This window comes from Armatimonadota bacterium, from assembly GCA_017993055.1.
Classification (GTDB): domain Bacteria; phylum Armatimonadota; class UBA5829; order DTJY01; family DTJY01; genus JAGONM01.
This window is the reverse complement of record JAGONM010000002.1, coordinates 57,672-115,342: the sequence shown is the minus strand read 5'-3', so window position 1 is coordinate 115,342 and position 57,671 is coordinate 57,672. Positions and strand designations below refer to the sequence as shown.

Here is a 57,671-nt window from a genome sequence, read left to right as displayed (position 1 = left end):
TACAACCGCGACGACAACGAGTACCTGGTCAAGGGATTCCCGATGAACGTGCGGTTCGACGCCGAGCGAATCCACATGGCGTGCTACTTCCCGATGCCGTTCTTCAAGTCGGCGAAGATAGAGCTAGCGGGCATTGAGTCGGCGGATATCCTCGACGTCCGCTGGAAGGTGCGTTTCGAGCCGTACAGCGATCCGCCGAACCACGTCGGCTACTTCCATGCGACCTACGGCGACCACCCCACCCCGGAGCTTGGGAGAGACATGGTCTTCCTTGATACGACGAAGGTCGAGGGCGGCGGTGACTGGTCGGGAAGCTTCGTCGGCACGAGCTTCATCTTCACGCACCGTGGAGTGCTTAATACCCTCGAGGGCGATCCCCGATTCTTCTTCGACGACAGTCGGACTCCCCAGGCACAGGGCACGGGCAGCGAGGAATGGGGAGGCGGCGGCGACTACTGGGGCGGCCGGACGATGACCCTTCCGCTCGCGGGCCATCCGGTCGGCGCTCGGAAGCCCGAAGAGGCGAAGTGCCCGGAAGACCTGATCCACTCGGAGTACCGGTTCCTTCTGGCCGACCTCTTCCCGTTCGGTAAGAACGCGCGCATTCAGTTCGAGCACGGAGCGTTGAACGACTCGAAGGAGCACTACAAGAGCGTCGTATACTGGTACGGGCTGCCGAGTGCCTCGCTCATCAAGACGGATGAGATGGACATCGGCGACATGGAGAGCGAGAGAGCGCACGAGTACTCGTCGCCTGATACGTCCGCGCCGGTGGAAGTCACCTCTCGATATGAATGGGGGCCGGATACGCTGGATGGCAAGGAGATCTACCCCGCGGAGACGGATATTGGCCGCGTCACGAAGGGGACTTCGGAGTTCACGCTGAAGCTGGTGCCGGAGAACAAGGGCGTGCTCCTCCGCCGGAAGCTCGATTACTCGTACCCGAACCAGCGGGCGGAGGTCTACGTCTCGGAGTTCGGCAAGTCGGACTGGATGCGCGCGGGGACATGGTATCTCGCGGGCTCGAACACCTGCGTCTACTCCGACGCGAAGGGCGAACTCGGCGCGACGGAGCACAACGTTATCGAGTCGAACCGGCGCTTCCGCGACGATGAGTTCATCATCCCTAGGAAGCTTACCGAGGGGAAGTCGGCAGTCCGGGTGCGGGTGCAGTTCACGCCGGTGGAGACGCCGCTCTTCGCGGGCCATCCACTCCCGGAACTCGCATGGAGCGAGATGCGATATACGGCGTATTGCTGGGTGATGCCGAAGTGGGGGAACGCAGAAGTCAGGAGTCAGAATGAAACCGACCAGGAGAGAGTTCATGAAGATAGCAGGAGTGGGACTGGCGGCGCTGTCAACGGGCGCTCTCGCGGCTGAGGAAGCACCATCCGGCAAGAAGCCCAACATCCTGTTCCTGATGACCGATCAGCACCGATGGGACTGCATCGGCTGCGCAGGGAACAAGGTCATCAAGACGCCGAACCTCGACCGGATCGCCAGGGAAGGCGCGATGTTTACGAACGCGTACAGCACTACTCCGACCTGCATCCCCGCGCGAGCGGCGCTCTTGACCGGCCAGTCGCCGTGGCACCACGGCCAGATCGGCTTCGGGCAGGTTGCCGAGCGCTATCCCTTCGAGATGCCGCGCGCGCTTAACGACGCGGGGTACTACACGTTCGTCATCGGCAAGTGCCACTATCACCCGCAGCGGAACCTGCACGGCTTCCAGGGAGGGCTGCTCGATGAGTCGGGCCGCGCGCAGCCGGGATTCATCAGCGACTATCGGCAGTGGTTCAAGGAGAAGGCCCCCGATCTCGATCCCGACTCGACCGGCATCGGCTGGAACGATTATCGCTCGGGGAAGTACGCCCTGCCCGAGGACCTCCACCCCACTCGCTGGACCGGGGATACGGCTGTGGACTGGATCGAGAAGTACGACCGGCACGAGCCGTTCATGCTCAAGGTCTCGTTCGCCCGACCTCACAGCCCCTACGACCCGCCAAAACGGTTCTGGGACATGTACGACGAGGACGACATGCCGGAGCCCTATGTCGGCGACTGGGCCGGGGAGTACGCGCAGGGCGACCCGAAGAACTTCACTTCGTGGCACGGCGAATTCGGCGTCGCGCAGGCGAAAAAGTCGCGGCGCGGCTACTACGGCTCGGTCACGTTCATAGACGAGCAGGTCGGCCGCATCCTCGAGGCGCTCGGAAAGAAGGGCACGCTGGAGAATACTCTGATCATCTGGACCGGCGATCACGGCGACATGCTCGGCGACCACCATCACTGGCGGAAGTCGTATCCATATGAGGGATCGGCGCACGTCCCGATGCTCGTCCGCTGGGGCAGAGACATGGCAATCCATGCCAGACGCGGTCAGAGGATCGGCCAGGTAGTCGAACTGAGAGACGTCCTGCCGACGTTTCTCGATGCGGCGGGAGCGCCGATCCCCGAGAGCGTTGACGGCGACAGCATGCTCAAGCTGATCAGAGGCGAAACATCCGGCTGGCGGGAGTACGTCGACATCGAGCACGACGTCTGCTACAGCAACGAGAACAACTGGGCCGGCCTGACCGACGGGCGCTGGAAGTACATCTTCCACGCCTTCGACGGCAGTGAGCAGCTCTTCGACTTGGAGAATGATCGGGGCGAGCTTCACGATCTGGCAGCCGATCCGGACTACGCCAAGACGGTGAGGTACTGGCGGCGCGAGTTGGTGAAGCACTTCTCTGAGCGCGACGAGCGGTTCGTGAAGGACGGGGAACTGCAGATCCGCAAGGAGAAGGTCATGTACACCCCGAACTATCCCGGCAAGCCGGGCCCTAAGATGTAAACAGTGAAGAATGGAAATGCTCCCAGGCCACTGAATGTGCTGATACTCTGCCCCGATCAGTTGCGGGCCGACTACCTGACGTGCTACGGCCATCCGACAGTCGGCACGGCGAACATTGATCGCCTGGCCGCGGAGGGAGTCCGGCTCGACCGGGCGTACTGCGCGGCTCCCTTGTGCGGGCCGAGCAGGATCAGCTTCGTCACGTCCACTCGCATGTCGGAGCACGGACATCGGAACTACGGCTCGACGGTAGACTACGCGGTCCCGAACCTCGTACGCTCGCTCAAGGAATCGGGCCATCGAACCGCCATGTTCGGCAAGAACCACTGCTTCAGCAGCGGGCAACTGCCGGAAATATGGGACGAGTTACATGAAGCCTGCGCCGGGAATTATGACGACCATCCCCGGTACAAGCGTTCGTTTGACGCGTTCCCCATGGAGCCGGATTACCACCTCAACCTGACCGGCGCGCTGGCGGACGAGGCAGTCGGATTCCTTCGGAAGACCAATGAGCCGTTCCTGCTCTGGGTGAACTGGCAGGACCCCCACCCCGCGTTCACCTGCCCGGAGCCGTACTTCTCCATGTTCGATCGCGACGAGATCGAGATTCCCCCGATGTACCGCGAAGGCGGCGGAACCGGGAAACCCCGGCGGCTCACGAACTGGCAGGCCAACAGCCGGGCGTCCGAGGCGACGGATGATGAGATCAGGCGGGCGATCGCGGCGTACATGGGGCAGATCAGGTACATAGACGATGCGGTGGGGAAGATACTCGATGCGCTTGCCGAGACGGGACACGACAAGGATACGCTGGTGGTATTCATGTCAGATCACGGGGAACTGCTGGGTAACCAAGGCGCGTTTCACAAGATCGGCGTCTTCTACGAGCCGCTGACTCGGATTCCCTTCATAATGCGTCACCCGGACGGACTGTACCGGGGCACTTTCAAGGGCCTGGTCGAGGAAATAGACCTCGCGCCGACGATCCTCGAGGCCTGCGGGATCGAGCGGCCGCCGACGTTCGTCGGGGAATCGCTCCATGAGCGGCTGGCCGAGAAGAGGCTCAATGAAGGACGGGAGACGGTGCTCGTCGAGGCCGGGATGCAGGCCCCGACGTGGCCCGGTCCGTTTGGCGAGCACCAGAAGGCGCCGTTCATGCCGAACAACTTCGGCCCGGGCGCCATGCTGTCCGACGGCAGATACAAGCTTTCCGTCTACTCTGATGACGCCTGCGAGTTGTATGATCTTGGTACCGACCCCGACGAACTGCACAACCGGTTTGAGGATTCTTCCCTGAGTGACGTAGGTGAGCGGCTGACCCTGGAGCTATGCAGGAGGCTGCTCGGAGTTGGAGTGAGGGATGTCGGTCTCCGCTGGCCGGGGCCGGGCGGGGACCCGCGCGAGATGCCACTGGAGGTTGCCGCACGACATAACCTGTAGGGGCGAAGCATTAGCCCATCGGTGAGCACCGAGTGCCCGAATCGCATCGCCAATGCTTCGCCCGGATTCGAGTACGATTACGATTAGGAATACGAGCAGGAGCAGCACATGCCGAAGGATATTCTCGTCCTGATGACAGACCAGCACCGGTTCGACTGGATCGGCGTTCCGCACGTCCGAACGCCGGCGCTCGATTCGCTCGCCGCCCAGGGACTAACACTCGACCGATGCTACACCACCTCCCCGATATGCATGCCGGCACGGGCCTCGTTCCTCACCGGCATGTACCCGCACAACTTCGGCATGTGGGACAATATCGGCCGGCTGCCGGACACGGGCGACTCCTGCCTGCACGCCCTGAAGGAAGCAGGATACCGCACGTGCCACGTCGGGAAGAGCCATCTCTATCCGCACGGCGGCAGCAAGGACCTCCGCTCGGAGGAGCCCTACATGCGTGCGTTGGGATGGGACGACATCCGGGAGTGCACCGGGCCGCTCTCGACGCAGACCACCAGGTCCATCCTCACGGACTTCTTCGAGGCCAACGGCATCCTCGATCTCTTCCTCGAAGACTACCGCAGGCGCAAGGAAGTCGGCTGGGACCTCGCGCATTGGCCTTCCCCGCTCCCGGACGGCAAACATGCCGACGACTTCATCGGCATGCAGGCGGTCGAGTACATCGCGTCGTCCGACCGATCCCAGCCGCTGTATCTGTTCGTCGGGATCGGCGGCCCACACAATCCGTGGGACCCGCCGCAGCGCTTCGACACGTATCCGCCGGAGGGCATGCCGCCTCCCCTGCCCCGCGATCCCGCGCCCGAATGGCTCAGCGGACCGGCGCTCGAGTTCCATCAGAAGCTTATGGGCCATCATATGGACACGACTCCCGAGCAGTTCGCGCGCCTCCGAGCCCTCTACTCGGCGAAGGTCGAGCATGTGGATACGGTCATGGGTCGCGTCCTGGAAGCATGGTACGGGACCAGGGGAGAGGATTCGTGGGTGCTCTTCTGGAGCGATCACGGCGAGATGGCAGGCGACAAAGGCAGGTGCCACAAGGAGACATTCTTTGAGTCTTCGGCTCATGTGCCGGCGATCATTCGTCCGCCCGGAGGGGTCCCTGCACCCATGAAATCCGACAGCCTCGTGTCGCTCACCGATCTGACGGCCACGCTGCTCGATGCCGCCGGATGCGAGCCTCGAGCCAACGTCTTCGGGCGGGCGGTCCATCCAGCGCTCGACGGATCGGCGGTCGGATCCTCGGTAGTCGTCAGCGAGATTTTTGACCGCGCCATGATCTCCGACGGCCGATGGAAGATGACAGTGAACACCCGCAATGACGTGCTCCAGCTATTTGACCTGGCCGAGGATCCGACCGAATCGCTGAACCTCGCGGGGCGGCCGGACACAATCGGAGAGGTCCGGCGCTTGAGACACGAACTGCTCGACTTCAGACTTCGGACCGACGACCGCCAGTTCCGCGAGGTAAACGGCTGATCTTCGTCGAATGGTCATTCTGAGCGAAGCGAAGGATCTCGCGGCAATCTCGGATTTCTTCGCTTCGCTCAGAATGACAGGCCGTACCGTTATCTGCTTCTTGGAGGACTATCTATGGCAATCGTTCCGTGCAACATGCTGTCTTCGCTCACGACGGCCAGGGATTTCAGTGTCGGACGTGTGAGCAGCTACGACGTATCCGGGCGCAATGCCGATGCCTGGCGCATCGAGCCGGGAGAGGCGAAGGTGCTTGCCGAGATTGACGGCCCGGGCGCTATCAGCCACATCTGGTTCACCATCGCATCGCCTGATCCGCTCTACCTGCGGAAGCTCATCCTGCGGATGTACTGGGACGGCGAGAAGACGCCGTCGGTCGAGACGCCGGTCGGCGACTTCTTCGGGCTCGGCCATGCGCGGACGTACTCCTACCAGTGCGCGCCGTTCAATACGAGCTGCTTCGAGCAGTGCGTAGTCGGCGGCGGAGTGGCGATGAACTGCTGGTTCCAGATGCCGTTCCGCAAACACGCACGCGTCGAGATCGTCAACGAGCAGACCGAGCCGGTGCACGCATTCTATTTCTACATCGACTACCAGAAGCACCAGTCGCTGGGAGACGACACACTCTACTTCCACGCGAAGTGGCGCAGGGAGAACCCGTGCGACGGCTGGACCGGCGAGGGCAGCGTCTGGGCCTCACAAGCGTTCCACCAGCGCCACAAAGGTCCCGAGGGCATCAACCTCAGCGACAAGGACAACTACCTGATCCTCGAAGCCGAGGGGATCGGGCACTACGTCGGCGTGAACTTCTCCATCGATCACACTCAGAAGGGCTGGTGGGGTGAGGGCGACGACATGATCTTCATCGACCGCGACGGGGAGCGTCAGTGGCCGCCGGACATGCACGGCACGGGGAGCGAGGACTACCTTGCCCAGGCGTGGGGAATGCAGCAGAACGCGTTCCTCTACAACGGTCAGGCTTGGAGCGAACTCGATCAGGGCTGGAACGAGTGGGGCAAGGTATGCGTCTACCGCTATCACATCCTCGACCCGGTGCCGTTCAAAAAGAACATCCGCGTCTCGATCGAGCACGGGCATGCGAACGACCGGAGCGACGACTGGTCCTCGACGACCTACTGGTATCAGACCGAGCCGCACAAGGAGTTCACGAAGATGCTCCCGGTCGAGCTGAGACTGCCCAACCCGTAGAACACGGAAGCACGGAAGGATGCCGGAAGACAGGGAGAAACTGACAGGGAGAGAGTTGAATGAACATCATACTGCTGGTCTTCGATTCGCTGAGGAAGGACTGCGTAGGGTGCTACGGGGAGCCGCCCTGGGGCAAGGTCCAGACGCCACATCTGGACGCGCTGGCCGGGGAATCGCTCGTGGTGGACGCGATGTACCCCGAGTCGCTCCCCACTCTTCCGACCCGGCGCGCGCTCTACACGGGCAGGCGGGTCTACCCGTTCCACCTCGGCGACTTCCGGCTCAAGGGCGACTTCGTCGGCGCGCCGGGATGGGGCCCGATACCGGAGGATCAACCGACCCTTGCGGAAGTCCTGAATGAGAACGGTTACCGGACCGCGATGATCTCCGACGTCTACCATCAGTTCAAGCCGTCGAAGAACTATTGGCGGGGCTTCGATCAGTGGATGTTCCTTCGCGGTCAGGAGACGGACAAGTACCGGAGCGGCCCCGAACCGACCGACGAAGAGCTGTATCGGTGGCTTCCGAAGGAGTTTCACAACGAGTACCGGACCCCGTTCATCCGTCAGTGCGTCAAGAACATGTACGGCCGCGACAAGGAAGAGGACTACTTCGCGCCCCGCGTACTGATCGAGTCGGCAAGATGGCTCGAACAGAACCGGGACTCGGACAACTTCTTCCTCACGATCGAGAGCTTCGACCCGCACGAGCCCTGGTTCGTGCCGGAGCACTACCGCAGGATGTACGATCCGACCGACGGCCCTGAATGGGTGATCTCGGGCTATATGGACACGACTACCATGCCCCCGGAGCTCTTGAAACGCGCCCGGGCAAACTACAGCGGCCTGGTGACGATGTGCGACCGGTGGTTAGGCCACCTCTATGAGACCATGCGTGCCCTCGGACTCCTCGAGAACACGATACTGATCGTGACCGCCGACCACGGCCACTCGATCGGCGACAACGACTTCCTCGGCAAGCGCGGATATCCGTCGCACCCGTCGGTCTACGACGTGCCGCTCATCATCCGGCATCCCGAAGGCGTCGGCGCGGGCATCAGAAGCAGTCTCTTCGTGCAGCACACCGACCTCGCGGGACAGGTTCTGCAGTTCGCGGGCGCGAATCCGCCGGAGCCGTTCGACGGTCGGCCGTTCTGGAAGGCCGCGGTCTCCGGAGAATCCAAGATCAGAGAGCACGTAACGGTAGCATGGGGTACGGCGATCACGGTGATGGACTACCGCTGGTGGCTGAACATCAAGATTGACGGCACGGGCGGATTCCTGTTCGACAGGACTTCCGACCCCGGGTTGTCGAAGAACATCGCGGACGAGCATCCCGATCAGGTAAAGCGCCTCTATCAACTCGGGGTCGAGGATGCACAGGGCGGATTCCCGGACTATCTGCTGGGCGTCTGCGCGAAGCAGGCCGACGCGCCGGGGTGCAGCGCCCTGGTGGCGAGGGAGTAGACACCTAAGTCCCATACGTCACGTCCGTCCCGTGGGACATATGGGACCGATAGGACGCACGGGGCTCAGGAGAGTTGGAGGAAGATCGTTGAGGATTCTCTATCTCGATCTGGATACCCTGCGTCCGGACCATCTGGGCTGCTACGGATACCATCGAAACACATCGCCGAATCTCGACCGGATCGCATCGGAGGGCGTGCGTTTCGAGAAGTACTACACGCCGGACGCTCCGTGCCTGCCGTCGAGGTCGGCGCTGTATGCGTGCCGGTTCGGTATCCATACCGGAGTCGTCGGCCACGGAGGGACCGCCGCCGACCCGTTCATCCAGGGCGAGAGCCGGATGTTCCGCACCGCAGCATCGTCGACTGCCTGGATGAGCATGCTCCGACGCGCCGGATTCCGAACGATCTCCATCAGCCCGTTCGCCGAGCGCCACTCCGCCTGGTGGTTCTATACCGGCTTCAATGAGATGGTGAACCCGGGCAAGGGCGGCCTAGAGAGCGCCGATGAGGTCACTCCGCACGCGCTCGAATGGATCGACCGGAACGCCAAACAGGACAACTGGTTCCTGCAGCTCAACCTGTGGGATCCGCACACGCCTTACCGCGCACCGATGGAATACGGCGAGCCGTTCGAGAACGATCCGACGCCCGCCTGGATGACCGAGGAGATCATCCGAGAGCACCGCGCGAGCTACGGTCCGCACAGCGCCTGCGAGCCGATCCACATGGATGTCCCGCAGGACTACAAGTGGCCCCGTGTCCCGACGGAAATCAAGACGCATCGGGATTGGGTGCGCTGGATAAACGGGTACGATACTGGCATCAGGTACATGGACGACCATATCGGCCAGGTGCTGAATGCCCTTGCCGACGAAGGTGTGCTCGATGACACGGTGATCCTGGTCAGTTCCGACCACGGGGAGAACCTGGGAGAGTTGAACGTCTACGGCGATCATCAGACCGCCGATCAGTGCACATCCCGCATTCCGATGATCGTCCGCTGGCCGGGGATGAAGAGCGGCACGGTGGACGAGGCGTTCCACTACAACCTCGACCTCCCGCCGACGATGGCCGAACTGCTCGGTCAGCCGATCCCGCCGGTCTGGGACGGGAAGAGCTATGCGCCGACGCTCCGAGACGGCACGCCGTCGGGGCACGAATACCTCGTCGTGAGCCAGTGCGCGTGGAGCTGCCAGCGAGCCGTCCGATTCGGGCCGTGGATCATGATCCGCACCTACCATGACGGTCTCAAGGACTTCCCGCCGGAAATGCTGTTCAACGTCGAGAGCGACCCGCATGAGACGAGCAACCTAGCCGAGGAGCATTCGGACATAGTGAAGTACGCCGAGGGGCTGCTCCACGAGTGGCAGGCAGAGATGATGGCAACATCGCAGACGAACGTCGATCCGCTCTGGACCGTCATGCGCGAGGGTGGGCCTCTGCACACGCGCGGTGCGCTCGAGGAGTACTGCAAGCGCCTCCGCACGTCCGGACGGGCGCATCACGCGGAGGAGTTGGAAAAGCGGTACGGCAGATAGACTGAACTCCGCAGACTGCCGCCTGCGGACAAGTGACTCTGAGGAGACTTGATATGAGAACAAGGATTGTTGTGGCAACGATGGTTCTGATTGCCTGCATCGCCGCCATGGCGGTCGCCCAACCGGTGGTAGTGGGGTCGGCATACTTCGCGGACGAGCCGTTTCCCGAGTTCATGCCGCTCTGGCAGGAAGGATGGTCGCTCAAGGGGCCTGACGGCAGCAAGCTGCTCTACGCGCGCCCCGGGATGCCTCTCGGGGGGTACCTTTTCGTCTACGTCAGGAACAGCAGCTTCGACAGGCTCGCGATCAAGGACGTTACTATAGGGGGCATCAAGCTCTCTCAGGGAATCGGCGTAACCGACGTGACCGAGAGCCCCGAAGACAAGTACGGGGCAAGCATCCTGCTCTCCGGACTGCCGCAGAAGCAGATCGAGCTTCTCAAGGAAGCCGGATGGCCTGCCTGGTGGAGAGCCGAGCCGAGGGTAATCCCCTCGCACGGCATGGGCGAAATCGTGATCAGGATGAAGCGCGCTCCGAGGCTTGACAAGCTCACCGTCGGCATCATCGGCGAGAACGTATCGCTATCCACCGTGGTCGAGACCGACCGCAGCCAGCCTCGTTTCGCCACCATCAGCTTCAGCCCCGACCTCTCGACAATCTACCTCTACCCGAAGCACCCGGGGACCGGAATGAGGCCGACTAAGGTCTTCCTGAACGGCAAGGACCTGACGTCCTCGTGCAAGATCGCCTGGGACGAATCGCAGAGCATCAGCCCTATAGTCTTGCGGCTCCAGTCTCCGCTGGAATGGATGTCGTACCAGAACCTCAAGGTCACCTACCCGGACGGCTCGGCAGCGGTCGCGGGCACCCGCGCCTGGGGCCGTGAAATGGTATACGGAATGTGGGGCGGAGGACGCGGCGGCGGCAGTTCCGAGAAGGTGGGGAAGGAATACCTGACCGACTGGGCCGCGCACAACATCAACTGCCACATGGGCCACTCCACCCACGCCGGACACAGCTTCTTCGTGAGCGAGAAAGGATGGGAGTTCTGCAAGACGCTCGGCATGGGCCGGATGACCACCTGGGATGTCGGCCCGTACGATCCGACGTTCTTCTTCGTGCAGGACGAGCCTGATGCTCACGACGTGGCGACGGACGCACTCGAAGCGTGGGACCGACTCGGATCGCTCGGCATGTGGCTGATCCGGTGGTCCGGGGCGCTGCGGGAACACAACCCGAGAGTCCCCCTGCTGCTCAATATAGACAACACCTACAAACCCGAGAACTGGTACATGTATCACCAACTCGCAGACATCCCATGCGTTGACCCATATTACCCGGAGCAGCTCGATCAGACGTACTTCAACCACCCCGGCACGCTGGCGGTACATTCGAAGCCGACGTACGTCAGCGCGGTCACCACCATCTCGCAGTCATCGTGCCAACCGAAGCCCCTTCACGTGATCCTCTGCTCGACGAGATACCAGGACGAGAAGAAGGGCCAGAAGGGTAGATACCCAACCCCGGAGGAGAAGCGCATGGAGGTCTACTACGCGATCGGCAACGGCGCGAAGGGCCTCTCGTACTGGTGGTTCGCGCCCGACGTGAACTGCGTGGGGCTCGGCACGGACGAGCCTGAAGCGAAGGCGCTCTGGAAGGAGATCGGCCTCCTGGGAGCCGAAGTGCGGACGGCCGGCGAGATCATCACCGGAAGTTGTCCAGCGGACTTGAACGTCGAGGCGCCTAAGGAGCTGTGGACTCGCACACTGCTGTCGGGCGCCGATACCATCGCGCTTGTGGTCGTCAACGACGATGTCGCGTGTGATCGGGTCGGCACGGTGTACAAACCCGTCGAGAAAGCATCGGTGACGATCGAGATTCCGGCGTGGCTCGATCCGGCAGGGGTGATGGAGGTAACACACCGTGGAGTCACAGGCATGGCGTGGGAGCGCAACGGTTCGAAGGTGACCATTACGTTCGACAAGGTGGATATCAGCCGATTCGTCCTGATCACATCCGACCCGGCCCTCCGCGACCGCCTGCAGAAGGAGTACGAGGGCAAGTACGCGGCGAACACAGCGAAGATCCTCGGCCGGTAGGATGAACAACATCGAGTTCGAGAAGACTCTCTTCGCGATGCGGATGGAGAAATACCGCCGCCCTGCCCTCGATATCGTCGGGCAGGGTTTTCGGCCGGTGAGCGGCAATGTGGCCGACTTCGCGACCGCCGAGCACCATGGCCGTCACCACTTCTTCTATATCGAGCGCCGGCTCGCCGAGGGCACGCCCTTCCACCCCGGCAACGAGATTTACTTCGGCCACGCGAGCACCCCCGACTTCCTCCAGTGGGAAGTACACGACCCCGTAATGCTCATCCGTCCGGGGACCTGGGAGGGCGCGCATGTCTGGGCGCCGACGATCCTCCGGCACCGAGATCGGTTCGTGATGGCTTACACGGGCGTCAACGAGCACATTTCACAGGACATCGGCCTGGCGTTCAGCGACGACCTCTGTGAATGGGAACGCTGGGAGGGCAATCCGATATCGCCGTGCAAAGACAAGGCCTGGGCGTTCTGGCGCGCAGACAGCATATCGAGCTGCCGCGATCCCCATCTCCTGGAGCACGACGGCCGCGTCTGGATGACGTACACCGCGAACACGCGCGAGGGCGCGACGTGCATCGCACTCGCCGGTTCGGCAAATCTCGTCGAATGGGAGGACCATGGGCCGATACTGGTCGGACCTGCAAACGGATATGAGCCACGACTCGAGGGCGGGCATCCCCAAGGCAGCCTTGAGTCGAACCTGCTGGTCAACCGAGGCGGGCGCTGGCTGCTTACGGCGAACCTGACGATGCGAGGCACGTCGGTACGCAACTGGGTCTTCGCAAGCGACCGGATGGACTGCTTCGATCTCGAAACTCGCCGGGAGTTCTGGAAGGACTCAGGAGGCGTCGAAGTCGTGAAGGAGCGGGGGAGCCGCGCGCTGCTCGCATGCGTCTCCGGCGGGTACATCCGGTTCGGCGAGGTAGACTGGTCACAGGAGAAGCCCACCGCGTCGTTCATATCCTCCACGGAGCAGTTGCGGGTGTGGCAGGAGTTCTAGGATGAGACTCTTCTTGATCGCGACTATCGCGTTCCTGTGTCTCGCGTCATCCGTCGGCGCGGCGGTGATCGGTGCCTCGTGGGTCGCGGACATCCCGTTCCCGCAGTACGCGCACTTCTGGAGTGACAGCAGCCTTATCGAACTGGGAACCCAGGAACAGATGGACGACGAGGCGATCCGGCGCGCGCTCGGCGGATCGTGCCACGTCTACCTCAAGAACACGGCTACTCGACCTATCACCGTTGATGATGTGATGCTCGGCGGAATAGGTCTGAATAGGGCGATTGCGTTCAACAGGGAGCGCAAGTACAAGGGAGTCGCCTATGCCGCGAGCATCTTCTTCTCGGATCTGACTGAGGCCGAGCGGAAGTCGCTTATCGAGGCGGGCGAGCCGATCTGGTACAAGATCGAGCCGCGCACGATCGCTCCGTCGGCGACCGGCGAGATCACTATCCGACTGAGACACACTCCCTCCGCGAGCCTCCAGCTGGCGGTCAAGACATCCGCGGGCATGGAGGACTTGACTGTGCCGATGAAGGTCCAGCCGCGGGTCGATGGCATCTCCTTCTCTGAGGGCCTCGATCGGGTCTACCTCTATGTCCACTCCGGCGGAGTCAGCAAAGTCCTGATGGACGGCATGGATGTCACGGCGCAGTCCGCCATCGGCAGGGATCCGGCACTCGGGATAACGCCGATCGTCATCAAGCCGAAATCGCCACTTGCCCGCGGTTCATACCACAGTTTCCAGACGGTTCACGACGACGCCACGACCGCAATCTCAGGGATTCGCGCCTACGCCGACGACCTGATATACGGCGTCTGGGGCGCAAAGCCGGGGAAGGAATCGGATCTGAAACTCGGCCGGGCGCACGTGACCGATATGGGCGTGCACAACATCAACATGCAGATGGAGATCATCGGCTCGGACGCGGTGAGGGCCTACATGAAGAGCGCAGAAGGCGTGCAGGCGATGAAGTCGCTCGGCATCAAGATGATTGTCGGCGAGCCGGAGAAGGCGTGGCCCGGAGCCCACGCATGGTATCTTGCCGACGAGCCGGACACCGCCGACTTCAGGATCGAGAGACTCCCACCGCAGTCGAGGGTCGGCGCGATCGGACAAGGGCTCGTCGAGCATGCAGAGACCCTGAGGCAGGCCGATCAGTCCGTACCGAACATGCTGAACGTAGATATGACCTTCAAGCCCGACAACTGGTACGTGTACGGCCAGCTCCCGGACATCTTCGCCGCCGATCCGTACATGCAGACCAGGCTGGCGCAGGCGTACTGGACGAAGCCCGGCATGATCCCCCACTACTCCAAGGCCACGTTCGTCTACGCCGTCGGGTCGGTATGCCGCTCCTCCTGCGCGCCCAAGCCGCTGCACCTGATGCTGAACTGCACAAAGCTGATCAAGGGCGACAAGGTGTTCAGATTCGCGACTCCCGAGGAGAAGCGCATCGAACTCTACTATGCCCTTGCATCCGGAGCGACGAGTTTCTCGTACTGGTGGCTGGTACCATCAGCGAAGGGCGGCGACGGTTCGTCCGGGTGCATGGCCGACGAGCCGGAAGCGAAGGTGCTCTGGCATGCAATCGGGCTGCTCGGCGCGGAAGTGCGAACCGCCGGCCCGATCCTCACGCGCAGTTGCCCCGCTCGGGTGCCGACGAACGCTTCACGGTGGCTGTGGACTCGCGCACTCATCGCTGGAACCGACGCGATGGTGCTCCTGATCGTCAACGATAACTATGCTTCCGACCGGCTGGGGATCGTGATCCAGCCGGTCGCGGATGCGCAGGTGAGCGTTGACCTGCCCAAGTGGCTGAGCGCGAAGTCGGTCTTCGAGATCGACTGGCACGGCATCCACGACGTTCATCACGATCAGACCGGTTCGAAGCTGAACCTGGCACTCGGCACGGTTGACGTCGCCCGCATGGTCGTCGTCACGTCGGATCCGGGGTTGCGGTCCGAACTGCAGAGTCGGTACGATCGGCTGTTCAGGGCCAACGTGGAGCGCTTGACGGCAGCGCGAGCGATAGACAGCGCGGAATAGCCTGTGGGAGGAGTAGGAATCATGAGGCTGATGGTCGCAATCTGCATTGGTATACTGACGGTCGCCGGCATTCTCAGCGCCGCAGATGATAAATCGGGAGGACAACGGAACATGCGAAGGATCGAGTGGGAGAAGATCAAGATAGACGACGGCGCGTACGAGTCTGCGGGTGCCTTCGACGTCAACAACGACGGCAAGCTGGACATCGTCTGCGGCGGATTCTGGTACGAAGCGCCGAACTGGACTAAGCACAAGCTGCGGGATGTCCAGGCGGCGGACGAGTACTTCGACGACTTTTCGACGATCCCCATGGACGTGAACGGCGACGGCTACATGGATTTCGTCACCGGCGGATGGTGGGGTCAGACGCTCTCCTGGATCGAGAACCCCAAAGGCAAGCCGGTCGAGTGGGCGAAGCACGACATCGCGCAAGTCGGCTCTATCGAGACGACCCGCGGCTGGGACGTAGACGGCGACGGGCAGATCGAGATCGTGCCCAACACGCCGGGCAACCCGCTCCGGGTCTACAAGCTCGAGGGCGGCGCGTTCAAGGAGTATGTCATCAGCAAGGAGCCGCAGGGGCACGGTCTGGGGTTCGGCGACGTGCTAGGCAACGGCAAGGGATGCTTCATCACCCCGACCGGCTGGTGGGAACCGATGGGCGACCCACTCACCGGCGAGTACAAGTTCCACCAGGAATGGAATTTCGGGGGCGCGAGCGTGCCGATGATCGCGGCCGATGTCAACGGCGACGGAGTGAATGAGATCGTCGTCGGCCAGGCGCACGGTTACGGTCTCGACTACTATACCCGCAAGGACAACGCCGACGGCACTCGCACCTGGACCAAGCATCCGATTGATCCCTGGTTCTCGCAGTATCACGACATGATCTGGGTAGACATAGACGGCGACGGCGAGAAGGAGCTTGTTACCGGCAACAGGTTCCGCGCTCACTGCGGGCACGAGGCGGGCGAGACGGACATAGTCGGCCTCTGGTACTTCAAGTGGAACGGCGAGTCGTTCACCAAGTGCGTGATCGACTACGGCAAGAAGGGCCAGGCGTCCGGCACCGGGATCTACATGTGGGTCGGCGACATTGACGGCAACGGCAAGCTCGACATCGTCGCGCCGGGGAAAGAGGGCCTCTACCTATTCAAGAACCTCGGCCCGGAACAGGTCGGAGTGAAGTAGAGGCACCAACGGTGGACAGACGCGGATTCCTCAGAGGCGTGGGAGCGACCGCAGTCGGCCTTGCAGCTCATGCTGCAGCGGCACAGGGAGAGGAAGAGAAGCTGATGGATGAGAAAGAACTCCGTGCTGCCCCGTGCGGGCTTTATTGCGGGGTCTGCGGCGACTACCTGAATGATGTTTGCCACGGGTGCAGGTGCGACTGCGGCAAGTGCATCGGCCAGGGGCATGAAGACGGTTGCGACATCGCCAAGTGCGTCAACAGCAGGAAGCTCGAGAGCTGCGCCGACTGCAAGGAACTTCCGTGCACGAGGCTGATTCAGTTCACGTTCGACCCGATCTGGCGCACGCATAACCAGTGCGTCGAGAACCTGCGCCGCAGGAAGAAGATCGGCACGAAAGCATGGCTGGCCGAACAGGAAGAGTTCTGGAAGGATGACCGGAAACGCCGCGCGTGGTCGTGGCTCGGCGAGGAGTGCTCCCGCCGAGCGCAGGAGTTCCGGGAAGCCAACAAGGACAAGGGCTAGAATGTCCGAGATCGTCGACGGACTCCTGGCATCTGATGAGCCTTCGATCCGGTGGAAGGTACGGAGCCGGGTGCTCGGAGATGCGGAGGATTCGCTGGCAGACCTTCGGCGGAAGGTCAAGGACTCGCCGAGGGTGCGCGCGCTCCTGAGCAACCGCGACGAGAGCGGCCGGATCTTCAGGCAGAACCAGACCTACAAGAAGTGGAAGGGCGCTCACTGGGTCTTCGCGCATCTGGCGGATATCGGATATCCGACTGGCGATCCGGAGCTGATCCCGATGCGGGATCAGGTGCAGGACTTCGATTTCGGCCCGCTGGTCAGCAAGCAGTTCTGTGAAGGCAAGTGGCCCAATCGCCTCAACGGCAGGGCCAGGTTCTGCGCATCTCTGCCGGGGAATGCGCTCTTCTCCACGGTGGCATTGGGACTGATCAGCGACCGATGCCATGATTTCGCCGAGTTGTTGATCAAGACTCAGTGGCCGGACGGCGGCTGGAACTGCGACAAGAATCCCGAGGCCGATACCTCGTCGTTCTGGGAGACGCTGATCCCGCTCCGAGGGCTGATAGCGTATGCCCAGGCGACGGGTGACAAGCAGGCGAAACAGGCAGCGGATCGGGCCGCGGAGGTATTCCTGAGCCGCCGGCTGTTTCATCGGATCAGCGATGGCGGGGTGATGAACCCGCAGTTCGTGCGGCTGCATTACCCCTGCTACTGGCGGTACGACATCCTGTTCGGGCTGAAGGTGATGGCCGAGGGCGGGTACATCTCCGATCCCCGGTGCGCCGATGCGCTCGATCTCCTGGAATCGAAGCGCCTCCCGGACGGCGGCTGGCCGGCGGAGGAGCGGTTCTACGCCGTGACGAAAGACCTCAGTGGACGAGGCGAGACCGTCTCCTGGGGCAAGGTCAGCAAGACACGCATGAACGAGTGGGTTACGGCGGACGCGCTCGGCGTGCTCAAGGTCGCAGGAAAATCGATCTGAGACCAAGTAGTCCATGACTCCATTACTCCGAAGGAGGTTCCTGATATGCCCAAAATCGCAATGATCGGCGCGGGAAGCGTCATATTCACCAAGACGCTGATGAACGACATCATGGCCACGCCCGCCCTGGAGGCGAGCGAGTTCGCCCTGATGGACCCGGCGGAGGACCGACTCCGCAAGATGGAGGCGTTCGCGAAGGACGTCGTGCGGGAGAACAACCTTCCGTCGAGGATCTCTGCGACCACCGATCGTCGGCAGGCGCTCGACGGCGCCGACTACGTGGTCATCATGATCCAGATCGGAGGGATGGATGCATTCCAGGCCGACTGGGAGATCCCGCTGAAGTACGGCGTCGACCAGTGCATCGGCGACTCGCTCGGCCCGGGTGGCATCTTCCGGGCGCTGAGGACGATCCCGGTCCTGGTAGACATCGCCAACGACATGATGGAGCTGTGCCCCGACGCCATCATGCTGAACTACGCGAACCCGATGGCGGCGAACTGCTGGGCGCTCGGCACAGTCCCCAAGTTGCAGTTCGTCGGACTCTGCCACGGCGTCCAGACGACGATGGACCTGATCGCCGGATACGTCGGCGTTCCGAAGGAGGAGATTGATTACCTCGCCGCCGGGATCAACCACATGGCGTGGTTCCTGAGGCTCGAGAAGGACGGCAAGGATCTTTACCCGATCCTGCGCGAGAAGTTCGAGAAGCCCGAGTACTACATCAACGAGAAGGTCCGAGGCGAGGTCTACCGGCATTTCGGCTACTTCATGACCGAGAGCACCGGCCACCTCTCCGAGTACCTGCCCTGGTTCCGCAAGAACAAGAAGGCGCTCGACCTCTACTGCGATATGCCGGACTTCGGCGGCGCGTCGGGCGCGTACTACAAGTACGGCCGGATGCTCGAGGACAAGTTCAGGAACACCGACCCGCTCAGCATCGAGTCGAAGAAGCTGACCCCGCGAAGCGCCGAATACTGCTCCTACATCATGGAGGCGAAGGAGACCGGCAACATCTTCCGGCTGAACGGCAACGTGCGGAACGATGGGTTCATCACGAACCTGCCGAACGGGTGCTGCGTCGAGGTGCCGATGTTCATCGACCGCATGGGCCTGCATCCGACGGTGGTCGGCGACCTTCCGCCTCAACTCGCGGCGTGCAACATGACAAACGTGATCGTGCAGCAGTTGACCGCTGAGGCGGCACTGACCGGCGATACGGAACTCGCGGCTCAGGCGGTGGCGCTCGATCCGCTGACGGGGGCGGTCTGCACGCTCTATGAGGCGAGAGAAATGGCGCGGGAGATGTTCGCGGCGGAGGCGAAGTGGCTGCCTCAGTTCGGCGGCAAGCAGCCCCAGGCGCTCCCGATCATCGACATCCCGAAGGATGTCGTCCCGGCTGACGTGCCGGTCGACCCGGCGCTGGCGATCGCGAACCGGTTCGGGAAGCTGGCGACGGCAAAGACGGAATAGGACAGATGGGACTGATGGGACCTGTCAGTCCTCATCCTCAAAGCTGAAGACCTCCTCGACGGTGCTCTGCAGGGCGCGCGAGATCTTGTGCGCGAGCCTCAGCGACGGGTTGTACCGCCCCTTCTCCAGGTGCACGATCGTCTCTCGCTGGACGCCCACCATCTTCGCAAGCTGCTCCTGCGTCAACCCGTGGCGCGCTCTGAGTTCCGGCATACGGGTCTTCATTGGCCGCTTCTCCTGATCAGGGCCTTCAGTATGCGAAGCGCGGTGATATCAACATCGGTGGCTGAGTTGGCAAGGACCACCACGCCGAGCCGCCGCTTCTTGCAGAAGCCCACGAAACTGCAATATCCGCCTGTGCCGCCGTTGTGCCAGATCACCGGTTCGTCCGCCCACGGAACATTGAGCATGAACCAACCAAGCCCTACGCTCTCTGCATCATCTATCTTGAGTCTCGGCGTATGGGCGATCTGCAGTGCCTGCCCCAGATCGCCGCCGGGCGCAGCCATGTTCGCCTGCAGATATCTGAGCATGTCGTTTGCTGTGGACTTCAGCGCTCCGGCGCCAGCGGTGCAGTCCTGGAAGCTCCAGTTCCGCGATGGAACGGTGAGGAGTATGTTCCCCAGCCGACCCTGTACGGCATAGCCCTGGACAAGCCTGCCTCTCTGCGAATCGGAAAGCGTGACGGTGGTATCCCGCATCCCGAGAGGCTTGCAGACAAGCCCGGTAACCATCTGCTCATAGTTGACACCTGTCTCGCGAGAAAGCGCCAGTCCGAGCAGCCCCATTCCAAGATTGGAGTATTCATGCTCTGCCCCGGGATTCTTCCTCAGCTTGTGAGTGTTAAGGAACTCGTACAGCTGCTCATCACGGTAGTCGGCATATGGATCATCGCTGAAGTCAGAGGCAAGCCCCATGTTGTCGGCCACGCGGGGCAGGCCGGACGTGTGCATCGCCAGGATCTCCAGCGTGATCTGTTTCGACCCATACGTTGGAACGTGAACAGACGATGGAAGATAGCGTCCGACGGGATCATCGAGTCGTACCCGGCCCCTCTCAACCATGGCCGAGAGCACGGTGCAGGTAAAGGTCTTGGTCATGGAACCGATTTCGAAGATGCTGTCTCCGTCCGGGGGATCGCCGAGTCCTGTGGACTTACGGCCATAGCCACGCGTCCAAGTCCTGTCACCGTCTATGATGCCTACCACCATCCCGACGTGCTTGCCGGACCTGATCTCTGGAACGACAAGATCATCGATCCGCTTCGCGGACTCCGGTGACAGCGGTCCGGAGGTGACCATGGGCACCTCCACACCCAGAGAGCATACCCGCAGGCCCGACCAATCGCTGATGACAAACGCGACCACGACGGCGCCCAGGATGACCGTAACCACATTGTGCCACTTGGGGATCGGCCGGTCTCGCGACTCCCGCTTCCTGATGCGCAATGCGCACAGCACTCGCCGTTCGAGGACATTGGCCGCCTTCGGACGCACCAGCATCGCCAGTCCTAGCAGCAGCAGAATCAGTTCGAAAGCAAGGAAACCTATCAGCATCAGTGTTCTCCTATCCCGACCAGTGAGTCCTCACTGCCTGAGCCCTCGAAACGAGAAGTAGATGAAGCTCAAAGCAAAGGTCAGCAGGTGAGTGATGTATTTGCCACATCATGTTAGAATTCTATCACTTATTCCGGCGCTGTCAAGCACTTGTTTTCCGACGAATTCGGCGGGAGGATTTACAGGCAGGCAGTCGAAAGGTAAACCTTGATTCCATTTGAACGGAGATGACACATGGACAAGGTACGGATAGGTTTTGTCGGCGTCGGCGGGATGGGCCAGTGCGCTCATCTCAGGAACTACGTGACGGTCCCGGAATGCGAGGTCGTCGCGATCGCGGAGGTCAAAGAGCAGCAGGGGAAGCTGGTCGGCGAACGATACGGCATCCCGAAGGTCTACAAGAACCATGAGGAGATGCTGGCGAACGAGAAGCTCGACGGCATCGTGGCGTCCCAGCCGTTCACGCGGCATGGAGTGCTGATCTCCGATCTGGCGAAGGCTGGCATCCCGATCTTCACGGAGAAGCCGCTCGCGGGCTCGATCGAGGCCGGCGAGAAGATCATCAAGGCGCTCAAGGCCGGGAAGACATGGCACATGGTCGGCTACCACAAGAGAAGCGATCCGGCCACGATGTACGCCAAGGCTGAGATCGACCGTCTGAAGGCGTCCGGCGAACTTGGCAAGCTGAAATACGTCCGCATCCTGATGCCCGCCGGAGACTGGGTGGCCAACGGCTTCCTCGGCCACATAGGCATCAACGAGCCGGTCCCGCCGCTGGAGTTCGATCCGCCCGCCGACGACATGGACGATGAGACCTACAAGGCCTACATCGCGTTCGTGAACTACTACATCCACCAGGTGAACCTGATGGCCCACCTGCTCGGCGAGCGGTATCAGGTCACCTATGCCGATCCGACCGGCGTGATGCTCGCGGCCCAGAGCGAGAGCGGCGTCACCGGCGTGATCGAGATGACCCCGTACCGCACTACGGTAGACTGGCAGGAATCCGCGCTGATCGCGTTCGAGAACGGCTACATCAAGCTCACGCTCCCCGCTCCACTGGCTTCAAACCGCGCCGGAACGGTCGAGATCATGCGCGACCCGGGAGGCGGCGCGACTCCGGAGACGATCGTTCCGATGCTCCCGTGGGTCCACGCGATGAGGCAGCAGGCCATGAACTTCGTGGCGGCGGTCAAGGGTGAGATGAAGCCACTCTGCGACGCGCCCGAGGCGCTCGAAGATCTGAAGGTGGCGCGGCATTACATCAAGCTGCGTAAGGGAGTGTAGCCTCGAAATCATCCGGGCGGTTGAAACCGGGGCAACAACTGCACGAATTGTCCCTGCGGATACTGAAGCACCCACTCCACGGAGGCGGACTTCGCGCCTTTGTGGCCGTGACTTCAGTCTCCTGGGGCTGGGGCGAACACCGGTATCATGGGCGGGAGTGAAACTCTCGCCCGAACTTTTGTAGAGAAGGAGCAGGAGTACCATGCCTAAGTCCGTCACATACACGCGCAAGGAACTGATGGCTTCCGGGCCACAGAGAACCTTCAGGGGGAGGCAGCTCACCGAGATCGCGTTCCCGATCGGAGGGATCGGCACTGGGACGATCAGCCTCGGGGGACGGGGCAACCTTCGCGACTTCGAGATATTCAATAGGCCCGCGAAGGGGAATATCATCCCGTTCACGTTCTTCGCCCTGTGGGCCAAGTCCGAGGGCGGCGAACCGGTGGCAAAGATCCTCGAGGGCAAGGTGCCCCCACCCTACCGCAGCGGGTTCGGCGAGCCGCAGAACCAGCTTCAGGGAGTCGCGCGCTTCGAGACGGCATCGTTCAAGGGTGAGTATCCGGTCGCGACTGTCGAGCTTTCCGACCCCGAGATGCCGGTGACCGCCAAGCTGACCGCGTGGAACCCGTTCATCCCGCTCAATGTGAAGGACAGCGCGCTGCCGGTCGGGATCTACGAGTGGACATTCACCAATCCGTCCGACAAACCGGTCGAGATTTCACTCGCGGCCTCGATGCAGAATCCGGTCACAAAGCTCGACGAGAACAAGAATCCCATCGGCAACGGGGCGACCAACGCCTATCAGGCGGTCGGCAGGATGAAGGGCATCTACTTCTCGCATCCCGATGCCGATCCCGCGCAACCGATCTCCGGCACTCTGGCGCTGACTACAACGTGGAAGGATCCCGACGTCCAGACCCGCTGGTACCGCGGCGGATGGTGGGACAAATGCCACATCTTTTGGGACGACTTCGCCTCCGACGGCCGACTGAAGCCGGTACTGGACACGGAGCCGGCATCAGGTGCGCCCGACATCGCGTCGCTCGCCATGCGCGCGACGATCCCGGCGGGCGGATCGGTTACGATTCCCGTCTTCATCACCTGGCACTTCCCCAAGATGGCAAACCCGTGGCCTCCCGCGGGTGTCACCGATCCCGAGCCGCTCGACACGTATATCTCCCACTTCGAGAGTGCATGGTCAGTGGCCCAATACGTGACGAAGAACCTCGACCGTTTGCGCGAGGAAACCGGCCGCTGGAGGAATACCATCTTCTCGAGCACGATGCCCGGCTACGTCCTGGAGGCGATCACGAGCCAGGCGAGCATCATGCGCTCCCCGACCTGCTTCCTGCTGGCCGACGGAAACTTCTTCGGCTGGGAGGGCTGCCACGATGCCGGCGGCTGCTGCCACGGGAACTGCACACATGTATGGAATTACGAGCAAGCGGTGGCGTTCCTCTTCCCGGAGCTCGAGCGCACCATGCGCCGGACCGAGTTCCTGCGCAATACGCGCGACACGGGCAACATGGCGTTCCGGAGTCAACTCCCGCCGGGATCGGGGCTCTGGGACTTCAAGCCGTGCGCCGACGGTCAGATGGGCGCTATCATCCAGGTCCACCGCGACTGGAAGCTCTCCGGCGATGACAAGTTCCTCAAGGAGATCTGGCCGAAGGTCAAGCTCGCGCTCGAATACGCCTGGACGATGACCCCCGACAAGATGGCCCCGCCATCCGACAGAAGCCGCGGACGGAGCATGGACTCGCCCTGGGACCCGAACAAGGACGGCGTCATGGAGGGCGAGCAGCACAACACTTACGACATCGAGTTCTACGGCCCGAACACGATGTGCACGGCGATGTACCTCGGGGCACTGAGGGCCTGCTCGGAGATCGCCCTCTACCTGGGCGAAGACGACAAGGCCCAGGAGTACCTCACAATCTACGAGAGCGGCCGGTACAGGGTCGAGGGCGACCTATGGAACGGTGAGTACTACATCCAGAGGGTGGAGGTAATCGATGGAGTGGAGGTCCCCGACTTCCTCAAGAGCCCCGCGGAAGCATGCGGGCCGGAGTGCGAGTGCAAGAAGTCGCCCGGTGGCAGAGCCGCGGCGCTGTCTGATGGCGACGCCTGCCCGAAGTACCAGTACGGCGCGGGATGCCTCTCCGACCAGCTCCTCGGCCAGTGGGCATCCCATGTGGCAGGAATCGGCTACATCCTCGACCCGGAGCGCGTTCGGACCGCCGTGGAATCTGTCTTCAAGTACAACTTTCTGCAGAGGGTAGGCCAATTCAGCAACGTCCAGCGCGTTTACGCGCTGAACGATGAGCCGGGCCTGCTCCTCTGCTCATGGCCGCACGGAAACCGCCCCACCCTGCCCTTCGTCTACTCGGACGAGGTATGGACGGGGATCGAGTTCCACGTCGCGGCTCACTTGATCTATGAGGGTCTGATCGAGGAGGGACTCGCGATCGTCAAGGGCGTGACGGAGCGGTATCGAGGGGACAACCGGAATCCCTGGAACGAGGTCGAGTGCGGTCATCACTACGCCCGCGCGATGGCCTCGTGGTCGGTGAAGCTCGCGCTCGACGGTTTCACCTTCGATCTGCCTCAAGGACGGATCGGATTCTCGCCCAAGCTAAGTCCGCAGGAGTATCAGACCTTCTGGTCGACCGGAACCGGATGGGGCACCTACTCCCAGAACCTCGGGGACGCGGCGTTCCGCTTCGAAGTGCTCTACGGGAAACAAGTGATCAGGCAACTGGACCTGTCCGACCTACCGGACGGCGATCTCAAGATAACCGTACCGTCGGGATCGGTCGAGGCACGTATCGAGGGGCGATCGGTAGTTTTCGACAGGCCGCTGACTCTCTCTGCCGGAGATGCGATGGAGATCGCAGAGACATAGTCCTCTCAAGGAGGCATCGTCATGCGGAGGTACATGCAGTCGGTTTCGATGTTGATTCTGCTCATGCTCATCATCGGCTGCGGCATTGATCCAAAAGTGCCGGACAGCGCCATGCCAGGAACTTACACTGTGACCTACTCGCCGTACAGCGGGACCGTGCTGGCGACGGAGAAGCTTGTGCTGGGGGCCAACGGCACGTACGAGCAGACGTTTACGCCAAAGACGGGAAAGCCCTGGAAGCATACGGGGCAATGGTCGGTCGACCGCAGTTCCGGCCATCCGGCGACCTGCCTGAACGACTACATGCAGACGCTCGATTTCTGGGGAAACCGCCTACTGCCCAAGCCCAAGCGCACGAACTGGCACAGACCGGTGGTCTACAGGTACGGGGTCGTCACCATTCTCATCTATGAAGACGCAGGGTACTACTTCGCCAAGTCGCCGTAGGCGGCCCGGACTCCTCGAGCGTGCCTCAGCAGTTGACATCCGCTCCAGTGTAGCGTATACTGTCTCTGCAGCGTGGCCGACGGCGGCCGCGTGCGTGATCTGGCCTGAGTGATTCACCGCAGTCTTGCCCAGGAAGGACGATTGGGAGTCCACCCATAGTACCACCGGGACAGGTGGATTGTGGGTGGGCTTTGCATTGTCTGGGAGACGGGGACACCGAATATGCAGGGAGACCGAATAGCTGTCCGCGTGTACTACTGCCGCAACTCCGTTCCGAACGGACGGGTCCCGGATTCGCTGGCGAAGCTGGGACATCGGCCCGACGTCGCGATCGAACCGGTGCCGTGTAGCGGGCGGATTGACCCCCGCTACATCCTGAAGGCATTCGAGGGCGGCGCTTCCAAGGTATGCCTGCTCGCCTGCCCCGAAGGCGAGTGCAGGTTGCTGGAGGGGAATTTGAGGGCCGGCAAGCGCATGGAGACCGCACGCGAGTATCTTACAGAATCGGGCCTGGGTCCCGACTGCGTCCGGATGTTCCAGCCGGGCAGTATGGAGCCGCGCAGTTTCGACTCGGCGGTTGATGAGATGACGCGTTTCGCAGACGAGGTGACTGAATGAGTGATCTGGCGCAGGCAGTAAAGGGCGGTAAGTTCGTAGTCACGGGCGAGTGCCACCCGCCGAGAGGCGCGGACGCGGCCGGAATCAAGGAGTGCGCGACCCGGCTCAACGCTCTCGTGGACGCAGTCAACGTCATCGAGAGCGAGGACGGCCCCCGCATGAGCAGCCTCGCCGCATGCGGGCATGTCCTGGAAGCGGGAGCCGAGCCGATCCTACACATCCTGACACGCGACCTCAACCGGATCGCCCTCCAGTCAACCTTGCTGGGGGCGGCCTCGATGGGCATACGCAACATCCTCTGCCTCGCAGGCAAGCATCAGACTTTGACATCGGCCGGCGACGCAAGAGGAGTCTACGACATAGACCCCCTGCAGCTCGTTCAAGTGGCCGACACCATGAGAAGGGGCGGAAGACTCTCCGACGGTGAACCCCTGGATGCTCCGGTCGAGATGCTGCTCGGGGTGGAGACCAACCCGTTCTCGGACCCGCTTGATCTGCAGGTCATCACACTCGACAGGGCGGCAGCTCTCGGAGCCGATTTCGTCATCACCCAACCCGTATTCAACACCAATCGCTTCGAGGAGTGGATGGGCCTCGTCAGAGCGCGCGGCATCCATGAGAAGATGTGCGTGATCGCTTCCGTCATGCCGCTGGAGTCTGCGGAGGAGGCGTCGGCAATGGTCGCGAAATTCCGGGGGCTCGACATACCGGATACCTCGGCGGTCGGGGCCGATTCGGCCGCGAAGACGGCCGCCTTCCTCAAGGGCATCGAAGGCGTCCGCGGCATCCACGTGATCGGCGGAAATCCCACACTCGCCCTTGAAGTTCTGAAGGGTCTGAAGTAGCATGCCGGCCAAGTACCATATCCACACTGCGCAGGCGCCGCCGAAACACAAGGTGATCGGCAAATACGGGATAGTTGACTGGAGAGAGGACTGCTCCGCCTGCCACAACTGCGTGAAGCGGGAGTGCGCTTACAGCGTATACGACGGTGAGCGCGACAGGCTTCAGGGCGCAAGCGACTACGTTGACTACCTCTACGAGTGCAAGGGATGCCTCTGCTGCGTGCAATCCTGCACAAAAGGCCTGCTGACCCAGGAGGTCAACCCGGAGTTCGAGGGGCTTGGCGACGGGGTCTGGACGCCGGACATCATATCCGGCACCTGGTTCCAGGCAGAGACCGGCAGGATACCCGTGTCGGGCGCAGGTTACGCCGGCCCGTTCATGGGCCCGGGGTTCGACGCGATCCTGACCGACATGTCGGAAATCGTCCGCCCGACGCGCGACGGAATCCACGGCAGGGAGTACATCAGCACGCAGGTCGAGATCGGCAGGAAACTCCCGTCGCTCTCGTTCAACCCCGATGGTTCGCTTGCTGAGCCGTATCCGACACAGATTGACGTGCCGATTCCGATCCTTTTCGACCTCCTGCCCTGGCACACCCCGTCGGAGCAGGTGACGAGAGCGATGCTCGACGCCGCCGAGGCGCTGGGAACACGGGCAGTAACCGATACGCAGATGGATCACGATGCGGCCGCACCGCACGTGAGAGACGGCGCCATCCCTTCGGGCGCGCCACTCGTGGAATGGTCCGACTCGTCCGACGTGGTCCGACAGGTCCGACAGGCAAGAGAGGCCAACGGTGATCTGGTCGCCATGGTGCGTCTACCGCTCGGTGCCGACTCGATCGCACGGGCACTCGAACTCACGGAACAAGGCGTAGATGCGATCCACTCCTGTGCCGACTGGCACGGGAACGCAACCGACGGAACTCACATCACAAGGGCCGTGCAGGCGCTCCACCAGGCTTTCGTCGAACGTGGAAACCGGGATGCCGTTACGATCGTCTCCAGTGGTGGGATCGCGCTCGCCGAACATGTGGCAAAAACGATAATCTGCGGCGCCGATGCGGTTGCAGTTGACATCCCGCTGATGATTGCCCTCGAGTGCCGGGTGTGCAGGAACTGCACCGAAGGTATCCAGTGCCCGGTCGGGCTGGCGGACATTGATCACGACTACGCCGTTCAGAGGATCGTGAACCTGATCGGTGCGTGGCACAGCCAGTTGCTGGAGATGATGGGGGCGATGGGCATACGCGAGGTTCGACGGCTCCGCGGGGAAGTCGGCCGTGCGATGTTCTTCGAGGACCTGGAACGGGACTGCTTCGGCCCGATCTTCGGAACACGGAAAGTTCAGATCTGACAGGGGTTTTAGATGGCTTCGACCATAGATCCAGGCAGGATACATACGGGGAAAGTTGCGGATCTCGGGGTGGAATACCCCCCGAAGCGCGAGGTCCGTCCGGCGCCCGACAGGTTCCGGAACAACCTCAGCAAGTACCGCATCCAACGGAGCGCGGCATGCATCAAGTGCGGGAAGTGCATCGAGGTCTGCCCGCGCGGCGTTCACGTGCGCCGAGAAGGCTACGTGGACTTCCTCAGCGGGTTGGATCATCTGTGCACCGCCGAGAAGTGCAAGGCGAACGGGACGTACTGCGTCGTAATCTGCCCTCAGAAGGCGCTCCGCATCGAGACTACCCCGATCTACAAGTCGCTCGGGGACTACCGGTGGACCGCCGACCTGATACTCTGCAACTGGCACATGGCCGAGACCGGGCAGGTGCCCGACGGAGAACTGGAGGCGGAGTTCGGCAATTCCGGGGGCGGCTTCGACCGAATGCGGTTCCTGTTCCCCGAGAGCGGCCCGCGTACCGACCCGTCCGAGATCAACACCTCGATCGAACTGAACAAACGCAAGGACGGCAGGCCGGAGATCACCATAGACATCCCCGTCTACGGCGGCGGCATGTCGTTCGGCTCCGTCAGCCCCATCACCATGCTGGCCAAGGCCCGGGCGGCGATGGCATGGAACACGTTCAGTTGTACAGGCGAGGGAGGCTATCCCGAGCGGCTGTTCCCGTACAGCGAGCACATGATCACCCAGGTGGCGACGGGCCTGTTCGGCGTGCGCGAGGAGACGATCGGTATGGCGCCGATTGTCGAGTTCAAGTACGCGCAGGGAGCGAAGCCGGGCCTCGGCGGACATCTGCTCGGCGACAAGAATACGCCCGCCGTCGCCCTGATGCGCGAGGCAGTGCCGGGGACCCCGCTCTTCTCGCCGTTCCCTTTCCACAGCGTCTACTCCGTCGAGGACCACAAGAAGCATCTGGACTGGATAAAGCACATCAACCCGCGAGCGCTCGTCTCGTGCAAGGTCTCGACCCCGGTTGACGTGGACATGGTTGCCGTCGGCTCCTATCACGCAGGCGCAAACATCATCCACCTCGACGGGAGTTATGGCGGGACGGGAGCTGCCCCAGAGATCGCAAAGAAAAACATTGCCATGCCGATAGAATACGCGATCTCCAAGGTGCACACTTTCCTGGTCGAGGAAGGCATCCGGGACGAGGTGGCCTTCATCGTCGGAGGCGGGGTGCGCACGCCGTGGGACCTGGCGAAGGCGATCGCCCTCGGGGCGGACGGTGTGGTGATAGGCACGCCGGAGATGGTCGCACTGGGATGTATACGCTGCGCCAGGTGCGAGAGCGGCAAGGGATGCGCGCGAGGCATCGCATCCACGAACCCGGAGATGGTCGAGAAGATGACGCTCGAGTGGGCGACGCAGCGGCTGATCAACATGCTGAACGCGTGGCGCACTCAACTCGTGGACATACTGAGCAGGTTCGGCATGAAGGATATCAAGGAGCTTCGAGGGAGATCCGATCTCCTCGAGCATGCGGACTACGAGCGTTGACGAACGGCAAGGACCGTCATCCTGAACTTGACTCAGGATCAATCCCGTGGATGCTGAACCAAGTTCGGCACGACGGTCGTAGTGAGATAACATGAACGATTTCGCGAAGAGAATCTTAGAGAGCCGACGCTGGATGATGGACGGATGGAAATGCCAGCAGCCTCCTCACACCGAGGAGGAAGGCGGCTGCGGGGTCACCGGGTTCGCGTGCAGCATCCCGGTAAGCGGCAGGCACATCTACGAGCCGTCTGTCCAGATGCACAACCGCGGCAACGGTAAGGGCGGAGGCATCGCGGCCGTCGGGCTCGATGCCGAGCGGCTTGGGGTCTCGAAAGAGATTCTGCGGGATGACTACATCCTGCAGATCGCACTTCTCGATCCTGCCTGCCGTAACGCCGTCGAAGCCGAGTTCATCAACCCGATGTTCAACGTCGACCACGCGCAGATGATCCCGCGAATCGAGGATTTCCACGATATCCCGGGCATGGAGGTCCAGCCGCCGGACGTCATGCAGTACTTCGTGCGCGCGAAGCCCGATGCCATCAAGAAGTTTGCCGACGAGCGCGGCCTGGCCGGACTGCCGGCACGAGACATCGAGGATGAGTTCGTCAACCAGAACTCGTTCGAGCTCAACTCGAAGTACTACGCATCGCTCGGTGACAAGCAGGCTTTCGTCCTCTCGCAGGGACGGAACATGCTGATCCTCAAGATCGTCGGCTATGCCGAGCAGATCGTCACATACTACAAGCTCGAGGATTTCAAGGCGCACGTCTGGATCGCCCACCAGCGATACCCGACTCGCGGTCGAGTCTGGCATCCCGGCGGCGCTCACCCGTTCTGCGGGCTGAACGAGGCGCTGGTCCACAACGGCGACTTCGCGAACTACTATTCGGTAACCGAGTACTTGGCTCAGAGGAACATCAGGCCGCTCTTCCTGACGGACACCGAGGTCTCGATCCTCGTGTTTGACCTCTGGAACCGTGTGTACAAGTACCCGCTGGAGTACATCATCGAGGGCCTTGCGCCTACGATGGAGCGCGACTTCGATATGCTGCCCGAAGCGAAGAAGGACCCGTACCACCGCATCCAGACGAGCCACATCCACGGCTCGCCGGACGGTCCGTGGTTCTTCATCATTGCACGCAACGACGCGGCGAACGATGCGTTCCAACTCCTAGGCATCACGGACACGGCGATGCTTCGGCCTCAGGTGTTCGCGATCCAGGACGGCGAGGTGCAGATCGGCCTTGTCTGCAGCGAAAAGCAAGCCATCGACGCCACACTCGCGAGCCTGGCGAAGGAAGACAGTCGGTTCTGCACGGTCGCCGATGAGTACTGGAACGCCCGCGGAGGAAGCTACACCGACGGCGGATCGTTCATCTTCAACGTGAGTCCGGACGGCAACGGCGGCTACAAGCTCTCCTGCGTGGATAAGTTTGGAAGGCAGAAGACAGTCAAGGCGGGCGAGAGGCCGGACTGCAGACTGCAGATCGCGGATTGCAGACTGGGACACGCGACCGCCGAGATTCTTGCTGATGAGACCGGATTCGCGCTTTTCGAGGCCGGGAAGTCGGCGGCTCTGACGGCGGAGATGAAGGGATTGGTGAGCCTGTGCTCCGAGTTGGCCGCCGGTCCGATGACTGACTCCGAGCGCACGGCCGCGATCAACGGACTGACTCTCTTGATCGACCGCCGGTATCCGACCGGAACGACCAAGCGAAGCACGATCCTCCAGCTGCTGAACGGATGCCTGAGAGCGGTCTTCGAGTCCATGCCGTCTATCGCCGGAGAACCCTCTTCAGTATATGCGCGCATCGACTGGGAGACCAGGGATGCGCTCCGCGCCCCCACTGGCCCGGAGGAAGTGCTCGTCGTGAACGCGCACGACTTCCCGCCCGAGGGCGACGACTGCGACTCCCGGCTGGTGGTCAGAGCTGAGGAACTGGGATGGAAGCGGTTCATCTGCCACGGCTACGTGGGGCAGAGGTTCCTCGGCTGCGGGTTCGGCCCGGCGACGCACGATGTCACCATAGACGCCTACGGGAGCACCGGCGACTACCTAGGCTCGGGCCTCGACGGCATGACGGTCATCGTTCATGGGAACGCCCAAGACCAGGTCGGCCAGATCATCAAGGAAGGCCGCCTCGTGATCCACGGCGACGTCGGCCAGACGTTCATGTACGGCGCGAAGGGCGGCAAGGTCTTCGTCAAGGGCAACGCCGCCGGACGACCGTTGATCAACGGCGTGGGACGGCCGAAAGCGGTCATCAACGGCACATGCCTCGACTTCCTGGCGGAATCATTCATGGCGGGCGATCCGCTCACGGGCGGGGGGTTCGTCATACTGAACGGCATCAAGTTCGATGATGACGGCAACGTCACCGACCTGGAGACGCCGTACTCCGGCTCGAACCTGTTCTCGCTGGCCTCGGGTGGAGCGATCTACGTCCGAGACCCGCATCGGCTGTGCGACGACGAACAGCTCAACGGCGGCGAGTACCGCGAGTTGTCAGATGCGGACTGGAAGCTGATCCTGCCGTATCTCGAGGACAACGAGCAACTCTTCGGCATCCCGGTCTCCCGGCTGCTGACGGTTGACGGAGAACTTCGCGAGCCGGCGAAGGTCTACCGAAAGGTCGCTCCGGCGTCGAAGGTCGGGGTCGTCGGCCACGTGGACGATGATTCGAACGCTGGTAAGGGATCAGATGAGTAAGACAATCACCATTGAGAGGATAGACAATGGCCTGCTCAGGGAGGTCGACCCTGAAGGGCGGCTGAACCTGACGCTCTGCCTGCAGTGCCGAAGATGCTCGTCGGGCTGCACGATGCGCCAAGAGACGGATATCCTTCCGCATCAGCTCAACCGGATGGCCGCGCTGGGGATGAAGAAGCAGATCCTCGAGAGCAAGGCGATCTGGGCGTGCATATCGTGCAACACCTGCGTGTCGCGCTGCCCGATGCAGGTTGATACCCCTGCCCTGGTGGATGCTCTGCGCTCGATGGCGGAGTCGGCGCCCGGCGACCTGGAACGCGTGAAGATCTTCAACGAGACGATGCTCGGCTCGGTGAAGCGGTTCGGCCGGTCGTATGAACTCGGGCTCATGGCCGTATACAAGCTCCGGGCGAGAGACTTCTGGAGCGATCTCGCCAAGTTCCCGTCGATGTTGCTGAAGGGCAAGATGAAGCTTCTCCCGCCATCGACCGAGGGACGCGGCGCGGTGGCCTCGATCTTTGAGAGAGTCCGGAACGCAAGGAGGGCACGGCGATGAAATACTCCTTCTTCCCGGGATGCTCGCTCGAATCGACGGCTTCGGACTTCCAGGCCTCGACACTCGCAGTCGCCAAGGCGCTCGGAGTCAGGCTCGAGGAGATTCCCGGCTGGACGTGCTGTGGATCGTCTCCGGCTCATGCCACGGATCCTCTGCTGGCGGCGTCGCTTCCAGCCCGAAACCTGGCGATCGCCGAGGACGCCGGTCAGGACGTAGTCGTGTGCTGCGCGGCCTGCTACGGACGGCTCGCTTCGGCGAACCTTGCGATAAGAGAGGATGAGTCGCTGCGCGCTGAGGTGGCGAAGACGATCGGGCGCGAGTACGAGGGCAAGGTCAGGGTGCGGCATCTGCTGCAGGTGCTTCTGGAGGACATCGGCCCCAAGGAAGTCAAGGACGCGGTCACGCGCTCCCTCGGCGGGATGAGGGTCGCATGCTACTACGGCTGTCTACTCACCCGCCCGAGCGAACTCAGCATCGCCGACCACCCGGAGGACCCGCAGTTGATGGAAATTCTCCTGGAGGCCGCGGGCGCGGAGCCGATCGAATGGCCGTACAAGACGGAGTGCTGCGGCGCGAGTTTCTCTATCACGCGAACCGACACCGTCAAGCGCCTTAGCGGCGAGATCCTGCGGATGGCCAAGGAGAGCGGAGCGGACTGCATCGCGGTGGCCTGCCCGCTCTGCCAGACGAACCTCGATCTGCGGCAGTCGGATATCGAAAAGGCGACCGGCGAGCAGTTCGGCCTGCCGGTGTTCTACTTCACCCAGCTTCTGGGGCACGCGTTCGGACTCTCCGACGACGAGCTGGGAATCGGGAAGTTGATGACGGACCCGTCGAGAGTGTTGGCGAGGTAGAGTACGAGTATGAGTACGGACAAGAATACGGTTGGCGCAGTAATGGTGTGTGGAGGCGGAATCGCCGGGATTCAGTCGGCGCTCGACCTCGCCAACTCGGGGTTCAGGGTCTACCTCGTCGAGAAGTCGCCGACCATCGGCGGGAAGATGGCGCAACTCGACAAGACCTTCCCGACCGGGGACTGCGCCACCTGCATCGTCTCGCCGAAGCTCGTCGAGGCAGCTCGCAATCTGAACATCGAGATCCTTACTCAGTCACAGATCGAAGAGATGAGCGGCGAGCCCGGTGCGTTTCGCGTGAAGGTGCGGCAGAAGGCCCGCTTCGTGGACATCGAGAAGTGCAACGCGTGCGGCGACTGCGAGAAAGTCTGCCCCGTCATGGTGCCGGACGACTTCAACCGCGGGCTGAGCAAAACGACCGCGATCCACAAGATTACCGCGCAGGCGGTCCCGAACGCTCACGTCATCGACAAACGCAAGCGCCCGCCGTGCGTGTCGGCGTGTCCAATGGGCCAGAACGCTCAGGCGTATATAGCGTTGATCGCGAAGAGCAAGTTCGCTGAGGCGGCGGAGATCATCCGCAAGGATAATCCCCTGCCCCTCATCTGCGGCTACGTCTGCCATCGCCCGTGCGAGGCCGAATGCCAGCAGGGACGATACGGCGATCCGGTCTCGATCCGCGAGCTGAAGAAGTTCGCGCTCGATCAGGCTCCGGCCGGCACCACTGAGAACGCTCCTGTCAGCCGATCCGAGAGGGTCGCGATCATCGGATGCGGTCCGGCGGGACTCGGCGCGGCGGACTACCTCGCGCGCAAGGGATACGGCGTCACGATCCTCGAGGCGCTTCCGGTCCCGGGCGGCATGATGAGGGCCGGCATCCCCGACTTCCGACTTCCCAGAGACATTCTTGACGACCAGATTGGCCACATCCTCGATCTCGGCGTCGAGGTGAAGTATGACACGCCGGTCGGGCCCGGGCTGACCCTCGACGACCTGCTGAAGGATTACGAGGCAGTCTTCGTCGGAGTCGGCGCGCAGAAGAGTTCGGGGCTCGGCATCGAGGGCGAAGACCTCAAGGGCGTTCGGCCCGGCATCGAGTTCATCAAGCAGGTCAACCTCGGCGAGAAGGTCGAGATCGGCAAGAAGGTCGCGGTCATCGGAGCTGGCAACGCGGCAATGGATATCGCACGCACCGCGCTCCGGCTCGGCGCGAACGAAGTGACGATCGTCTACCGCCGGACGAAGCGCGAGATGCCCGCCGACCCGGTGGAGGTCGAGGACGCGATCAAAGAGGGCGTGAAGTTCGTCTTCCTCACGAACCCAAAGCGGTTCGTGGGCAAGGACGGCGTCCTCACCGGGATCGAATGCCTCAAGATGAAGCTTTCTGACGAGCGCGACGCGTCCGGCCGCAGAAGGCCCGAGCCCGTCGAGGGCTCCGAGCATATGATAGAATTCGACGAGGCCGTCGTGGCGACGGGCCAGACGCCGGACCTCGCATTCTGCGAGGGATCGGAGATCGAGTTGAACAAGTGGGGCCTGCTCAAGGTCGACCCGATCACCCTCGCCACCAACAAGCCGGGCATCTTCGCGGGCGGCGACGTGTGCGCGGGTGCAGGGACCTTGAGCGAGGCGGTCGGCGCGGGAATCCGGGCGGCCGTATCAATAGACAGGTTCATCAACGGTGAAGACCTCGCCGAGGGGCGCGAGCCCGATTCGCGCATCTGGACCGACGACGATCACCGCAACCTGGAGAGAGCCCAGTACCGCGAGAAGCGCATGAAGAGCGTCAGGGTCGAGGCCGATCACGCCAGGGGCTATGCGGTCGCGGATGCGATCGCCGAGGCGGAGAGATGCCTCGCCTGCGGGATCTGCTGCGAGTGCATGGAGTGTGTGAAGGCGTGCCAGCCCAAAGCGATCAACCACGAGATGAAGGACACCGTCCGCGACATCGAGGTCGGTGCGGTCATCCTGTCGCCCGGATACGAGGAGTTCGACGCTCGACTGCGCGGCGAGTTCGGCTTCGGGAGGTATCCCAACGTCGTCACCAACGTACAGTTCGAGCGCATTCTCTCCGCGAGCGGGCCGTTCGGCGGGCACGTGATCAGGCCGTCCGACGGCGAGGAGGCCAAGCGCATCGCCTTCATTCAGTGCGTCGGCTCAAGAGATGTGTCGAGCGAGAAGCCGTACTGCTCGGCGGTCTGCTGCATGGCGGCGATCAAGGAATCGGTCGTGGCGAAGAGCCACTCCCCCGAACTCGACGCAACGATCTTCTACACGGATATCCGCGCGTACGGCAAGGATTTCGACAGATACTTCGAGCGCGCGAAGACCGACGGTGTCCGGTTCGAGCGGAGCATGGTCTCTCGCGTCGTCGAGATGCCGGGCTCGAAGTCGCTCAGGCTCTCCTACATCAAGGACGGAGTCCCGGTGGACGAAGAGTTCGACATCGTGGTGCTCTCGACCGGCATAAGGCCGAGCGATGAAGCGATCCGGACCGCGGGCGCGGTCGGCGTCCAGATCAATGAGTGCGGATTCTGCCAGACCGACGGCACGGTGGCGACGTCTCGGAACGGTGTCTTCGTCGCCGGCGCGTTCCAGGAGCCGAAGGACATTCCCGAGACCGTCGCACAGGCGAGCGCGGCTGCGGCGATGGCGATGGAGCTTCTTGCGCCCGCCCGTGGCACGATGGTCGTCGAGAAGACTTATCCGCGCGAACACGATTTCGCCGATGCGCCGCCGAGGATCGGCGTGTTCATATGCCATTGCGGCACGAACATTTCGTCGGTCGTCGATGTCGAGAAGGTAGTCGAGGCGGCGAAAGGCATGCCGTTCGTCGCCTATGCCGAGAACGCGATCTACGCCTGCGCCGACAACACGCAGGATCGAATCAAGGAATTGATCGAGGAGCATCACCTCAACCGCCTGCTCGTCGCGTCCTGCACGCCGAGGACTCACGAGGCGCTTTTCCGAGATACGGCGAGGGAGTGCGGCCTGAACCCGTTCCTAGTAGACATGGCGAACATCCGCGACCAATGCTCGTGGGTGCATTCGGCCGATCCCGAAGCCGCGACCGAGAAATCCATTGATCTCGTGCGAATGGCCGTCGCCCGCGCGTCGAGATTGACATCGCTCACGAGCGAGGAGCTGCCGGTCACTCAGTCTGCGCTCGTTCTCGGAGGCGGCCCGAGCGGAATGACGGCAGCGATTTCCCTCGCGAATCAGGGATTCCGCGTGCATCTGGTCGAGAAAACCGACGCGCTCGGGGGCCGACTGAAGGGATCCGCGGAGACGGAACTGCTCGCACGACTGGTCAAGATGGTCGAGGAGCATCCGCTGATCTCGACGTATCTCTCGTCGAAGCTCGACACGCTTTCGGGCCATGTCGGGGAGTTCGAGAGCGAGATTGAGGCGCCTGAGGGACCGAAGAAGGTCGAGCACGGCGTCCTGATAGTCGCCGTCGGCGGCACGGAGTACGCCCCGACCGAGTACCTCTACGGCCACGACGCCAGAGTAATGACTCAGCGAGAGATGGAGAAGAGGCTCGCGTCCGGCGATCTCAAGCTGTCCGACAAGCCGACTGTCGCCATGATCCAGTGCGTCGGCTCCCGCAATGAAGAGCGGCCGTTCTGCAGCCGAATGTGCTGCATTGACGCCGTGAGAAACGCGATCCGCATCAAGGAACAGAGTCCGAGCGCGAACGTACTCGTTCTCTATCGCGACATGCGGACGTACGGATCGAACGAACTGCTCTACCAGAAGGCGCGTGAGCTCGGCGTGCTCTTCGTACGGTACGATCCCGAGCAGCCGCCCGAGGTCTCGAACGATGGGTCGCTCCGGATCAAGTTCACCGAGCCCGACCTCGGCGTCCCGATGGACCTGGCGGTCGATCTGCTCGTTCTCTCGACAGGCACTTCGCCCGCGACCGACAACGTGGACGTCTCGGAGCTTGCGAAGATACCGATCAACGCGGACGGGTTCTTCCTCGAGGCGCATGTGAAGCTTCGGCCGGTGGACTTCGCATCGGAGGGCATCTTCCTCTGCGGAAGCGCCCACTCGCCGAAGACGACGATGGAGAACATCCAGCAGGGACGAGCGGCCGCGGGACGCGCTGCGACGATCCTGAGCAAGAAGACTATGGTCGTCGGTGGCCAGGTGAGCCACGTGGACGTTCGGAAATGCGTCTCATGCCTTACCTGCGTGAAGGTCTGCCCTTACGACGCCCCCGAGATCAGCGAGGTCAACGGCAAGAACAGGGTGGAGATCGTCGCGGCGAAGTGCATGGGCTGCGGAAGTTGCGCGGCGGCCTGCCCGGCGAAGGCGATCCAGCTCCGGAACTTCACTGACAAACAGTTGGAGGCCGCAATCGAAGCCCTCCTGGAGGCGGTGACTCGCTGATGACTGATTTCGAGCCGAGAATCCTTGCTCTCTGCTGCCATTACTGCGCATACGCGGCGGCGGACCTCGCCGGCTCGACACGCCTGCAGTATCCGCCGAATGTGCGCGTCCTGCGCCTCCCGTGCACCGGGAAGGTGGACATAGACTACGTCATGAAGGCCTTCGAGAACGGCGTGGACGGCGTGATAGTCGCTGGCTGCCTCGAGGGAGGATGCCACTTCGAGGAGGGCAATCTCTACGCGAAGAAGCGGGTCGGTCTGGCGAAGGAAGTACTCGCCGAAGCCGGCATCGAGGGCGATCGGCTGGAGATGTTCAACCTCTCTTCGGCTGAGGGCAACCGCTTCGCGGAGATAGTCGAGACAATGACGGAGAGAATCAAGCGCCTGGGACCGAATCCGGTCCGCGTTGGAGTATAGGAGTAATGGACGTTGTCATGCTGAACTTGGTTCAGCATGACGGCCTCGACCACTCCCCCAAAGGAGTCTGACATGATCGTTGCTCACCGCAAACACATACAGGACCTGAAGGCCTTGCTCGCCGATTACCCGCGCGTGCTCGTGCTCGGATGCGGCACTTGCGTAACCGTCTGCCTAGCGGGCGGAGAGCGCGAGGTCGGGATGATCAGTTCCGCGCTCAGGATCGCGAACAAGACGGACAAGGGCGCGTCGGAACAGACGATCGTCGAGGCCACAATCGAGCGCCAGTGCGAGAACCAGTTCATCGAGGACGCGCTCGACGAGATACTCGAGGCCGACGCGGTGCTCTCTCTCGGATGCGGTGTCGGCGTTCAGGCGATCGCGGAGCGGTTCCCGAACAAGCCGGTCTACGCCGGACTCGATACGCTGTTCATGGGACTCCTGCAGCAGCAGGGAATCTGGACCGAGAAGTGCGTCGGATGCGGGACGTGCGTGCTCGGGAGCTACGGCGCGGTCTGCCCGATCACCCGCTGCTCGAAGGCACAGCTCAGCGGCCCGTGCGGCGGCGCTCGCGAGGGGAAATGCGAGGTTGACCCGGACATGGACTGCGCCTGGCAGTTGATCTACGACCGCCTGAAGGCGCTCGGACAACTCGACCGCCTTGCCGAGCCCGCTCCCCTCGCCAACTGGTCGAAGTCGCACGAAGGCGGCGCGAGGAAGATCGTCCGCGAGGACCAGCGGATTGAGAAGTGAGGAGTCGGGAGTGGTGAGTGTAGAGTGTGACTGGTGTTGTTCGGGATGGAGTTGCACTCCATCCCGTTTTCATTTTGGCGACATTCTGCATCGCCACTCAGTGGCGATGTACGGGCCGGCAGCACTCAGCCTATAAACACCTGGGCGATCCTCTCTCGGGCGGTTCGCCGCTCTTCGTGCGAAACCCCGCAGCTGGGCTGGAGGACAAACACGATAGCACACTCATGCCCGGCGATACATGCCCGATCGCTCGTACCGTGTCGCGCTCGCATGCTGCCACAGGGACGACCGGACTTGCCGCTAGCCGTGTTGTACCAGTACAGATGCTCGCATGCCCACTTTCCTATCGGCACTATCACCCTGGGCTTCACTTCGGCTACCACTTTGTCAAAGAACTTCTTGCGACAAGTGCCGATCACCCGATTGGCCTGTCTTCCGTACTTGCTTCCACACTGCACCAATTCGACGTGAGCGACACCCGTCCCCTCGGGCAAGCCGCTCAGAATGGTCTCCTTGTATTTGTCGAAAGCCTTCGGCCCGTCGATCTCTCCTCTAGGTATGCGCTTCTGCGCCTCATCCGGATGGTCTGTCCACTTGGGATTGATGCCCACCGTCAGCACCTGAACCGGATAATCGATCTGGTCAGCCCAAGGTACTGTGATCATCGGGCCGCAGTCACCTGCGCACTTGTACTTGGTGACGGCATGACACTCGTTCGATGCGTCGGCGATCGCCGCTGCACGGCACGCCACAACTTCCTTCTGAAGCTCGATCAAGGCGGGATAGCGCATGGGTAGTTCCTCCACCGGTGCTCCTAAGCAGCGCACACCTCGACATCATTCGCCATGAAACGATCTGTCTCCTGCAGGATGGCTGATTCGGGGTATCAACCGTAAGCCGACCCAGCACCTATTCCCCAACACCCGACTCCTACGTGGAACGGCCATGCTTGCGGTAGTACTGCATGCCTTCGATGAGGGTGCGGAGGTTCTCCCAGGGGACTCCGGGGACGATGGAGCTAGATGCGCCGAGGAAGAGGCCGGTCCGTGGGCCGCGTTCGACCAGCCAGTCGAGTTCGCGCTTGACATCGGGGGGCGTGCCCATGGGGAGTGTGCGCGTGACCGATGAGCCGGCGATGATGAGCAGGTCGCGGCCCTCGCGGTCCTTCATCCGGCAGATGCGCTCGTAGTCCATGCCGTCCTCGTACTGGAACCCCTGGAACCCGCTGAGCCCGGCATCGAGCAGGCGCGGAACCATCTCCACCAGGTTGCCGTCACAGTGCCAGATCAGGCGGACACCGGTCTTCAGGACGGGTTCGAGGCATCGCGCGAAGTGCGGAAACCATAGGCGGTCGAGCGATTCGACGTTCACCAGCGTGCCTCGCGAGTCCGCCATGTCATGATCGAGGCGGTAGAGCGGCGGGAGGTCTCCCTCGACGAACGCGCGGGCGGCGGCCCGGTTGTTCCGGAGCGCGAGATCGGCCTGGAGGGAGAAGTGCTTCTCGATCACGTCGGGATAGAGGGCGTATGCGGAGAAGTAGTTCACATAGCCGTAGGTTCCGTAGGCGAAGCCGGGGAAGGCGATGAATCCGTACGGACCCTTCAGGATCGAAGGGCCGAGCTTCTCCTGGATCGCGCGCTCACTGGCGAGGATCTGCCCCACCCTCGCGTCCTCATCGTAGTCCTCAGCAGCGGATACGAGCTTCGGGAGGACGAACCGCTCCATGTGCTCGACGACTGCTTCCGGCGAGTCCACGAGCATGCCGTCGAGGACGATTCCCTCAGCGCCGGTTGTGACGCCGTGAGCCTTGCCCTGGAAGCCGTGGTCGCCCATGGTGAGCGGGTTCTCGGGAATGTACTGGTCGAGGAGGCATGTGCCGAGGGCACGCTGCATCGCGAGGTAGACCTCCTCCGGGCATCTGACGTAGTCACCCGGAGCGACGCCGGCGATTCGCTCGATGTGGGCGTGTTCCATGACATTGAGCAGCCAGGATGGGATGCCCTTCACCGGACGCTGGTGGATGGTGTCGAGCGCGAGTTCGGCGGTCGGCGTCATGAGACGTATGGGAACGATGGGACAGATGGGACTCGTGCTGCCACGACTTGCACCTATGCCTTCGGATCGAACTGCGGAACCCTGAGCTGCCTCCCTCCCTGCAGGGCCGACTTGTGAGCCACGATGCCAGGCACCGTCATAGCGAGCGCCTCGTAGATGTTGACGGCGGGCGTGCGATCGTGCGCGAGAGCGTCAATGAACTCGTGGGTGATGAAGGTGTGCGATCCGCCGTGTCCGCTTTCATGGCGAAGCGGCTCGGGGAGCATGTCGGTCTTCCAGTATTCGGGCAGGGCATACTGCTCGAAATCAGGCAGATCGCGGACGAAACCGGCATCGTCCTTCTCAGTCTGCTTGCCGGACCTGATTATCACCGCCCCGACTCCGTTGGGATTCGGATCGAACAGGCTCGTTTTCGAACCGTACCACTGGCCCCGCTCGGTGCCGCGGGCCGGGACGTTCCAGTATACAGCCACGCGGAAACCGTGTCCCTTGTCCGTCGTGAAGAACGCGGTCTCGTTGCAGAAGGGATTCTTGTACTGATTGTCCTTGTAGTACTGAGTGCCGTCGCTCCAGCCGGTGCATGAGACCTTTGTAAGCCGCTCCCGGGTCACCCCGACGAGGTAGGCGGTGCAGTGGGTCGGGTAGTTCATCGGCGGGAGTCCGTAGCGCCAGGTTCTCTGTCCGTCCTCGACGTAGAGCACATCGAGGCCTGGGTGGTGATACTCGGCCTCCGTGTAGAAGATCTCGCCGAACCTGCCTTCCGTCATCCACTGACGCGCGGTGATGACGGCGGGGTGCCAGTAGCTCGTCTCCGCCATCATGTAGCTCAGGCCGGTGGACTTCACGGTGTCGAGCAGGTCCTCCGCCTCGTCGAGCGTCATGCACGCGGGGACGGCGCTGATCACGTGCTTGCCCGCCCTCATACATGCGACGGCGTGGCGGACGTGATCGGGCGCGCCGGTGAAAACCCCGACGGCGTCTATATCCTTCGCCTTGATGAGCTCTTCGAGCGAGGGATAGGTGTTCGTGCAGCCGTAGGTCTTGACAAGGGTCTCCAGCCTGTCGGCCCGGAGATCGCTGACGGCCTGAACCACGCAGTCCGGGTGTTCGTGGAACTGGAACGTCGCGCCGAACCTCCCGCCGACTATGCCGATGCGTACCTTTTTCACGGATGCACTCCTCTCCGACTGAGCCGTCACGATCCGGGGCGCTACGGTCATGCCGACCAACGCCGCGCCGCCGGCCTGCAGGAAGCGCCTTCGAGTCAATGTCGCTTTGCTCCCAGGTTCTTTCATGGTCGTCTCTCCTTGTGAAGCCCGAACCGAGATGGCCTCGGACGGAAGCCCGAGGCCATCTGGCTGTTAACTGCGACTTCGCCTTACTGTGCTTTACTCCTTGGGAGCGCTGAACTCCTTCTCATCCACCTTCGGCTTATTGGTGAGCTCATTCCTGGTCTCTTCAGTGAGCACGCTTATCGCATCGTCATCAACCAGGATATGCGGTGTCAGGAAGACCATCAGCTCGCTTTTCTCGTTCTTCCAGTCCCGGGACTTGAACAGCTCACCGATCAGCGGGATCTGCGAGATGATCGGGACCGCCGTAGTGACCCTCTGGCGGTTCTCCTTGATGATACCTCCGATGACGATCGTCTGCCCGTCCTTCACGAGTATGGAAGTCTCCGCCCGCCTGCTGGCGATGATTGGCGCGTTCATTTCGGGCTCGTTGCCGATGATCTCGTCTATCGTCTGCAGCACGTCGAGCGCGATCACATCGGTGGTTTCGTTGACGTGGGGCGTAACGACCAGGGAGACGTTGACCGGCTTGAACTCCACGGAACGAAGGACATTGCCCGCGTTCGTGTCCTGTGAGGACGAGATGTAAGGCACCTCCTTGCCGATGCTGATCGTCGCCTCGACATTGTCGGCGGTCGTGATCCGTGGCGTCGAGTAGACCTTCACGTTGGACCGCGTCTGGAGCGCCTGCAGGAGGCCCTTCAGGTTGTCGCTGATCACGCTGTATTTGAGGCCGGTCGTTATGTCCGAGAGCTTGAACCCGGTGCTCCCAGTCTGCTCCGGAGTGCCGTCCGGCGCGGTCTCCTTGCTGCTCCACGTCCACTCGATGCCGAACTTGGTGCTGTCGTCGAGGGTGACATCCACGATGGCGACCTCGATGTAGACCTGGGCGGTCCGCCGGTCGAGTTGCTCAATGATCTTCTCGATCGCACCGAACACCTGCGCCGGCCCAGTGACCAGCAGGGAGTTCGTCTTCTCCTCGGCCACGACCGTGATGTTCCTCAACTGATCGAGGGGGCCGCCCTCATCCCGACTCTGGTTGCCCATCATGAAGTCGAAGAAGCTGCCCGTTCGGCGGTACTCGCCTCGGAACAGACGGTTCAGGCTGTCCGCCAGGTCAACCGCCGCCGCGTACTTGAGCGAGAAGATGCGGGTGATATCGCTAATGACCCTCGGCGCATCGAGTTCCCTGATCATGTCCTCGAACGCCTTCATGTTCTGCTCCGTAGCCGTAACGATCACGGAGTTGGTGCGGATATCGGCGACTATGACATTGCGCTTCAGGCCGGCGTACCCGGTCGGCGTGCCCTGGCCCCGGCCTCCACCGTACCAGAAGTCCCAGGGATTGCGACGACCGCCGCTGGTGTCGGCGCCGCCCTGCGGCTGCTCGAAGAGATTGTTGAGTTGGGTGGCGACCATATTCGCGTCAGCGTACTGCAGGGCGAAAACCTTCGCCTTGACCTCTGGCTCGGTGTCAACATCGAGCTTCTTGAGGGTGTCGAGCACGAGTTTGATCTTCTCCCGGGAGGACGAGATGATCAGGCTGTTGGTGCGCGTATCCGGCGCGAGGCGTATCTCACCCTTGAGGGTGATGATGCCGTCGTCGCTCTTGACCTGCTGCTGCTGGCCTTCCTGACCTCTCTGCTGCTGTTGCTGCTGACCGGGCGCGCCGGCAGGCTTCAGCTGGTAGATTTGGGTGAGCGTCTCGGCAAGGCTGTCCGCGCTCGAATGCTTGCACTGGTAGACCTCGACCTCGATCACGTCGGATGTGTCCTTGTCGAGCGCCTTCACGATCTCCGCGATGCGCCTGATATTTCCGGCGTTGTCCGTAACGATAAGGGTGTTCGTCGTCGTAATGGCAACGCAGCTCGCCTGGGCTTCATCAATGAGGGGCTTGAGATCGTCCTTCAGTTTCAGGGCGCTGATGTACTCCAGCGGCATGACCTGCGTCACCATGTTGTCGCTGGGAACGATGGATCCCGGATCCTTACCCTCCTGAACGACGGCCTGGTCGGAGACCGCCTTCTTCAGCGGGACCACGCGGATGACCTTGTCTTCGAACGTGCCGACCATCAGGTAACCCCTCACGCGAAGCGCGGCGTTGACGACCTCATAGGCATCCGCGAGCGGGATCTCCTTCTGGCTGACGATGGTCACGTTGCCGGTTAGGGCGGGATCGCACACTATGGGAACCCCGCTCGCCGTGCTAATGAACTTGACGACGCTGATGACGTCGGCCTTGTCGAAACTCATCGAGACCCTAGTCGCCGCGGGGTTCGGCCGACCCGCAGGCTCCGAGTCCGCCTGACCCGGAAGGCCCGGGAGCTGACCCACCGAGGCCGGAGGCATACCGCCGGCGCCGGGGCGCCTGCCTCCGGCGTTCTGGGCGAGGGCCGGCGCGAAGAGGCCCGACGAGACGAGTACTACGAATATGATTGACAGTCGGCGCATATCTGTTTCCTTCCTATGAGACGCGCATCGCGTCAGCCGCTCGGCTGCGGTTTAGGGCCGCCCCCTTCAGGTTTCTGATCGCCGCCCGGTTTCGCAGCGGCGGGCGGGGCGTCGGTCTTGTTCTCACCGATCGAGAGAGCGAACTGCAGGCCGTTCTTCTCCAGCACGATCAACTGCGGGCTGACCGTCATCACCCGGTAGCCGAAAGCGCTCTGACCCTGGCTCACGTAGCGCCACTCCTTGGTCTGCAGGTTCTCGATCAGTGCCTGCTCGACGCCCCCTATTCTCACCGAACCCGTGAACGCGACGTTCTTCCTGGTCTCGTCAATGTTGCCCATCGGGGCGACCGGCATCGGCGGCAGAACCGGAGAGGGTGCCGGGGTCGGCCTCGTCGCGCCGGAGGCGCCCCTCGACTGGTTGCCGCCCGACGCGGCCGAAGCGCCGACGTTCACGGCCTGAAAGAGATTCCTCTGCGCGATGACGGCATAGGGATCGCCGACTTGGGGGCGGACCTCGGGCGCCGCGGCGCCTGCCTTCTTCTCATCAACGGTGACCCTGACGCCGCCGGCTCTCTGCGAGGCGGGCGTGAGTTCTTCCCGCCCCGGAGGCGCGGCGGCCATTCGGCTCACTGCGTAGACCAACCCGGCCAGCACGACCACCATGGCGGCCACGGCATAGGCCGCCTTACGGGGAGTTATCTCCGTCGTGCGCAGGCGTTCGAGCATGCTCATTTCGCACCTCCACCGGCTTCCTTTGGAGCGCGGCGAATGCCCATCGTCTGTGCATCCATCCCATCCGACGACGGCGCGGCTCTGCTGCCTGTCCGCACTTCACCCGCGTCGGATTTGCCGTTCTTCGCCCTTGCCGGCTTCTCCGGACGAGTTGACGTGGTTTCCTCAGAACGCGGGCGTTCCGAACGATCGGGCTTCGCCATGGGTCTGACGGGGGACCTTGCCTCCGGCGGACTCGAGGCCGATCTTGCAGCGGGCCTCGCGACGGGTGCGACCGACCCCTTCGCCTGCTGGTTGGCGGCCTCAGGTTTGTCCGGCTCCGTCGTCTCAGGTTTGGCAGCGAACCTCTCCGTCTTCTTCACGGGGAGGGACGCCCGGCGTCTGACGACCGGCGCGTTCTGATCGAGCACGACGAACGAGGCGACGGTCATGTTTATCTGCAGCCCGCTGTCCCCGTCCTGAGCCTGCCGAACCTCGAGTCGCTCTACATCCAGGAGAGGTCTCGAATTGCGTACGTCCCTCAGAACCTCCGTCAGCCGCCGAAGGTCGGTCTGAAGCGCGACTCTCATCGGGAACTTGCGTATGTTCCAGTTGACGACCATCGGCTCGGGCTGGATATTCTCGGCCTTGAGACCGTTGGCCTGCACGATCCCGTTGACCTGTGCCATCATGTACGGCATCTGGTCGCTCCACGAGCAGGTGGACATCCGGCCGCCCAGCCTCAGCGAGAACTCGTCGTACTCGCTGCTCCACTTCCTGCGGTTCTCGAGGTTGCGTCGCGCATCCGCGAGGACCTGGTTCTGCGCGCGTATCTCGCGCCCAAGCCTCGACGCCGTCACCTGCTGAGCCACGACTGCGGCCAGCAGGACGGCGACAACCGCGCCAAGGATGATCGCCGCTATCGAATAAGTGCTTCTCTTGCTCTGGTTCATTGCACCACTATCCCCGTCGTCTGTCCGCCCCCACGCCGCGCGCCGCCGGTCGAGTCCGTGCCTCCCGCCGACTTGCGCTCCGGTAGGGAGCATGTGATCTGAAACTCATAGGTCTGCCCGCTCTTCGCCAGGCTGGAGAAGTCCAGCGTCACATCCTTGAAGAGCCCGAGCTGGTTCAACATGTCCACAGAATCCGCGATCGCGGAGTTGGACAGCCCCGACCCCTTGAGCACCAGCGTCTTCCCTCGCTGCGAGGCGAACTCGGTGAGCCAGATTCCCCTCGGCAGGACCTCGCTGATCCGGCGCAGAAGCTCGAGCGGGGACACCTTGTCTTCTTCGATATCCCTGACCATCCGGCCGACGTTGGCCGCCCCGACGCGAAGGTCCGGGCCTGCTCTCTGAATCTCCTGCCTGACTAACCCCACCTCGGACCTGATCAGGTTGAGCTCCGCCGACCTCTCCGCGATGCCGGAGCGACCCGCGAGAAGTGCCGCCAGCAGCGCCAGCGCCACCGCGCCCAATGAGGAGAGGGTGATCAGCTGCCGCCGCCTGCGCGCGCGCTCCTCCGAGCGATGGTGTGGCATCAGGTTGATGCCATCGGTCCCTGAGAACCCGGACAGCGCCAGCCCGGTGGCCGCCGCGAACGCCGCCGGGCTCTCCTTCATGCTGTGGCCCACGACGAGACTCGTCTCCAGCCCCCGCCAGGGATCGCCGATACTCACGTGAAGCCCGGTCCGTCTTGACAGATCCTCCGCTACTGCGGGCACGTCGGCTATCTCGCCGACGATCACGGCCTGCCTGGGCCGCTGATCCGACTCCTTCGATGGCACGGACACCGCGGACCGCCTCATCTCGAGCGCAAGCGACTCGGCCCAGGCCTCGACGGAAGACGACCCAGCGCCGTCCTCGCTCGGGCTTATGTGGGCCAAACCGCGCGCCCTCACAGCGTCTTCCCCGTCATCGAGACAGACCCCGAGATCCTGTGCGAACGCCTGCGAGAGGCCGTCGCGGCCGACGCGCACCGTGCGGCATGCCGTCAATCTGCCCGCCTGCACTATGCAGAGGTCGGTCCACTGCGCTCCTATCTGAGCCACCAGTACCGATTCCTCGTCGCTAAGGTCAAGCGCCCCGACAGCCGCCGGCGCGGATATAAGGATGGCGTCGGGAGAGAGCCCCGCCCGCTCCAGATCACCGAGCCACTGCTCGACGTCCGACCTGCGCGCGCCGCCGATGATCAGGTGGCACATCGCATCGTCCTCTGCAGAGACGACCGCGTAGTCCCAGACCACATCGGCCAGAGGCAGAGGAATCTGCGACTCGGCCTCGAAGCGGGCCATCCGGGCCATGTCAGCCGGCTTGGCCCTCGGAATCCGGGCGAACTTCACCGAGCAGAGGTGGGTCGGAAGCGACGCCGCCGCGCGCGCGGGCTGAGTCTCCGTATCCATGACAAACTGCCTCAGCGCCGCCGAGCGGTCGCCGTCCTCCGACAGCGATATGCGCGCGGCCTGCGTTACCTCGATCCCGCCCCCGGCGCGGCGCAGTTCCACGACCTTGATCTCCCCGGCGCCGATGTCAACGCCGATAGATGTCTTTGAACCCAATATCGTCATAGTTCACTCCCGCCAGTATCTGAACTGCGCCTCCGAGTCCGACGCGTCTACCACGCAGACTATCGTGCTGGATATCCGGCTCTTCTCGAGATGGCCGGTCGCCGTAATGCGATACACTCTGGAACGCACCGTCAGGTTGTCCGCCGCCTGGGAGAAGGCCGTGTCCGTCACGCCCGCCACGTCCAGTATCTTGCCCACATCCTCGAACGGTCCGTTCGACTGCCGGTATTCGACTATCTCCCGCGCGATGCTCTGGTCCATTCCCGGGACAGCGGCCAGCACCTCTACCGCAGCGGTGTTGGCGTTCACCAAACCCTCGACCGCGCCCCCTCGGTCGCCGGAGCGGACCGTGATCCGGTCGTAGATTCGGCTCACCTTGTCCCGCCCGAGGTCACGCACCCTGATGATGTCCCCGGCGCTCCGGAAACTCCGCCTGTTGCGGCGGGATATTATAGCGTCAACGTCCTCTTCGGTAAGCACGTCCCTGAACGCGCGAAGAAGCTGTTCTCTGCCCGCCGTCTGGACGTTGATCCGCTGTTCGCCGTCAACGGACGTGTCCTCGTCGTGCGAATACACCGTGAGAAGATCGGCCAGCGTCTTCCCCTGCATGCCGGCCGGCGAACCGAGCAGTTCCTCGTCGATCTCCTTTACCAGAAGCAGTTCCCTCACAGTGTCGAACGGCCGGTTCTTACAGCGATACGGCTCGGGAAGGCCCGAGTAGTGCTGCGTTTCCGCGCCGAGCGGCAGCGGCTGATCGTTCTGATCCCGCCAGTCCATGATGCACTCGGCAGCTCCCCTACTCCCGAAGAGGCTCTCCAGCATGCCGCGGCCTGCCGAGTTGATGTTCAGCCCCCCCGCCTCGTCCTCGATCACCACCTGGTAAGAGGCATCGCCGAGATCAATGTCATCCTGGGCGGATTCCAGCGTCAACCCGGTTTCTCCCAGATAGGTGTTGGGCTCGGCCTTCAGCCGCTCGATCTCGACGAGCGCCCGATTGATCGCCGCGCGGGCCGCCCATCGGCACTGCACCAACCCGCTGAAGTTGTGCGAGATCTGCGCTTCCGTTCTGGCCATCAGACCGACCCCGACCGCCAGCACCACCAGCGCGGCCAGTATCCAGAGCGTCGTGACCAGCGCGAGCCCCCGGCGATCACTCAGCATTTCTTTCCTCCGGAGCGGGCTGCCCGGGCTGCCCGGCGGCGGCGTTCACGATATTCGCGGTGCAGGCCGTCATGACAGCCCCTCCGCCCTCCCGATCCGGCTTCAGAGTCATCTCGACGCGAACCGCCGTCGGCAACCCGTCGCGCTGGAGCCACTCGTCTACCCACTCGTCAGTCTCACCATCCAGGTACTTGCAGTTGAACGCTACCACGAGCGTCGAGAGTTCCACCGGGTCGGGCTCCGCGTCGCTCACCGCCAGCCCCGGGCGCGGATCCACCTGGACGAAGAAACCGGTCGGCTCGCCGTCGGAGTTGGTCCGAAGGGTATATGTGACCCTCCGGATATCTCCCGCCGGACCCTCCGCGGGTATCAGGCTGTCGGCCGATGTCAGGAACGAGAGCCGATCGCACTGAATCGCCGACGCGCTGCCCTCGGTGTTCTCGCCCTCCAGGCTGCTATACTGTTCGCCCGACTGGCTGCACGCGCAGGTAAGTTCCCTGTTGATCTGGGCCAGAAGCACCCGTGCAGTCTGGTTCAGGTCGGACCGCTCTTCGGCCACGGCCGCACTCGACGTGGCGGCCCGGTACGTGCCGTAGATGGAGCCGATGACGATGGTCAGGATCACAAGCGACACCATCGTCTCGATCAGAGTGAAGCCCGACCGAACGCGCACTCGCGAGAAAATCAGTCTCATCGCGGGGCCTCCGGCAAGTTCGGCTCTCCCTCCGACGAGGCATCCGTGGACGACGGCCGCATGCAGGTGATCAGACGGTAGAACTTCTTCCGACCGCCCGAATCGCGCAGCACTCGTATCTCGACTCGATAGAGGTTCGCCTGGGACCCCTGCACGATCTCAGCCTCCCAAGAGTACCAAGGGATATCCGTGCCGAACGTGCCGGTCAGACGCCCGGCCGCCAGATCGGGCCGGCGGTCCAGCTCGCACGCGACCTGCTGGGCCAGCAGCGCCATCTCGGAGTTCGTCTCGGCCGCTTTGCATGTCAAGGTGCTGGACGAGAATGCCTGAAGCACTCCCACGATGCCTATCGCCAGAATCGCCATCGCGACCAAGAGCTCGAGCATCGTGAAGCCGCCCCGCCTACTGCGGGGTCCGGGTATCTGATGTCGGATAGGCATTCCCCACGTCCGGTTCTATCTCACAGCGGCCGGTGATCGCGTCCACGGTGATCCGCCGCTGCCGTTCCTTCGTGTCCCGTATCACAACCGTCGCCGTTTCGGACTTCCCGACCTCGGTAAAGGCGATATAACTCTCTTGCTCGTCCGTTCCGGGCTTTTCTATTGCCGCTATGCTCAACCCGTTCGGTAGTCTCCGGTATCTTCCGACCGACGTGGTGACCGGCGTCAGGACTTTCTCATCCTTGTCGTCCAGGGCCGCCGCTTCGACTACCAGGCCGTTCTCCTGCAGGTCGAAGGCCACCCTGGCCTCGGTCTGATGCGCAACCGCGTAACTGCGCGCGTACTTCAGCATCGAGACGACGATGCGGCTGCCGGATCGAAGCCTGGCGTCGCTGAGCGCCGGCGACATCGAGACGACCACGACCACGCTCATCAGCACGACGATAACCAGCACGACCATAAGTTCTATGGTCGTGAAGCCTCTATTGATCCCAGTTCGTGATGTCGGCATCGGTGCCCGTGCCGCCTTCTCTGCCGTCCCGACCGAGCGAGTAGAGATCGTATGAGTCCGGGTTCTGCCGCCCCGGGCACTCGTACACATACGCGCGGTTCCAAGGGTCCGCAGGTACAGCCTTCTTGATGTAGGGACCGTTCCAGTTCAACAGGTCGTCTGCGGACGGCTTGACCCGCAGCGCTTCGAGACCCTCCTCGGTGAGCGGGTAACGGTTGCAGTGCACTTGAAACTGGTCGAGTGCGTTGCCGATGCTCTCGATATCCGCAATCGCCTTCGCGTGCCGCGCTTCCTCCACCCTCTTCGTGACGGCTACAGTGACGACACTCGCCAGGAGGACGAGTATGACCATCACCACCAGCAGCTCGAGCAGAGTGAAACCTCGCCTGCTCCTCAGTCTCAGACTCAGACAGTTCAGCAACATCGTATAACCTCGGCTTTCAACTGATCGGCTCACCCCGCGTTGGCCGGACAAAAATCACCCGTCAACCCGCCGCGAGGTTGAGCTGGAATACCGGGAGAAGCATCGCCATGATGATGAAGGCGATAGTGCCACCCACCGTGATGATAATCAAAGGTTCCAGCAACGAGACCAGGCTCTTCAGCGACGCATCCACCTCAACATCGTAGGAGTTTGCCACTGTCAGAAGCGTGCCCTGAAGGTCGCCGGTCTCCTCGCCGACCCCGACCATGTGCGTGAGCAGCGGCGGAAACACGCCCGTGTCCTTCAGGCGCTGGGCGAAGCTCTCCCCCTCTCTCATGCCCTCCCGCACGGCATCGGCCCCGCGCGCAAGCACCTCGTTGCCGACCACCTCGCGCACCACGACCATCGAATCGAGCAGCGGGACGCCGCCTTTGAGCAGCGTTGCCGTAGTTCTCGCGAACCTCGAAACCGCTGACTTCAGCCCGAGCTTGCCGAAGAGCGGAATCTTGATCCTCCATCCGTCCACCACCAGGCGCCCGCGGGGGCTGCGTCCATATTCCCTGAACCCTATCACTATCAGCGCCAGCGATCCGATGATCAGCCACCACCATCGAGTGAGAAAACCGGACACGCCGAGCATGATCACCGTCGGCATCGGCAGCGCCTGATCGAACTCTTCGAAGATCACCACGAACCTCGGCACGACGAGCGTCACCAGAAGGAACACTGATATGACACCCACGGTTACGAGCAGAGTCGGATACGCAAGGGCGCTCCTTATCTGCAGGCGGCGGGTCTGCTCCCTCTCGAGATAATCGGCCAGCCACTGCAGGACCTCGGACAACTGGCCGCTCGCCTCGCCGGCCTTCACCATGCTGACGTACAGCGGCGGGAAGACCTTCGTGTGCGCGCTCATGGACTCCCACAGCGCTTTGCCGCCCTGCACGTCCTGCTGCATGCGGAGCATGACGGAGCGAAGCCGCGGACTCTCGGTGTGCTCGGTCAGCGCCGCGAAAGTGCGCATTAGCGGAAGCCCGCCGGCCACCAGATTCGCAAGTTGGCGGCTGAACACCGTCAGTTCGCCGCTGCCGACTCCTCCGACCAAAGAGGGGCTACCCGCATCCGCCGAGGCGTCAGCGGCCCGGTCTTCGCGGCCCGCGCGAACCAACACCGGAAAGAGCCCCATGCCCTTTACCTGAGCAACGGCCGCCCGTTCATCGTCCGCGACGATCCGGCCGGCCATGTGATGCCCGCCACTATCCAGAGCCTTGTAGAAGTAGTTCGGCAAGTCGTCAGTCGTCAGTCCGTCGTCTCGAGCTCATCCTGTTGCGTCGCGCGAACGACCTCCTCGACGGTCGTGAGGCCCGCGAGCACCTTCGCCCATCCGTCATGCCTCAGGGTCGTCATTCCGTGATCGCAAGCCGAGTCACGAATCGCACCCGCAGGCGCACGGCTCAGCACCAGAGATCTGATGCGGTCGTCCACGACGAGCACCTCAAAGATACCCGTTCGACCCTTGTACCCCCGGTACTTGCACTGCTCGCAGCCTCTACCCTTGTACAGGACGCGAGACCCCGCGAGTTCGGCCTCTTCCTGCCGCAGCTTCGACAGCACTTCGTCGGCATCCCGACGGGGCTCGCGGCAGTTCGGGCAGATCAGGCGGACAAGGCGTTGACCGACGACCGCCTCAACCGACGACGCCACCAGGTACGGCTCCACGTCCATCTCGAGCAGGCGCGTCACGGCCCCGGCGGCGTCGTTCGTGTGCAGGGTGCTGAAGACGAGGTGCCCCGTTAGCGCGGAGTGGATGGCGATCTCGGCCGTCTCGGGGTCGCGTATCTCGCCGACCATGATTATATCGGGATCCTGCCGCAGGATATGGCGCAGGCCGTTGGCAAACGTTAGTCCGATGCGTGCGTGCACCTGTATCTGGTTGACGCCGTCGAGTTGGTACTCGACGGGGTCCTCTATGGTGATGATCTTCTTCTCAGGCGAGTAAGCCCTCTGCAGCGCGCCGTAGAGCGTAGTCGTCTTCCCGCTGCCAGTGGGCCCGGTCGCCAGTATCATCCCGTGCGGCAACGTGATCAGCTTCTCGATGCGTCTGAAGTCGGTTTCGAGCATCCCGACCTTCTCCAGGCTGTAGCTCATAGCGCTGCGGTCGAGCAGGCGGAGAACCACGCTCTCGCCGTAGAGAGTCGGCACAGTGGAGACGCGGATGTCAATCTCGCGACCGCCTATCTTGGTCTTGATGCGGCCGTCCTGAGGAAGCCGCCGTTCCGCGATGTCGAGGTTCGACATGATCTTGAGGCGGGAAATGATGGCCGACTGAAGGCGCTTCGGGGGCGTCGAGATTTCATGGAGCATGCCGTCTATCCGGTAGCGGACGCGGAGACCCTTTTCGAACGGCTCGACGTGGACATCGCTCGCGCGCTCCTGCACGGCCTGGCGGAGGATCAGGTTGACCAGCTTGATGACGGTCGCTTCCTTCGCCATTCGTTCGAGGTCGCCGATCTCATCCTGAGAATCCTCGAGAATCTGCACTTCCTCGTCGGCAGTATCGGCGATCATGCGCCGCATGTAGTGCTCCTCGACAAGGCGGCGGATGTCTTGAGGGTCGGCGAAGAGCAGGTCAACGGAGAGCCCGGTCACCATCCGGATGTCGTCCGCAGCGGAGACGTTGAACGGGTCGGCGACGGCCACGCGTATCGTCGAGTCGTGTACGCTCAGAGGAAGCGCCTGATGGCGGTATGCAAGTTCCGCGGGGATCAGCGATATGACATCGGGATTGAGATCGCCCTCCCTGATGTCCACGAGATCGCCGCCCGCCTGCATCGCGATGGCTTCCTGGACCTTCTCCGGGGTGCAGAACCCAAGGTTCACGACCACTTCCCCGAGAAGCTGTCCTGTATCGCGTTGCACGGCCAGGGCCTGGCGCAACTGCTCGTCGCTAAGCGGCACTCGTTCTTGCAGAATCTCAGCAATTCGCATCGCTATCTCTCGGACCGTTCGGTCGAAGTATCGAGCGGTCCCGGCAAGGGAATGACACAGTCAGTGGAGGCTACGTGAGGACGCGCTCCGGGACGCATACTGAGTCCCGCACGCGATCGAGAAACTTCGCCCACGAGTCGTGCACCAAGGGTTAGACGCGCCGCCGATAGAGAATGTTGCCTCTCCCCGGCTCGAAATCCTGCCCGAGCCGCCATATATGTGACCCCTACGCCGTGCATTCTCTTCAAAAAAGCTGCCGCGCGGTGCATGCTATCCTTCCGGGCTGGGTAAGAACACTTAGGGCTGGTCGCGAATCCGCGACACTAATCAGCCGCAGGAGGAAACATGCCTATACGATCCGCGACGGCCGAATGGAGAGGAAACCTTCGCGAGGGAAACGGCAAGATGAAGCTGGAGGCTTGGGAGGGCCCGTACAGCTTCGCCTCGCGTTTCGAGCAGGGAACGGGAACGAACCCCGAAGAACTGATCGCGGGCGCCCACGCAGGGTGCTTCAGCATGGCATTCTCGGCAGTTCTGGAAGCGGCCGGATTCACCCCGAACCGCGTTCACACGACGGCGAGAGTCACCGTCGAGAAGGACGGCGACGGTTTCAGCATCACGAAGAGCCATCTCATCACCGAGGCCGACGTGCCCAGCATTGACGAAGCCGCGTTCCAGAAACACGCAAACGAGGCCAAGGCCGGATGCCCGGTGTCGAGGGCGCTTGCCGGAGTCGAGATAACGCTGGAGGCGAGAAGAACCTGACAGATGGACGCAGCAGGGAGATCGCGGGGCAGATGCCTGCGGTCTCCCTGCCATTCGTCGGAGGCCGTCACCAAGGCTTCGAGGAGCGACCCGCTCTCTTCGCGCATCGCCGGGGACTTGCGAATCGGCCGGCCCTCGGGGTCATCGAGACCCCAGTCCTCACTCGCCACCAGGACCGCCGGGCATGCTGCCTCCTCGGCCTCGTCCGGGTTCACCCCGCAACCCATGGGAGAGTTGAGGTGCGCGCACGCACATCGCTGTGCCGGCATCCGCGCACGAAGGGAACGGCGGTGGCTCCAGTGAACATGATGATTCGGAGGGCGAGCCACATGACTAGAGACGGCATGACACGGCGGGATTTCATCAAGCGGACGGCAGCGATGTCCGCAGGACTGGCACTGGGAGGTAGAGCATTGGCGGACGCGGCGAGGTCTCATGACGGGCCGAATATCGTCTTCGTGTTCAGCGATCAGCAGCGGTGGGACACCCTCGGGTGTTACGGTCAGAAACTGCCGCTCACCCCTAACCTCGACAAGATGGCGGCAGAGGGAGTGCGGTTCGAGAACGCCTTCACCTGCCAGCCGGTGTGTGGGCCCGCCCGGGCGGCGCTTCAGACCGGGAAGTACCCGACGGAGACGGGCTGCTTCACGAACAACCGCGCGCTCCCACTGGACGAGAAGACGCTGGCACACTACCTGGCCGGCGCGGGATACGAGGTCGGGTACGTCGGAAAGTGGCACCTCGCCTCATCGAAGGACGAGAGCTATCGGGACCGGGGAGTGCCGCCCGAGAGAAGGGGCGGGTACAAGGATTTCTGGGTGGCCTCGGACGTGCTGGAGTTCACCTCACACAGCTACGACGGCCACATGTTCGACGCGAGAGGAGAGAGAGTCGAGTTTCCCAAAGACAGGTACCGCGTTGACTGCGTGACCGACCACGCGATTGACTTTCTGCGAGGGAGGAGCCTGGAGAAGCCGTTCTTCCTGTTCGTCTCCTACATAGAACCGCACCACCAGAACGACAACAACCGCTTCGAGGGGCCTAAGGGCTCGAAGGAGCGGTGGAAGGACTACGAGACCCCCGGCGATCTGGAAGGAACGGAGGGCGACTGGCGGGAGAACTTCCCGGACTACCTGGGATGCTGCAACAGCCTCGACCGCAACCTCGGCCGCATACGCGCCGAGCTCTCGCGCCTGGGTATCGAAGAAGACACACTAGTCATATACACCAGCGACCACGCCTGCCACTTCCGAACCCGAAACGCGGAGTACAAGCGGGCATGCCACGACAACTCGATCCGCATCCCGATGATCGCCTGCGGTCCGGGGTTCTCGGGCGGCACGGTGGTAACGGAACTCGCAAGCCTGATCGACATGCCGCCGACGATCCTCGCGGCCGCCGGGGTGACCCCTCCGGCGCACATGAGGGGACAGGCGCTTCAGTCTCTCGCCGACGACATGGAGCCGGACAGGCCGGAGGAGGTGTTCATCCAGATAAGCGAGAGCCAGTGCGGGCGGGCCATTCGCACGAAGAAGTGGAAGTACTCCGTCTACGCGCCCGACAAGACGGGCGGCGACCCGGACAGCGAGATCTACGAGGAGCAGTACCTCTACGATCTGGAGACAGATCCCCACGAGCGGAACAACCTCGTGAGCGACCCGGCGCTCGCCGGTGTGAGGAAGGAACTCTCGGAGACGCTGAAACGCAGAATGGTCGCGGTCGGGGAGAAGGAGCCGGAGATCAGGAGCGCTCCGGGCCAGTCTTGAGGTAGTCCCCGCTGATCATGCCGAAGTGGAGGGCGTCAAGGTATTCGCCATCCTTGAGGAACTCGTGGCGCGCGCATCCCTCCGGCTGGAAGCCGAGCTTCTCGATAACTCTCGCGGACGCCGAGTTCCGGGCGAAGCAGCCGACCGATATGCGCTCGAACCCGAGGTCCTCGAAGCCGAACCGGATCATCCTTCGGGCCGCCTCGGTCACGTATCCCTTGTTCCAGTGCGGCCTGCCGAGCCAGTAGACCAGTTCGGCGTTCATGTGTTCCCAGTTCACGGCCACCAAGC

General features: G+C 62.7%; 46 protein-coding genes (2 of these 46 cut by a window edge). 29 read left to right on the top strand and 17 right to left on the bottom strand.

What is annotated here, in order from left to right; all coding sequences use genetic code 11:
* From KBC96_01355 to KBC96_01290, 14 genes are all read left to right on the top strand, one after another.
* Positions 1-1,380, top strand: the 3' portion of a protein-coding gene (locus KBC96_01355) for a DUF2961 domain-containing protein (protein ID MBP6963033.1). The gene continues 882 nt to the left of window position 1, outside the view; the window shows 1,380 of its 2,262 coding nt (coding positions 883-2,262); its start codon lies off the left edge, out of view; it ends in the stop codon at positions 1,378-1,380.
* Positions 1,301-2,836: an arylsulfatase gene (locus KBC96_01350; GenBank protein MBP6963032.1), complete on the top strand. Its 1,536-nt coding sequence runs from the start codon at positions 1,301-1,303 to the stop codon at positions 2,834-2,836. Before KBC96_01355 ends, KBC96_01350 begins: the two co-directional genes overlap by 80 nt.
* A gap of 3 nt (positions 2,837-2,839) precedes the next feature.
* Positions 2,840-4,276, top strand: a complete 1,437-nt coding sequence (locus KBC96_01345; protein MBP6963031.1) for a sulfatase-like hydrolase/transferase — start codon at positions 2,840-2,842, stop codon at positions 4,274-4,276.
* A 108-nt stretch (positions 4,277-4,384) separates the two neighbouring features.
* Entirely contained in the window at positions 4,385-5,770 is a 1,386-nt protein-coding gene (locus KBC96_01340; protein MBP6963030.1) for a sulfatase-like hydrolase/transferase, read from the top strand.
* Between the two features lie 135 nt (positions 5,771-5,905).
* The gene (locus tag KBC96_01335) at positions 5,906-6,976 is read left to right on the top strand and encodes a DUF2961 domain-containing protein (protein MBP6963029.1); all 1,071 of its coding nucleotides are present in this window, start codon (positions 5,906-5,908) and stop codon (positions 6,974-6,976) included.
* A 59-nt stretch (positions 6,977-7,035) separates the two neighbouring features.
* Complete coding sequence (locus KBC96_01330; protein ID MBP6963028.1) at positions 7,036-8,442, top strand: sulfatase; 1,407 nt, start codon at positions 7,036-7,038, stop codon at positions 8,440-8,442.
* An 88-nt stretch (positions 8,443-8,530) separates the two neighbouring features.
* On the top strand, positions 8,531-9,982 hold the full coding sequence (locus KBC96_01325; protein ID MBP6963027.1) for a sulfatase-like hydrolase/transferase: 1,452 nt from the start codon (positions 8,531-8,533) through the stop codon (positions 9,980-9,982).
* 53 nt (positions 9,983-10,035) lie between these two features.
* Positions 10,036-12,081: a hypothetical protein gene (locus tag KBC96_01320; GenBank protein ID MBP6963026.1), complete on the top strand. Its 2,046-nt coding sequence runs from the start codon at positions 10,036-10,038 to the stop codon at positions 12,079-12,081.
* A 1-nt stretch (position 12,082) separates the two neighbouring features.
* The gene (locus KBC96_01315; GenBank protein MBP6963025.1) at positions 12,083-13,087 is read left to right on the top strand and encodes a family 43 glycosylhydrolase; all 1,005 of its coding nucleotides are present in this window, start codon (positions 12,083-12,085) and stop codon (positions 13,085-13,087) included.
* Position 13,088: 1 nt separating this feature from the next.
* Positions 13,089-15,137: a hypothetical protein gene (locus KBC96_01310; GenBank protein ID MBP6963024.1), complete on the top strand. Its 2,049-nt coding sequence runs from the start codon at positions 13,089-13,091 to the stop codon at positions 15,135-15,137.
* Positions 15,138-15,167: 30 nt separating this feature from the next.
* Positions 15,168-16,328, top strand: coding sequence for a VCBS repeat-containing protein (locus KBC96_01305; protein ID MBP6963023.1), 1,161 nt, complete (start codon positions 15,168-15,170; stop codon positions 16,326-16,328).
* A gap of 104 nt (positions 16,329-16,432) precedes the next feature.
* Positions 16,433-16,852 carry a DUF3795 domain-containing protein gene (locus KBC96_01300; GenBank protein MBP6963022.1) on the top strand — a complete coding sequence of 140 codons (420 nt, stop codon included), beginning with the start codon at positions 16,433-16,435 and terminating at the stop codon, positions 16,850-16,852.
* 1 nt (position 16,853) lies between these two features.
* Entirely contained in the window at positions 16,854-17,834 is a 981-nt protein-coding gene (locus KBC96_01295) for a hypothetical protein (protein MBP6963021.1), read from the top strand.
* A gap of 45 nt (positions 17,835-17,879) precedes the next feature.
* Positions 17,880-19,307, top strand: a complete 1,428-nt coding sequence (locus KBC96_01290; protein MBP6963020.1) for an alpha-glucosidase/alpha-galactosidase — start codon at positions 17,880-17,882, stop codon at positions 19,305-19,307.
* Positions 19,308-19,331: 24 nt separating this feature from the next.
* Here the strand turns inward: KBC96_01290 and KBC96_01285 are convergent, their stop codons facing one another.
* Both KBC96_01285 and KBC96_01280 read right to left on the bottom strand, forming a co-directional pair.
* Positions 19,332-19,532 carry a helix-turn-helix transcriptional regulator gene (locus KBC96_01285; GenBank protein ID MBP6963019.1) on the bottom strand — a complete coding sequence of 67 codons (201 nt, stop codon included), beginning with the start codon at positions 19,530-19,532 and terminating at the stop codon, positions 19,332-19,334.
* Positions 19,529-20,863: a beta-lactamase family protein gene (locus tag KBC96_01280; protein ID MBP6963018.1), complete on the bottom strand. Its 1,335-nt coding sequence runs from the start codon at positions 20,861-20,863 to the stop codon at positions 19,529-19,531. Before KBC96_01280 ends, KBC96_01285 begins: the two co-directional genes overlap by 4 nt.
* Positions 20,864-21,097: 234 nt before the next feature.
* Here KBC96_01280 and KBC96_01275 point away from each other — a divergent pair, with 234 nt between their 5' ends.
* The 13 genes from KBC96_01275 to KBC96_01215 all read left to right on the top strand — a co-directional run bounded on the left by KBC96_01275 (position 21,098) and on the right by KBC96_01215 (position 39,560).
* A complete protein-coding gene (locus KBC96_01275; GenBank protein ID MBP6963017.1) occupies positions 21,098-22,150 on the top strand; it encodes a Gfo/Idh/MocA family oxidoreductase in 1,053 nt (350 codons plus the stop codon).
* A 202-nt stretch (positions 22,151-22,352) separates the two neighbouring features.
* Positions 22,353-25,055 (top strand): hypothetical protein, encoded by a 2,703-nt coding sequence (locus KBC96_01270; GenBank protein ID MBP6963016.1) that lies wholly within the window; start codon positions 22,353-22,355, stop codon positions 25,053-25,055.
* Between the two features lie 21 nt (positions 25,056-25,076).
* Positions 25,077-25,502, top strand: coding sequence for a hypothetical protein (locus KBC96_01265; GenBank protein MBP6963015.1), 426 nt, complete (start codon positions 25,077-25,079; stop codon positions 25,500-25,502).
* A 222-nt stretch (positions 25,503-25,724) separates the two neighbouring features.
* Entirely contained in the window at positions 25,725-26,120 is a 396-nt protein-coding gene (locus tag KBC96_01260) for a hydrogenase iron-sulfur subunit (GenBank protein MBP6963014.1), read from the top strand.
* On the top strand, positions 26,117-26,965 hold the full coding sequence (locus KBC96_01255; GenBank protein MBP6963013.1) for a methylenetetrahydrofolate reductase: 849 nt from the start codon (positions 26,117-26,119) through the stop codon (positions 26,963-26,965). The genes KBC96_01260 and KBC96_01255 overlap by 4 nt, the downstream gene beginning before the upstream one ends.
* A 1-nt stretch (position 26,966) precedes the next feature.
* Positions 26,967-28,322 (top strand): hypothetical protein, encoded by a 1,356-nt coding sequence (locus KBC96_01250; GenBank protein ID MBP6963012.1) that lies wholly within the window; start codon positions 26,967-26,969, stop codon positions 28,320-28,322.
* Positions 28,323-28,334: 12 nt separating this feature from the next.
* Positions 28,335-29,873 (top strand): alpha-hydroxy-acid oxidizing protein, encoded by a 1,539-nt coding sequence (locus KBC96_01245; GenBank protein ID MBP6963011.1) that lies wholly within the window; start codon positions 28,335-28,337, stop codon positions 29,871-29,873.
* Positions 29,874-29,964: 91 nt separating this feature from the next.
* Positions 29,965-32,586: a glutamate synthase gene (locus KBC96_01240; GenBank protein ID MBP6963010.1), complete on the top strand. Its 2,622-nt coding sequence runs from the start codon at positions 29,965-29,967 to the stop codon at positions 32,584-32,586.
* Positions 32,579-33,142, top strand: a complete 564-nt coding sequence (locus tag KBC96_01235; protein MBP6963009.1) for a 4Fe-4S dicluster domain-containing protein — start codon at positions 32,579-32,581, stop codon at positions 33,140-33,142. The genes KBC96_01240 and KBC96_01235 overlap by 8 nt, the downstream gene beginning before the upstream one ends.
* Positions 33,139-33,996, top strand: coding sequence for a CoB--CoM heterodisulfide reductase iron-sulfur subunit B family protein (locus KBC96_01230; protein ID MBP6963008.1), 858 nt, complete (start codon positions 33,139-33,141; stop codon positions 33,994-33,996). The genes KBC96_01235 and KBC96_01230 overlap by 4 nt, the downstream gene beginning before the upstream one ends.
* Positions 33,997-34,005: 9 nt before the next feature.
* Complete coding sequence (locus KBC96_01225; GenBank protein MBP6963007.1) at positions 34,006-38,391, top strand: FAD-dependent oxidoreductase; 4,386 nt, start codon at positions 34,006-34,008, stop codon at positions 38,389-38,391.
* Positions 38,391-38,807 carry a hydrogenase iron-sulfur subunit gene (locus tag KBC96_01220; GenBank protein MBP6963006.1) on the top strand — a complete coding sequence of 139 codons (417 nt, stop codon included), beginning with the start codon at positions 38,391-38,393 and terminating at the stop codon, positions 38,805-38,807. Before KBC96_01225 ends, KBC96_01220 begins: the two co-directional genes overlap by 1 nt.
* Positions 38,808-38,879: 72 nt before the next feature.
* Positions 38,880-39,560 (top strand): methylenetetrahydrofolate reductase C-terminal domain-containing protein, encoded by a 681-nt coding sequence (locus KBC96_01215; protein MBP6963005.1) that lies wholly within the window; start codon positions 38,880-38,882, stop codon positions 39,558-39,560.
* A gap of 125 nt (positions 39,561-39,685) precedes the next feature.
* Here the strand turns inward: KBC96_01215 and KBC96_01210 are convergent, their stop codons facing one another.
* The 14 genes from KBC96_01210 to gspE all read right to left on the bottom strand — a co-directional run bounded on the left by KBC96_01210 (position 39,686) and on the right by gspE (position 54,849).
* Entirely contained in the window at positions 39,686-40,351 is a 666-nt protein-coding gene (locus tag KBC96_01210; GenBank protein MBP6963004.1) for a hypothetical protein, read from the bottom strand.
* A 139-nt stretch (positions 40,352-40,490) separates the two neighbouring features.
* Positions 40,491-41,615 (bottom strand): hypothetical protein, encoded by a 1,125-nt coding sequence (locus KBC96_01205; GenBank protein MBP6963003.1) that lies wholly within the window; start codon positions 41,613-41,615, stop codon positions 40,491-40,493.
* Positions 41,616-41,668: 53 nt separating this feature from the next.
* Complete coding sequence (locus KBC96_01200) at positions 41,669-42,910, bottom strand: Gfo/Idh/MocA family oxidoreductase (GenBank protein ID MBP6963002.1); 1,242 nt, start codon at positions 42,908-42,910, stop codon at positions 41,669-41,671.
* A gap of 93 nt (positions 42,911-43,003) precedes the next feature.
* Positions 43,004-45,358 carry a hypothetical protein gene (locus KBC96_01195; GenBank protein MBP6963001.1) on the bottom strand — a complete coding sequence of 785 codons (2,355 nt, stop codon included), beginning with the start codon at positions 45,356-45,358 and terminating at the stop codon, positions 43,004-43,006.
* 32 nt (positions 45,359-45,390) lie between these two features.
* Positions 45,391-46,089 carry a hypothetical protein gene (locus tag KBC96_01190; protein ID MBP6963000.1) on the bottom strand — a complete coding sequence of 233 codons (699 nt, stop codon included), beginning with the start codon at positions 46,087-46,089 and terminating at the stop codon, positions 45,391-45,393.
* Complete coding sequence (gene pilO, locus KBC96_01185) at positions 46,086-47,021, bottom strand: type 4a pilus biogenesis protein PilO (GenBank protein MBP6962999.1); 936 nt, start codon at positions 47,019-47,021, stop codon at positions 46,086-46,088. The genes KBC96_01190 and pilO overlap by 4 nt, the downstream gene beginning before the upstream one ends.
* A complete protein-coding gene (pilM, locus tag KBC96_01180; protein MBP6962998.1) occupies positions 47,018-48,631 on the bottom strand; it encodes a pilus assembly protein PilM in 1,614 nt (537 codons plus the stop codon). The genes pilO and pilM overlap by 4 nt, the downstream gene beginning before the upstream one ends.
* Before the next feature lie 3 nt (positions 48,632-48,634).
* On the bottom strand, positions 48,635-49,792 hold the full coding sequence (locus KBC96_01175; protein MBP6962997.1) for a general secretion pathway protein GspK: 1,158 nt from the start codon (positions 49,790-49,792) through the stop codon (positions 48,635-48,637).
* A complete protein-coding gene (locus KBC96_01170) occupies positions 49,782-50,486 on the bottom strand; it encodes a type II secretion system protein (GenBank protein ID MBP6962996.1) in 705 nt (234 codons plus the stop codon). Before KBC96_01170 ends, KBC96_01175 begins: the two co-directional genes overlap by 11 nt.
* Positions 50,483-50,872 carry a hypothetical protein gene (locus tag KBC96_01165; protein MBP6962995.1) on the bottom strand — a complete coding sequence of 130 codons (390 nt, stop codon included), beginning with the start codon at positions 50,870-50,872 and terminating at the stop codon, positions 50,483-50,485. The genes KBC96_01170 and KBC96_01165 overlap by 4 nt, the downstream gene beginning before the upstream one ends.
* A 16-nt stretch (positions 50,873-50,888) precedes the next feature.
* Positions 50,889-51,437, bottom strand: coding sequence for a prepilin-type N-terminal cleavage/methylation domain-containing protein (locus KBC96_01160; protein ID MBP6962994.1), 549 nt, complete (start codon positions 51,435-51,437; stop codon positions 50,889-50,891).
* On the bottom strand, positions 51,409-51,861 hold the full coding sequence (gspG, locus tag KBC96_01155; GenBank protein MBP6962993.1) for a type II secretion system major pseudopilin GspG: 453 nt from the start codon (positions 51,859-51,861) through the stop codon (positions 51,409-51,411). Before gspG ends, KBC96_01160 begins: the two co-directional genes overlap by 29 nt.
* 61 nt (positions 51,862-51,922) lie before the next feature.
* Entirely contained in the window at positions 51,923-53,149 is a 1,227-nt protein-coding gene (locus tag KBC96_01150; protein MBP6962992.1) for a type II secretion system F family protein, read from the bottom strand.
* A gap of 11 nt (positions 53,150-53,160) precedes the next feature.
* The gene (gene gspE / locus KBC96_01145) at positions 53,161-54,849 is read right to left on the bottom strand and encodes a type II secretion system ATPase GspE (protein MBP6962991.1); all 1,689 of its coding nucleotides are present in this window, start codon (positions 54,847-54,849) and stop codon (positions 53,161-53,163) included.
* 345 nt (positions 54,850-55,194) lie between these two features.
* Between gspE and KBC96_01140 the strand changes: the two genes are divergently transcribed.
* Both KBC96_01140 and KBC96_01135 read left to right on the top strand, forming a co-directional pair.
* The gene (locus KBC96_01140; GenBank protein ID MBP6962990.1) at positions 55,195-55,614 is read left to right on the top strand and encodes an OsmC family protein; all 420 of its coding nucleotides are present in this window, start codon (positions 55,195-55,197) and stop codon (positions 55,612-55,614) included.
* A 380-nt stretch (positions 55,615-55,994) separates the two neighbouring features.
* Entirely contained in the window at positions 55,995-57,380 is a 1,386-nt protein-coding gene (locus KBC96_01135) for a sulfatase-like hydrolase/transferase (protein ID MBP6962989.1), read from the top strand.
* Here the strand turns inward: KBC96_01135 and KBC96_01130 are convergent.
* Positions 57,355-57,671, bottom strand: partial view of a GNAT family N-acetyltransferase gene (locus KBC96_01130; protein MBP6962988.1) — the 3' portion only. It continues 235 nt past the right edge of the window; 317 of the gene's 552 nt are visible here — the last part of the coding sequence; its start codon lies off the right edge, out of view; it ends in the stop codon at positions 57,355-57,357. The genes KBC96_01135 and KBC96_01130 overlap by 26 nt on opposite strands.

What these genes read in the sequence shown, in the direction of transcription:
- KBC96_01170 (MBP6962996.1), bottom strand. Translation starts at nt 50,486, where the DNA reads ATGAGACTGATTTTCTCGCGAGTGCGCGTTCGGTCGGGCTTCACTCTG.
- KBC96_01350 (MBP6963032.1), top strand. Translation starts at nt 1,301, where the DNA reads ATGAAACCGACCAGGAGAGAGTTCATGAAGATAGCAGGAGTGGGACTG.
- KBC96_01250 (MBP6963012.1), top strand. Translation starts at nt 26,967, where the DNA reads ATGCCGGCCAAGTACCATATCCACACTGCGCAGGCGCCGCCGAAACAC.
- gspG (MBP6962993.1), bottom strand. Translation starts at nt 51,861, where the DNA reads ATGTTGCTGAACTGTCTGAGTCTGAGACTGAGGAGCAGGCGAGGTTTC.
- KBC96_01235 (MBP6963009.1), top strand. Translation starts at nt 32,579, where the DNA reads ATGAGTAAGACAATCACCATTGAGAGGATAGACAATGGCCTGCTCAGG.
- KBC96_01255 (MBP6963013.1), top strand. Translation starts at nt 26,117, where the DNA reads ATGAGTGATCTGGCGCAGGCAGTAAAGGGCGGTAAGTTCGTAGTCACG.
- KBC96_01140 (MBP6962990.1), top strand. Translation starts at nt 55,195, where the DNA reads ATGCCTATACGATCCGCGACGGCCGAATGGAGAGGAAACCTTCGCGAG.
- KBC96_01190 (MBP6963000.1), bottom strand. Translation starts at nt 46,089, where the DNA reads ATGAGCATGCTCGAACGCCTGCGCACGACGGAGATAACTCCCCGTAAG.
- KBC96_01215 (MBP6963005.1), top strand. Translation starts at nt 38,880, where the DNA reads ATGATCGTTGCTCACCGCAAACACATACAGGACCTGAAGGCCTTGCTC.
- KBC96_01330 (MBP6963028.1), top strand. Translation starts at nt 7,036, where the DNA reads ATGAACATCATACTGCTGGTCTTCGATTCGCTGAGGAAGGACTGCGTA.
- KBC96_01315 (MBP6963025.1), top strand. Translation starts at nt 12,083, where the DNA reads ATGAACAACATCGAGTTCGAGAAGACTCTCTTCGCGATGCGGATGGAG.
- KBC96_01280 (MBP6963018.1), bottom strand. Translation starts at nt 20,863, where the DNA reads ATGCTGATAGGTTTCCTTGCTTTCGAACTGATTCTGCTGCTGCTAGGA.
- gspE (MBP6962991.1), bottom strand. Translation starts at nt 54,849, where the DNA reads ATGCGAATTGCTGAGATTCTGCAAGAACGAGTGCCGCTTAGCGACGAG.
- KBC96_01300 (MBP6963022.1), top strand. Translation starts at nt 16,433, where the DNA reads ATGGATGAGAAAGAACTCCGTGCTGCCCCGTGCGGGCTTTATTGCGGG.
- KBC96_01220 (MBP6963006.1), top strand. Translation starts at nt 38,391, where the DNA reads ATGACTGATTTCGAGCCGAGAATCCTTGCTCTCTGCTGCCATTACTGC.
- KBC96_01200 (MBP6963002.1), bottom strand. Translation starts at nt 42,910, where the DNA reads ATGAAAGAACCTGGGAGCAAAGCGACATTGACTCGAAGGCGCTTCCTG.
- KBC96_01210 (MBP6963004.1), bottom strand. Translation starts at nt 40,351, where the DNA reads ATGCGCTATCCCGCCTTGATCGAGCTTCAGAAGGAAGTTGTGGCGTGC.
- KBC96_01265 (MBP6963015.1), top strand. Translation starts at nt 25,077, where the DNA reads ATGCGGAGGTACATGCAGTCGGTTTCGATGTTGATTCTGCTCATGCTC.
- pilO (MBP6962999.1), bottom strand. Translation starts at nt 47,021, where the DNA reads ATGAACCAGAGCAAGAGAAGCACTTATTCGATAGCGGCGATCATCCTT.
- KBC96_01340 (MBP6963030.1), top strand. Translation starts at nt 4,385, where the DNA reads ATGCCGAAGGATATTCTCGTCCTGATGACAGACCAGCACCGGTTCGAC.
- pilM (MBP6962998.1), bottom strand. Translation starts at nt 48,631, where the DNA reads ATGACGATATTGGGTTCAAAGACATCTATCGGCGTTGACATCGGCGCC.
- KBC96_01335 (MBP6963029.1), top strand. Translation starts at nt 5,906, where the DNA reads ATGCTGTCTTCGCTCACGACGGCCAGGGATTTCAGTGTCGGACGTGTG.
- KBC96_01195 (MBP6963001.1), bottom strand. Translation starts at nt 45,358, where the DNA reads ATGCGCCGACTGTCAATCATATTCGTAGTACTCGTCTCGTCGGGCCTC.
- KBC96_01290 (MBP6963020.1), top strand. Translation starts at nt 17,880, where the DNA reads ATGCCCAAAATCGCAATGATCGGCGCGGGAAGCGTCATATTCACCAAG.
- KBC96_01175 (MBP6962997.1), bottom strand. Translation starts at nt 49,792, where the DNA reads ATGCTGAGTGATCGCCGGGGGCTCGCGCTGGTCACGACGCTCTGGATA.
- KBC96_01320 (MBP6963026.1), top strand. Translation starts at nt 10,036, where the DNA reads ATGAGAACAAGGATTGTTGTGGCAACGATGGTTCTGATTGCCTGCATC.
- KBC96_01270 (MBP6963016.1), top strand. Translation starts at nt 22,353, where the DNA reads ATGCCTAAGTCCGTCACATACACGCGCAAGGAACTGATGGCTTCCGGG.
- KBC96_01225 (MBP6963007.1), top strand. Translation starts at nt 34,006, where the DNA reads ATGAGTACGGACAAGAATACGGTTGGCGCAGTAATGGTGTGTGGAGGC.
- KBC96_01160 (MBP6962994.1), bottom strand. Translation starts at nt 51,437, where the DNA reads ATGCCGACATCACGAACTGGGATCAATAGAGGCTTCACGACCATAGAA.
- KBC96_01240 (MBP6963010.1), top strand. Translation starts at nt 29,965, where the DNA reads ATGAACGATTTCGCGAAGAGAATCTTAGAGAGCCGACGCTGGATGATG.
- KBC96_01230 (MBP6963008.1), top strand. Translation starts at nt 33,139, where the DNA reads ATGAAATACTCCTTCTTCCCGGGATGCTCGCTCGAATCGACGGCTTCG.
- KBC96_01135 (MBP6962989.1), top strand. Translation starts at nt 55,995, where the DNA reads ATGTCCGCAGGACTGGCACTGGGAGGTAGAGCATTGGCGGACGCGGCG.
- KBC96_01295 (MBP6963021.1), top strand. Translation starts at nt 16,854, where the DNA reads ATGTCCGAGATCGTCGACGGACTCCTGGCATCTGATGAGCCTTCGATC.
- KBC96_01305 (MBP6963023.1), top strand. Translation starts at nt 15,168, where the DNA reads ATGGTCGCAATCTGCATTGGTATACTGACGGTCGCCGGCATTCTCAGC.
- KBC96_01245 (MBP6963011.1), top strand. Translation starts at nt 28,335, where the DNA reads ATGGCTTCGACCATAGATCCAGGCAGGATACATACGGGGAAAGTTGCG.
- KBC96_01285 (MBP6963019.1), bottom strand. Translation starts at nt 19,532, where the DNA reads ATGAAGACCCGTATGCCGGAACTCAGAGCGCGCCACGGGTTGACGCAG.
- KBC96_01275 (MBP6963017.1), top strand. Translation starts at nt 21,098, where the DNA reads ATGGACAAGGTACGGATAGGTTTTGTCGGCGTCGGCGGGATGGGCCAG.
- KBC96_01205 (MBP6963003.1), bottom strand. Translation starts at nt 41,615, where the DNA reads ATGACGCCGACCGCCGAACTCGCGCTCGACACCATCCACCAGCGTCCG.
- KBC96_01260 (MBP6963014.1), top strand. Translation starts at nt 25,725, where the DNA reads ATGCAGGGAGACCGAATAGCTGTCCGCGTGTACTACTGCCGCAACTCC.
- KBC96_01165 (MBP6962995.1), bottom strand. Translation starts at nt 50,872, where the DNA reads ATGCTCGAGCTCTTGGTCGCGATGGCGATTCTGGCGATAGGCATCGTG.
- KBC96_01310 (MBP6963024.1), top strand. Translation starts at nt 13,089, where the DNA reads ATGAGACTCTTCTTGATCGCGACTATCGCGTTCCTGTGTCTCGCGTCA.